This is a genomic window from Mucilaginibacter sp., from assembly GCF_036568825.1.
Lineage (GTDB): Bacteria > Bacteroidota > Bacteroidia > Sphingobacteriales > Sphingobacteriaceae > Mucilaginibacter.
Map to the genome: position 1 here is coordinate 1 of NZ_DATCRU010000010.1, position 55723 is coordinate 55723.

64 protein-coding genes are annotated in these 55723 nt (G+C 42.1%); 31 read left to right on the forward strand and 33 right to left on the reverse strand.

From position 1 onward, the window contains the following. Nucleotides 1-95 precede the first annotated feature (95 nt). The 7 genes from VIM89_RS02325 to VIM89_RS02355 all read right to left on the reverse strand — a co-directional run bounded on the left by VIM89_RS02325 (nucleotide 96) and on the right by VIM89_RS02355 (nucleotide 7394). Nucleotides 96-770, reverse strand: a complete 675-nt coding sequence (locus VIM89_RS02325) for a cytochrome c biogenesis protein (protein ID WP_488154513.1) — start codon at nucleotides 768-770, stop codon at nucleotides 96-98. A gap of 309 nt (nucleotides 771-1079) precedes the next feature. Next, nucleotides 1080-2270, reverse strand: a complete 1191-nt coding sequence (locus VIM89_RS02330; protein ID WP_488154514.1) for a carboxypeptidase-like regulatory domain-containing protein — start codon at nucleotides 2268-2270, stop codon at nucleotides 1080-1082. Nucleotides 2271-2379: 109 nt separating this feature from the next. Beyond that, complete coding sequence (locus VIM89_RS02335) at nucleotides 2380-3753, reverse strand: di-heme oxidoreductase family protein (RefSeq protein WP_488154515.1); 1374 nt, start codon at nucleotides 3751-3753, stop codon at nucleotides 2380-2382. A 13-nt stretch (nucleotides 3754-3766) separates the two neighbouring features. Beyond that, entirely contained in the window at nucleotides 3767-4849 is a 1083-nt protein-coding gene (locus VIM89_RS02340) for an imelysin family protein (RefSeq protein WP_488154516.1), read from the reverse strand. 9 nt (nucleotides 4850-4858) lie between these two features. Further along, nucleotides 4859-5284, reverse strand: coding sequence for a QcrA and Rieske domain-containing protein (locus VIM89_RS02345; protein ID WP_488154517.1), 426 nt, complete (start codon nucleotides 5282-5284; stop codon nucleotides 4859-4861). 5 nt (nucleotides 5285-5289) lie between these two features. After that, complete coding sequence (locus VIM89_RS02350; protein ID WP_488154518.1) at nucleotides 5290-6513, reverse strand: hypothetical protein; 1224 nt, start codon at nucleotides 6511-6513, stop codon at nucleotides 5290-5292. Between the two features lie 197 nt (nucleotides 6514-6710). Further along, complete coding sequence (locus VIM89_RS02355; RefSeq protein ID WP_488154519.1) at nucleotides 6711-7394, reverse strand: heme exporter protein CcmB; 684 nt, start codon at nucleotides 7392-7394, stop codon at nucleotides 6711-6713. 161 nt (nucleotides 7395-7555) lie between these two features. Here VIM89_RS02355 and VIM89_RS02360 point away from each other — a divergent pair, with 161 nt between their 5' ends. Then, nucleotides 7556-8038 (forward strand): methylated-DNA--[protein]-cysteine S-methyltransferase, encoded by a 483-nt coding sequence (locus tag VIM89_RS02360; protein ID WP_488154520.1) that lies wholly within the window; start codon nucleotides 7556-7558, stop codon nucleotides 8036-8038. A gap of 217 nt (nucleotides 8039-8255) precedes the next feature. On the opposite strand, the gene VIM89_RS02365 is transcribed toward VIM89_RS02360, so the two are convergent. From VIM89_RS02365 to VIM89_RS02385, 5 genes are all read right to left on the reverse strand, one after another. Further along, on the reverse strand, nucleotides 8256-9083 hold the full coding sequence (locus tag VIM89_RS02365) for a CheR family methyltransferase (protein ID WP_488154521.1): 828 nt from the start codon (nucleotides 9081-9083) through the stop codon (nucleotides 8256-8258). Nucleotides 9084-9126: 43 nt separating this feature from the next. Continuing rightward, nucleotides 9127-9564, reverse strand: coding sequence for a hypothetical protein (locus VIM89_RS02370; protein WP_488154522.1), 438 nt, complete (start codon nucleotides 9562-9564; stop codon nucleotides 9127-9129). 3 nt (nucleotides 9565-9567) lie between these two features. Beyond that, on the reverse strand, nucleotides 9568-9900 hold the full coding sequence (gene gldC / locus VIM89_RS02375) for a gliding motility protein GldC (protein ID WP_488154523.1): 333 nt from the start codon (nucleotides 9898-9900) through the stop codon (nucleotides 9568-9570). Nucleotides 9901-9904: 4 nt separating this feature from the next. Then, nucleotides 9905-10120 (reverse strand): hypothetical protein, encoded by a 216-nt coding sequence (locus VIM89_RS02380; RefSeq protein ID WP_488154524.1) that lies wholly within the window; start codon nucleotides 10118-10120, stop codon nucleotides 9905-9907. 268 nt (nucleotides 10121-10388) lie between these two features. Beyond that, nucleotides 10389-11735 (reverse strand): DEAD/DEAH box helicase, encoded by a 1347-nt coding sequence (locus tag VIM89_RS02385; protein WP_488154525.1) that lies wholly within the window; start codon nucleotides 11733-11735, stop codon nucleotides 10389-10391. Nucleotides 11736-11874: 139 nt separating this feature from the next. Between VIM89_RS02385 and VIM89_RS02390 the strand changes: the two genes are divergently transcribed. Then, nucleotides 11875-13212 carry a dihydroorotase gene (locus VIM89_RS02390; RefSeq protein WP_488154526.1) on the forward strand — a complete coding sequence of 446 codons (1338 nt, stop codon included), beginning with the start codon at nucleotides 11875-11877 and terminating at the stop codon, nucleotides 13210-13212. Nucleotides 13213-13245: 33 nt separating this feature from the next. On the opposite strand, the gene VIM89_RS02395 is transcribed toward VIM89_RS02390, so the two are convergent. From VIM89_RS02395 to VIM89_RS02410, 4 genes are all read right to left on the reverse strand, one after another. Then, entirely contained in the window at nucleotides 13246-13716 is a 471-nt protein-coding gene (locus tag VIM89_RS02395) for a GyrI-like domain-containing protein (protein WP_488154527.1), read from the reverse strand. Between the two features lie 69 nt (nucleotides 13717-13785). Continuing rightward, nucleotides 13786-14220, reverse strand: coding sequence for an SRPBCC family protein (locus VIM89_RS02400; protein ID WP_488154528.1), 435 nt, complete (start codon nucleotides 14218-14220; stop codon nucleotides 13786-13788). Between the two features lie 4 nt (nucleotides 14221-14224). After that, entirely contained in the window at nucleotides 14225-14674 is a 450-nt protein-coding gene (locus VIM89_RS02405) for an EVE domain-containing protein (RefSeq protein WP_488154529.1), read from the reverse strand. A gap of 125 nt (nucleotides 14675-14799) precedes the next feature. Next, on the reverse strand, nucleotides 14800-15750 hold the full coding sequence (locus VIM89_RS02410; protein WP_488154530.1) for a helix-turn-helix transcriptional regulator: 951 nt from the start codon (nucleotides 15748-15750) through the stop codon (nucleotides 14800-14802). An 87-nt stretch (nucleotides 15751-15837) separates the two neighbouring features. Here VIM89_RS02410 and VIM89_RS02415 point away from each other — a divergent pair, with 87 nt between their 5' ends. The 7 genes from VIM89_RS02415 to VIM89_RS02445 all read left to right on the forward strand — a co-directional run bounded on the left by VIM89_RS02415 (nucleotide 15838) and on the right by VIM89_RS02445 (nucleotide 19411). Then, nucleotides 15838-16080, forward strand: coding sequence for a putative signal transducing protein (locus VIM89_RS02415; RefSeq protein WP_488154531.1), 243 nt, complete (start codon nucleotides 15838-15840; stop codon nucleotides 16078-16080). Between the two features lie 33 nt (nucleotides 16081-16113). After that, a complete protein-coding gene (locus tag VIM89_RS02420; RefSeq protein ID WP_488154532.1) occupies nucleotides 16114-16356 on the forward strand; it encodes a hypothetical protein in 243 nt (80 codons plus the stop codon). A gap of 6 nt (nucleotides 16357-16362) precedes the next feature. Further along, nucleotides 16363-16512, forward strand: a complete 150-nt coding sequence (locus tag VIM89_RS02425; protein WP_488154592.1) for a helix-turn-helix transcriptional regulator — start codon at nucleotides 16363-16365, stop codon at nucleotides 16510-16512. An 86-nt stretch (nucleotides 16513-16598) separates the two neighbouring features. Next, nucleotides 16599-17129, forward strand: a complete 531-nt coding sequence (locus VIM89_RS02430) for a DUF4199 domain-containing protein (protein ID WP_488154533.1) — start codon at nucleotides 16599-16601, stop codon at nucleotides 17127-17129. A gap of 13 nt (nucleotides 17130-17142) precedes the next feature. Continuing rightward, complete coding sequence (locus VIM89_RS02435) at nucleotides 17143-17559, forward strand: YciI family protein (RefSeq protein ID WP_488154534.1); 417 nt, start codon at nucleotides 17143-17145, stop codon at nucleotides 17557-17559. Between the two features lie 42 nt (nucleotides 17560-17601). After that, the gene (locus tag VIM89_RS02440) at nucleotides 17602-18609 is read left to right on the forward strand and encodes a glycosylasparaginase (RefSeq protein ID WP_488154535.1); all 1008 of its coding nucleotides are present in this window, start codon (nucleotides 17602-17604) and stop codon (nucleotides 18607-18609) included. Nucleotides 18610-18664: 55 nt separating this feature from the next. Continuing rightward, nucleotides 18665-19411, forward strand: coding sequence for a copper homeostasis protein CutC (locus tag VIM89_RS02445; protein ID WP_488154536.1), 747 nt, complete (start codon nucleotides 18665-18667; stop codon nucleotides 19409-19411). Nucleotides 19412-19509: 98 nt separating this feature from the next. On the opposite strand, the gene VIM89_RS02450 is transcribed toward VIM89_RS02445, so the two are convergent. Continuing rightward, nucleotides 19510-22362: a hypothetical protein gene (locus VIM89_RS02450; protein WP_488154537.1), complete on the reverse strand. Its 2853-nt coding sequence runs from the start codon at nucleotides 22360-22362 to the stop codon at nucleotides 19510-19512. A 168-nt stretch (nucleotides 22363-22530) separates the two neighbouring features. On the opposite strand from VIM89_RS02450, the gene hscA reads away from it, so the two are divergent. Together hscA and VIM89_RS02460 are read left to right on the forward strand one after the other, a co-directional pair. Beyond that, on the forward strand, nucleotides 22531-24387 hold the full coding sequence (gene hscA / locus VIM89_RS02455) for a Fe-S protein assembly chaperone HscA (RefSeq protein ID WP_488154538.1): 1857 nt from the start codon (nucleotides 22531-22533) through the stop codon (nucleotides 24385-24387). Nucleotides 24388-24436: 49 nt separating this feature from the next. Next, nucleotides 24437-25141 (forward strand): hypothetical protein, encoded by a 705-nt coding sequence (locus tag VIM89_RS02460; protein WP_488154539.1) that lies wholly within the window; start codon nucleotides 24437-24439, stop codon nucleotides 25139-25141. A gap of 29 nt (nucleotides 25142-25170) precedes the next feature. On the opposite strand, the gene VIM89_RS02465 is transcribed toward VIM89_RS02460, so the two are convergent. Then, the gene (locus tag VIM89_RS02465) at nucleotides 25171-25458 is read right to left on the reverse strand and encodes a hypothetical protein (RefSeq protein ID WP_488154540.1); all 288 of its coding nucleotides are present in this window, start codon (nucleotides 25456-25458) and stop codon (nucleotides 25171-25173) included. 94 nt (nucleotides 25459-25552) lie between these two features. Here VIM89_RS02465 and VIM89_RS02470 point away from each other — a divergent pair, with 94 nt between their 5' ends. Then, nucleotides 25553-26698: a tetratricopeptide repeat protein gene (locus VIM89_RS02470; RefSeq protein ID WP_488154541.1), complete on the forward strand. Its 1146-nt coding sequence runs from the start codon at nucleotides 25553-25555 to the stop codon at nucleotides 26696-26698. Here the strand turns inward: VIM89_RS02470 and VIM89_RS02475 are convergent. Together VIM89_RS02475 and VIM89_RS02480 are read right to left on the reverse strand one after the other, a co-directional pair. After that, on the reverse strand, nucleotides 26667-27284 hold the full coding sequence (locus VIM89_RS02475; protein ID WP_488154542.1) for a riboflavin synthase: 618 nt from the start codon (nucleotides 27282-27284) through the stop codon (nucleotides 26667-26669). The genes VIM89_RS02470 and VIM89_RS02475 overlap by 32 nt on opposite strands. Nucleotides 27285-27342: 58 nt before the next feature. Beyond that, nucleotides 27343-27840, reverse strand: coding sequence for an SRPBCC family protein (locus tag VIM89_RS02480; protein ID WP_488154543.1), 498 nt, complete (start codon nucleotides 27838-27840; stop codon nucleotides 27343-27345). An 80-nt stretch (nucleotides 27841-27920) separates the two neighbouring features. On the opposite strand from VIM89_RS02480, the gene VIM89_RS02485 reads away from it, so the two are divergent. From VIM89_RS02485 to VIM89_RS02500, 4 genes are all read left to right on the forward strand, one after another. After that, nucleotides 27921-28382, forward strand: a complete 462-nt coding sequence (locus VIM89_RS02485) for an NUDIX hydrolase (protein ID WP_488154544.1) — start codon at nucleotides 27921-27923, stop codon at nucleotides 28380-28382. Nucleotides 28383-28609: 227 nt separating this feature from the next. Next, entirely contained in the window at nucleotides 28610-28942 is a 333-nt protein-coding gene (locus tag VIM89_RS02490) for an ArsR/SmtB family transcription factor (protein WP_488154545.1), read from the forward strand. Continuing rightward, nucleotides 28932-29381, forward strand: coding sequence for an SRPBCC family protein (locus VIM89_RS02495; RefSeq protein WP_488154546.1), 450 nt, complete (start codon nucleotides 28932-28934; stop codon nucleotides 29379-29381). The genes VIM89_RS02490 and VIM89_RS02495 overlap by 11 nt, the downstream gene beginning before the upstream one ends. 98 nt (nucleotides 29382-29479) lie before the next feature. Beyond that, complete coding sequence (locus VIM89_RS02500) at nucleotides 29480-30262, forward strand: alpha/beta fold hydrolase (RefSeq protein WP_488154547.1); 783 nt, start codon at nucleotides 29480-29482, stop codon at nucleotides 30260-30262. Nucleotides 30263-30475: 213 nt separating this feature from the next. On the opposite strand, the gene accC is transcribed toward VIM89_RS02500, so the two are convergent. Beyond that, nucleotides 30476-31960, reverse strand: a complete 1485-nt coding sequence (gene accC / locus VIM89_RS02505) for an acetyl-CoA carboxylase biotin carboxylase subunit (protein WP_488154548.1) — start codon at nucleotides 31958-31960, stop codon at nucleotides 30476-30478. 40 nt (nucleotides 31961-32000) lie between these two features. Next, nucleotides 32001-32750: a YdcF family protein gene (locus tag VIM89_RS02510; protein WP_488154549.1), complete on the reverse strand. Its 750-nt coding sequence runs from the start codon at nucleotides 32748-32750 to the stop codon at nucleotides 32001-32003. A gap of 93 nt (nucleotides 32751-32843) precedes the next feature. Here VIM89_RS02510 and VIM89_RS02515 point away from each other — a divergent pair, with 93 nt between their 5' ends. Beyond that, nucleotides 32844-34025 (forward strand): DUF5009 domain-containing protein, encoded by a 1182-nt coding sequence (locus VIM89_RS02515; protein ID WP_488154550.1) that lies wholly within the window; start codon nucleotides 32844-32846, stop codon nucleotides 34023-34025. A 12-nt stretch (nucleotides 34026-34037) separates the two neighbouring features. Then, nucleotides 34038-34730 carry an ankyrin repeat domain-containing protein gene (locus VIM89_RS02520; protein ID WP_488154551.1) on the forward strand — a complete coding sequence of 231 codons (693 nt, stop codon included), beginning with the start codon at nucleotides 34038-34040 and terminating at the stop codon, nucleotides 34728-34730. Between the two features lie 231 nt (nucleotides 34731-34961). Here VIM89_RS02520 and VIM89_RS02525 read toward each other — a convergent pair whose 3' ends face one another. The 3 genes from VIM89_RS02525 to VIM89_RS02535 all read right to left on the reverse strand — a co-directional run bounded on the left by VIM89_RS02525 (nucleotide 34962) and on the right by VIM89_RS02535 (nucleotide 36985). Next, nucleotides 34962-35474 carry an N-acetyltransferase family protein gene (locus VIM89_RS02525; protein ID WP_488154552.1) on the reverse strand — a complete coding sequence of 171 codons (513 nt, stop codon included), beginning with the start codon at nucleotides 35472-35474 and terminating at the stop codon, nucleotides 34962-34964. A 103-nt stretch (nucleotides 35475-35577) separates the two neighbouring features. Next, the gene (locus tag VIM89_RS02530) at nucleotides 35578-36057 is read right to left on the reverse strand and encodes a c-type cytochrome (protein ID WP_488154553.1); all 480 of its coding nucleotides are present in this window, start codon (nucleotides 36055-36057) and stop codon (nucleotides 35578-35580) included. A 73-nt stretch (nucleotides 36058-36130) separates the two neighbouring features. After that, complete coding sequence (locus VIM89_RS02535; protein ID WP_488154554.1) at nucleotides 36131-36985, reverse strand: SDR family oxidoreductase; 855 nt, start codon at nucleotides 36983-36985, stop codon at nucleotides 36131-36133. 137 nt (nucleotides 36986-37122) lie between these two features. Between VIM89_RS02535 and VIM89_RS02540 the strand changes: the two genes are divergently transcribed. The 3 genes from VIM89_RS02540 to VIM89_RS02550 all read left to right on the forward strand — a co-directional run bounded on the left by VIM89_RS02540 (nucleotide 37123) and on the right by VIM89_RS02550 (nucleotide 39994). Next, nucleotides 37123-37485 carry a BlaI/MecI/CopY family transcriptional regulator gene (locus VIM89_RS02540; RefSeq protein WP_488154555.1) on the forward strand — a complete coding sequence of 121 codons (363 nt, stop codon included), beginning with the start codon at nucleotides 37123-37125 and terminating at the stop codon, nucleotides 37483-37485. A gap of 5 nt (nucleotides 37486-37490) precedes the next feature. Beyond that, entirely contained in the window at nucleotides 37491-39359 is a 1869-nt protein-coding gene (locus tag VIM89_RS02545; protein ID WP_488154556.1) for a M56 family metallopeptidase, read from the forward strand. Between the two features lie 230 nt (nucleotides 39360-39589). Next, entirely contained in the window at nucleotides 39590-39994 is a 405-nt protein-coding gene (locus tag VIM89_RS02550; protein WP_488154557.1) for a ribonuclease E inhibitor RraB, read from the forward strand. A gap of 52 nt (nucleotides 39995-40046) precedes the next feature. Here VIM89_RS02550 and VIM89_RS02555 read toward each other — a convergent pair whose 3' ends face one another. Continuing rightward, on the reverse strand, nucleotides 40047-41132 hold the full coding sequence (locus VIM89_RS02555; RefSeq protein WP_488154558.1) for a DNA topoisomerase IB: 1086 nt from the start codon (nucleotides 41130-41132) through the stop codon (nucleotides 40047-40049). A gap of 78 nt (nucleotides 41133-41210) precedes the next feature. Here VIM89_RS02555 and VIM89_RS02560 point away from each other — a divergent pair, with 78 nt between their 5' ends. Beyond that, nucleotides 41211-41648, forward strand: a complete 438-nt coding sequence (locus tag VIM89_RS02560) for a GNAT family N-acetyltransferase (protein WP_488154559.1) — start codon at nucleotides 41211-41213, stop codon at nucleotides 41646-41648. 155 nt (nucleotides 41649-41803) lie between these two features. Continuing rightward, a complete protein-coding gene (locus VIM89_RS02565; protein ID WP_488154560.1) occupies nucleotides 41804-42829 on the forward strand; it encodes an aldo/keto reductase in 1026 nt (341 codons plus the stop codon). Between the two features lie 187 nt (nucleotides 42830-43016). Here VIM89_RS02565 and VIM89_RS02570 read toward each other — a convergent pair whose 3' ends face one another. Beyond that, nucleotides 43017-44027, reverse strand: a complete 1011-nt coding sequence (locus VIM89_RS02570) for a threonine aldolase family protein (protein ID WP_488154561.1) — start codon at nucleotides 44025-44027, stop codon at nucleotides 43017-43019. Nucleotides 44028-44069: 42 nt separating this feature from the next. Between VIM89_RS02570 and VIM89_RS02575 the strand changes: the two genes are divergently transcribed. After that, nucleotides 44070-44762 carry a hypothetical protein gene (locus VIM89_RS02575; RefSeq protein ID WP_488154562.1) on the forward strand — a complete coding sequence of 231 codons (693 nt, stop codon included), beginning with the start codon at nucleotides 44070-44072 and terminating at the stop codon, nucleotides 44760-44762. Between the two features lie 26 nt (nucleotides 44763-44788). Here the strand turns inward: VIM89_RS02575 and VIM89_RS02580 are convergent, their stop codons facing one another. The 3 genes from VIM89_RS02580 to VIM89_RS02590 all read right to left on the reverse strand — a co-directional run bounded on the left by VIM89_RS02580 (nucleotide 44789) and on the right by VIM89_RS02590 (nucleotide 48028). Further along, nucleotides 44789-45397 (reverse strand): hypothetical protein, encoded by a 609-nt coding sequence (locus VIM89_RS02580; RefSeq protein WP_488154563.1) that lies wholly within the window; start codon nucleotides 45395-45397, stop codon nucleotides 44789-44791. A 63-nt stretch (nucleotides 45398-45460) separates the two neighbouring features. Beyond that, the gene (locus VIM89_RS02585; protein WP_488154564.1) at nucleotides 45461-46663 is read right to left on the reverse strand and encodes a glycosyltransferase family 87 protein; all 1203 of its coding nucleotides are present in this window, start codon (nucleotides 46661-46663) and stop codon (nucleotides 45461-45463) included. Between the two features lie 150 nt (nucleotides 46664-46813). Next, a complete protein-coding gene (locus tag VIM89_RS02590) occupies nucleotides 46814-48028 on the reverse strand; it encodes a BaiN/RdsA family NAD(P)/FAD-dependent oxidoreductase (RefSeq protein WP_488154565.1) in 1215 nt (404 codons plus the stop codon). On the opposite strand from VIM89_RS02590, the gene VIM89_RS02595 reads away from it, so the two are divergent. The 3 genes from VIM89_RS02595 (at nucleotide 48027) to VIM89_RS02605 (ending at nucleotide 50270) form a co-directional block, all read left to right on the forward strand. After that, on the forward strand, nucleotides 48027-48653 hold the full coding sequence (locus tag VIM89_RS02595; RefSeq protein ID WP_488154566.1) for an NADH-quinone oxidoreductase subunit A: 627 nt from the start codon (nucleotides 48027-48029) through the stop codon (nucleotides 48651-48653). The genes VIM89_RS02590 and VIM89_RS02595 overlap by 2 nt on opposite strands. After that, on the forward strand, nucleotides 48643-49149 hold the full coding sequence (locus VIM89_RS02600) for an NADH-quinone oxidoreductase subunit B (protein WP_488154567.1): 507 nt from the start codon (nucleotides 48643-48645) through the stop codon (nucleotides 49147-49149). The genes VIM89_RS02595 and VIM89_RS02600 overlap by 11 nt, the downstream gene beginning before the upstream one ends. Before the next feature lie 221 nt (nucleotides 49150-49370). Next, the gene (locus tag VIM89_RS02605) at nucleotides 49371-50270 is read left to right on the forward strand and encodes an alpha/beta hydrolase fold domain-containing protein (RefSeq protein WP_488154568.1); all 900 of its coding nucleotides are present in this window, start codon (nucleotides 49371-49373) and stop codon (nucleotides 50268-50270) included. Nucleotides 50271-50278: 8 nt separating this feature from the next. Here VIM89_RS02605 and VIM89_RS02610 read toward each other — a convergent pair whose 3' ends face one another. From VIM89_RS02610 to VIM89_RS02620, 3 genes are all read right to left on the reverse strand, one after another. Next, entirely contained in the window at nucleotides 50279-50905 is a 627-nt protein-coding gene (locus VIM89_RS02610) for a hypothetical protein (RefSeq protein ID WP_488154569.1), read from the reverse strand. Nucleotides 50906-51182: 277 nt separating this feature from the next. Further along, nucleotides 51183-51731: a fasciclin domain-containing protein gene (locus tag VIM89_RS02615; RefSeq protein ID WP_488154570.1), complete on the reverse strand. Its 549-nt coding sequence runs from the start codon at nucleotides 51729-51731 to the stop codon at nucleotides 51183-51185. A 257-nt stretch (nucleotides 51732-51988) separates the two neighbouring features. Continuing rightward, a complete protein-coding gene (locus tag VIM89_RS02620; RefSeq protein WP_488154571.1) occupies nucleotides 51989-52423 on the reverse strand; it encodes a hypothetical protein in 435 nt (144 codons plus the stop codon). A 235-nt stretch (nucleotides 52424-52658) separates the two neighbouring features. Here VIM89_RS02620 and VIM89_RS02625 point away from each other — a divergent pair, with 235 nt between their 5' ends. The 4 genes from VIM89_RS02625 to VIM89_RS02640 all read left to right on the forward strand — a co-directional run bounded on the left by VIM89_RS02625 (nucleotide 52659) and on the right by VIM89_RS02640 (nucleotide 55679). Next, on the forward strand, nucleotides 52659-53069 hold the full coding sequence (locus VIM89_RS02625; protein ID WP_488154572.1) for a hypothetical protein: 411 nt from the start codon (nucleotides 52659-52661) through the stop codon (nucleotides 53067-53069). A 35-nt stretch (nucleotides 53070-53104) separates the two neighbouring features. After that, a complete protein-coding gene (locus VIM89_RS02630; protein WP_488154573.1) occupies nucleotides 53105-54244 on the forward strand; it encodes a 5-(carboxyamino)imidazole ribonucleotide synthase in 1140 nt (379 codons plus the stop codon). Nucleotides 54245-54342: 98 nt separating this feature from the next. Next, the gene (gene purE / locus VIM89_RS02635; RefSeq protein WP_488154574.1) at nucleotides 54343-54834 is read left to right on the forward strand and encodes a 5-(carboxyamino)imidazole ribonucleotide mutase; all 492 of its coding nucleotides are present in this window, start codon (nucleotides 54343-54345) and stop codon (nucleotides 54832-54834) included. Nucleotides 54835-54971: 137 nt separating this feature from the next. Beyond that, a complete protein-coding gene (locus VIM89_RS02640) occupies nucleotides 54972-55679 on the forward strand; it encodes an ArsR/SmtB family transcription factor (RefSeq protein ID WP_488154575.1) in 708 nt (235 codons plus the stop codon). Nucleotides 55680-55723 lie beyond the last annotated feature (44 nt).

A 55723-nucleotide genomic window follows, 5' to 3' on the forward strand; every position in this document is an offset into this window, starting at 1 on the left:
GGATCAGGCAGAATAAAGCAAAAAATCTTTTCATTAAGGTAAATTAGTTTTGAACCTCACCCACCCCTCAGTTTTGAAAAGGGTTTAGTTGAAGCTTAATCTATACTATTTCTTTTATATTCAATTAAACGGATGCGGTAACGGATAGTTGCGATCCAAACCGCTAATAAACTCCAGCCTAACATAGCGGGGTAAAAGGCTATTTTCATCCTGCTATCCAAGTCGTATTTACCAAATGCAGGGTTACCGCCACTACCCGGATGCAATGAATCAGTCATCCTCGGTAATACGAATATCAGCACAATCATAATAGGAAATGCAAAAATATTGTAGATAGCCGCTATTTTGCCTCGTTTTTGTTCCTCATCGATCGCATTACGCAATACCAGGTAAGCGCAATATAATAAAAAGGCAATGGCCGCGCTGTTTTGTTTGGGATCACCACTCCAGAACTCGCCCCAGGCATATTTAGCCCATAGCATTCCGGTAATTAAACCAAGCGTAAAAAACACAAGCCCGACATTCACACACTCTACAGCAGCAAGATCATACTCTTCTTTGCCGGTATTAAGATATTTAATACTGAAATAAACGGATATAACAAACACCGAAAGCATGCCCATCCACATCGGAACGTGAAAATAAAGATTACGTATGGTTTCGTGCAGAATAGGTAAGCGGGGAACAGGTAAAAGAAGACCGGTTATAAGCGTTGAAAAGATCAACAAAACGGCCAGTACTTTCCACCACGTTTGATAAATAAATTTCATATTGGAATTATGCAGCAAATGTACGTTGTTAGGGTGAAAGGTGAAAGGATAAAGGTGAAAGGTTTTGACTATGGGAAAAAAATCGCTTTAAAATCATATCGGCGATAGGAGGCTCCGCTGGAGCCAAATTACTTTATTTGTAAATGCTATAAACAGGCGACTCCTATGGAGTCCATTATCTGTTCGCATCCAGCTCCGGAGGAGCTTCCTGTTTATAGAAAACATAACAATCGATCATGCCTCCGCAGGTGCCTTCCTATCAAAGCGATTTTTCTAACGAATAAATTTTCAATATTAGAAATTGGCAAATTACTTATCCGTCTCCGGAGAGTAGTCGTAGGGCAATAGCTCCGCCAGTTTAGCTTTCGACCATGTACCTTCATTGAGCGGTGCCCCATTAAAGACAACACCATTCATATCAAAAACAGCATATGGTTCGCTAAGGGTAAGGACACTGATCTCGTAGTTCGGCATATCCAGGGGGCGGTACAGGTCTTTGAAATCCTGTTCTTCACGGCGTTTGGTATAGATTACATAAAGACAATCTGTAAAACTGATCACAAACAGGCCGGGCTTATCTGTCCGGGCAAATATCTGGTTGGGTTCCAGCGAACCGGGACTTAAGCTCTCGTGAAAATATTTTGATAGATTCTCTTTTACCACCCAATAATTAAATGAATCACGGCTTGGGTGGATGTCGCGGAAATATTTCAATTTTTGAAGAATTACACCCTCTTGCGGGCGATCAGGGTTTAGCTCGCGGTGAAGCCTTCTGATGATAAAGCCCTCCTTTTCCAGCGTTCCCTGGTATAACGATTTATAAAAATCGCGCGACGAGCCATAATAAGTTTCCTGTCGCTTCAATTTCCATGCCTTCTTTTGCTCGGCGCTTCCAGGCAGTTCTTCAAAAACGGCTTTTCCCTGCCATGATATGATACCTGTAATACCATTATTGGCGAAGGTGTCGATCAGGAATTTCACCCGATAACCAAGTGCCCTATTGTCCATGATGAAGAAATCGTCGGACCAGCCCTCCAGCGTATGCCTGCGTGCGCTGTTGACAAGGTTAACTACATGCGGATTCTCTACAAAACAGCTTTTCGCATTTTCCGTTGTGCCGATAAATGCCTTTTTAAATTCCTCGTAATTTTTCTTCCAATTAGCATTTGTAGTGATCACTACGCCCCGCAACTGGTTTACTTTAGTAGCTAAAGGAATATCAATATTGATAGGGTCACTGCCTACCAATATTGTTTTGCTAAAATCCTGGTAGCCGACTGAGGAAGCGATCAGATCATATTGCCCGGGCTTAACATTCACCAGTTTGAAGGAACCATCTTCAGCAGTTACTGTGCCGTAGGATGAGTTGCTCAGAAAAACGCTTACCTTACCGATGCCTGTATGCGATTCGGTAGTGGTGACTTTACCCGAAATTGTAATTTGTGAAAAAGCGACAAAGGGACAAAAAAGCAGAAGTAGAATAAGGTTCCTGAAGTGCATTTCGCAATAATTACCCTAATTAGTTTTAATATGCTAATTAAGGCAATTATTATGAATTATTTATGAAAAGAGCATTTTAGGCTCCCGATTTTAATGCTGTTCTAATCTCTTAAAGCGAGTTCAGGAACTTTAAAACCGCATCCCTGTCGGTTTTTGACAGATGCGAAAAATAAGCCTTTGATGCAGCGGCTTCACCGTCATGCCACATAATAGCTTCCACTATAGTACGCGCCCGGCCATCGTGCAGGTAATATCCCGGATTGTTTACCACCTGGTATAATCCTAAACCCCAAAGCGGAGCTGTACGCCACGACTGACCATCTGCTTTAAAGTCAGGACGGTTATCGGCCAAGCCTGCACCCATATTGTGCACCAGCATATCGGTATAAGGATGTATCACCTGGTTCGATAAGGCAGGGAACGCCACATTTACACCCGTGGTAAGTGTCTGTTTATGGCAGTTGGCGCATTTACCTAAAATAAATAACTGCTCTCCTCTTTTTATGGTAGCATCAGTCACATTCCGGCGCGCGGGTACAGCTAAAGTTTGTGCATAAAACTTCACAGCATTCAATGTAGTATCCGGCAGTTCAGGGTCATCATGCAGATTATCATATTGGCTTTGCCCATAACTGCTTTCAACAGGTAATATACTGCTGGTTAATCCCATGTCCTGGTTAAAGGCTGTAGCCACCTGAGTGAGGATAGACGCTGTATTCGCCTTCCAGCCAAAACGTCCCAGTTGTACTTTCTTTGTGGTAACGTCATACACATAGTTTGCTTTTCCGGCAATGCCATCGCCATTAGCATCATTTGGATCGGCATTGGCAACAATTTCACTTTCAGGAACTGCTTCCAGTAAACCCAAACCGATCATCGGCGGAGCCAATCGTGGTGAAAGAAGGTACGTGCCGGATATTGGTGTATACAGGTTAGTCAATGTATAAGTCGGTGTTCTCAGCTCGTAAGTTTCGCCATCATCAAATGAATAGGTCTGATAAGTATAGTTGATATTTATTTTGGCTTCGGGCTGTATTCCGAAAGCTGCTTTGTCCTGTACCTGCAGTCCATACCCAGGTACAGCAACCGGACCGCCATTGGCATCTGTGCCGGGCAAGCTGATACGCATCAGTAATGACGACTGTGCATCACCAACCGTAGGTACACCAATACCGTCGTTATGATGACAGGACGAACAGGAAGTATTATTAAAAACAGGCCCTAAACCGCTGTGTATAGGAGCAGGTGCGGTAACAAAAGATTGGCTGAAGATCAGATCGCCCACCTCGTGCACATGTTCGTCATAAGCGCTCATATTTTCAAGTGCATTTCCAAATGCCTTTGATGTAGCATCAAATGCTGTTGCGCTTCCCCCTGAAAGCTGATTGTCGTATTGTTCTGCAGGAAACTGGGCTGACTTCTGGCATTTGGCCAATGCAAATATCACCAGCGTTAATAAACCTATTATTTGTATTTTTTTCACCGATACTGCTTAGTTAATCTTTAATGTTCGTTTGCACGAAAGTTTCCAGATCGCCTTCAATGGTGGCTTTTAATGTATTAATAGCAGTCTGAACTGTCTTGATCTGGTTTTTCTGAGTATATATAGCTTTTTCGTAGGTGGTAGTAATTGCAATGAACGATGCAATAGCTGTATTGATCTGGGATTGTATTTTAAGATCAAGCGATGCATTCTTAGAAGCTACCAACTCACTCAGGCTATGACCTGATGCTGCTCCGGGATATTGGCATTTATAAGCATTTAATACACCTGTAATGTTATTTTTGAAATCGGTTACTGAGTTATGTGAGAACTGCGACTCATCCAGTGTTGAGTCCTGTGCGGTAAGCGGATTTTGCATTTTCTCGTTGGCTACCTCGTTGCAGATATCAGCCATAGAACCTACCAATGCAAGGAAAACCGACTGGCGAGTTGTAAATGTGGTACTTCCCTTACCTGCAGTAACAACCTGTGTAGTATAATTACCAGATGCCGGGTCCCAGCTATTACGCAGTTGAGTTGTCGTATTAAGGAGACTTTCGCCTAACGATGCCAGGTAAACTTTATCGCGGGCAGAAACGTTAGCGGCTTTTTGCGTACCACCAACACCGAAAATAACATACTCGATGGCATGGAAACCTTTTAAAGTTGTACCTAACTGATCTATATCTGATACCGTCAAATTACTGCTGCTGGCAAGTACTGCATCAAGATCGGTTTTGTTTACCGGCCAGTCGTCCATTGTTGGATCGTAGTTATAGTCTTCAACCGGGCCAAACAGAAAGCCTTCGCATGACTCCCATGCAGCACGGGTGTTTTTCCATGCTGTACGTACAGCTTCCAGGTTAGCGTCTGTTGGAGTAGCATTAAAAGTGGTGATAGCACTGTTCATTACCTGTGCTTTTGCCTGTATATCCTGGTAGTTTGGATTAGCGAGGTTAGCTGCAAAGTCGGCCAGAATACCTTGCTCCAATGTTGTTTGCGTAGAAGTGTCGGTCTTAGTGCTATCGTTGCTTTTGCTGCAGCCTGCTATCGTTAGTCCAATTACACTAAGAGTAAGTATAAATTTAGTTTTCATAGGTAGATGTTAACTTAGATGGATGATGATTTGATCGGATATAATTTCTGTCTGATACTTCTTTAATGACCGTTCTGCCGGGCCCTGAGTTACCTGTCCTTCCTTGTCGAAAGCGCTGCCATGCAGGTTGCACTTGAATCCGTTTCCTGTCGCGATTAACTGATTATCGGCATGGGTGCATCTGAGCAATAAAGCTGTATATGTACCGTCTTTTTCTTTTCTTAAGCCGATGTTGTAGAACAAATCTTTAGGTTGGATAACCTGGAAATCAGTTTGCGCGAACAAGGATACCGGTACCGTCACCCTATTATTGGCCATTGTGGTTTTATAAACCGGCAATGCGGCGCATGACGATAATGCGCTTGCAGCTACCAAACCTGCCCCTACAGCCAGGCACATGGTACATGATTGTTTTACAAAGCTTCTTCTATCCATGGCTTTTAAAATGAAAATGCTACGCCCAGGTTAACCAGGTTATAATTTGGCTGATATGGCTGAGCAACAGGATTTGGGTTGATGATCAGGTCGGGGTTCTGATTGCCTGTATGCGCAATACGAACATCGCCTTTTATAGCTACGTTACGGATTGGCAGATAGGTTAACCCTGCAACTACATAATTTTGATTAAGCGTACCATCTGTAACGCCGTTTGATGGAATACTTGCGTTCATATTCAATTTCTCATCGCGCACAAACACGATCAGTTGTTTATCTTTTTGCGCCCCGGTCAGGTGCATCAGGTCATACCCAACTTCGGCATAAGCGCCGTATTCTGTTTTGGGAGTGTTGTTGGCATAAGCCCTGTTGATCTTGTCTGCATCAGGAATAGATACGATTGTACCTAAAACTCTTACTGAAAATCCATTTCTAGCATATTGAACATCAGCTTCGCCTAAAGCGATTGGCGTACCAAAAGTACCTGACTGCAATCCGAGGCTATCAGCCTTACGTTTGCTGACGCCCACTGTTCCTCCATAATAACCTGATATTTGTGCTTTAAAATCACCCTGGTAAAATTGTAGTGCCGCAGTAACGGCCAGGTTATTTCCGGTTGCGTTGCGACCCTCAAAACGGCCGTCGCGGATACCGGTACCATGATCGAACATTTCGGAACTAAGACCATTCACCAGGCCAACAGAATAATTTATCGGCAGATTACTAAGGCTTCCATATAGCCCCACACCCAGTTCTCTCCAGGTAGACGGGATAATGAAAGTCTCTACATAGTTACGTTCGTTACCATTAAAAGTGTTTGGCAGGTGGTTTTCATTCAGAATGCCTATGCGCGGTAAGAATAAACCAGCAACGATGTATTGATTAGCATTCAGGTTGAACTTTAAGTATGCTTGCTCGATAGCTACTTCACCGCCTGATTCACCGCCGGTTACTTTCGCATCTTCAACTTCCAGTTCTGAAAAAACTGATATTTTATCATTGAACTTATGCCCGGTAAAAAGCACAAAACGCTCCAGATCGAGGTTGGATGTCTGAGTTCTGGAATTGCGCTGATAAAAAGCATTGCCGTAACCGCCTATTGAAGTAGAACTCTTGGATAAGTTATTATTCAAAGAATCTTCTGAAGTAGTTAGAGGCTTCTGCTGGGCAAATAATTGTGTCGAAAAAAAGCTAAGAAGTATAAGTAAAGTAAACGTATATTTTTTCATCAGTTCAAGTTGTTGTGTGCCGCAAAAGTAATATCTTATTTAGACTTAATCCAAATAAAGATTAAAAAAGTTTGGTTGATTGAGTTAAATGGTTGATTAAGTAAGTGGTTGGGGTTGGTTGGAGAGGTTGTAAAGGTTGAAGTTGTTGTATTGGTTGGACTTAATCTAACTTAATCAACCTAATCCAACTCAATCAACTAATCACGCCACAAATAAGGAAACAGCAGCAATGAAGTGGCGATTACGATCACATTGATGGCGCCCAATACACCCATGTTGCCATAGCTCAGACTACGATCCAACCCGTCCATGGCATTTTTGCTGAGATGGATTAATTGAAGGATAACCGGAATGATAACCGGGAAACTTAAAATAGCCATCAGGGTGCCATTATTGCCGGCTTTGGAAGCAATGGCCGATATCATTGTAAAAACTGTGGAAAAGCTAATACTGCCCAACAGCACTGATAAGAAATAAAAAAGCAGATCGCCGATGGTATTGGTGAAGAATATCATGTAAACTATCAATGCCAATATACTCAGCAATGACATCAGCAGAATATTATAAATGGTTTTTGAAAGGATAATAGCCTGCGGACTGGCAATAGTGTAGTAGTAGAGCAACCGGTTTTTACTTTCTTGTATAAAACTTTTGGCAATGGCATTTACCGAAGCAAAAAGCATGATGATCCAGAACAGCACGTTCCAGACAATGGGATACCCCTGGCTGCCCTCAAAACCACCACTCAGGTGAAATGAGATGTAACAAACAAATACCGTCGACGCTACGTAAAGCAAAACCCCGTTAAAGGCATACCTGGAGCGCCACTCCAGCAGTATTTCCTTTTTGATGAGATTGAGGGTTTGATCGAACAGTTCCATTTTGGTGCAAAGATAGGTTTGTTAAGCTTAAAGCAGAAAGGTGAAAGCAGAAAGCTTCATACAATAAGCTAAAAGCACAAAAGACTCCTGTTTTACATTTTGCTGATCAGCTTTTAGCTTTAGACTTTTAGCTTTCAGCTTCCTTTTAATACTTTTACCACATGCCAATTACCTATTATAACTCTCCTGTCGGGATACTCCGCATTACAGAAGATGAGGAATTTGTGACGTCCGTACATTTTATGGATGAGGCTGCTGAACCGGATGAGCCATCTACTTCAGTATTAAAAATGGCAGTTGAGCAGTTGGATGAATATTTTGCGGGAAAACGTAAGGAGTTTGATTTTCCATTCCGGCAGGCAGGCTCAGGTTTTCAGCAGGATGTTTGGCAGTGTCTGCTTGGCATCGGCTATGGCAAAACCATCAGCTATTTGCAGCAGTCAAAGTTAATGAAGAATCCATTGGCTATCCGCGCGATTGCATCTGCCAATGGGAAGAATCACCTGGCTATAATAGTGCCTTGTCATAGAGTGATTGGTTCAGACGGAAGTCTTACCGGTTACGCAGGAGGTATGTGGCGAAAGAAATGGTTATTGGAACATGAAGCAAGGGTGATGGGTTCGGGGCAGACGTCGTTGTTTTAGAGTTACGTGGTTGTTGTATAAACCCGCTCCGTTAGCAAATACCGTGTTGACTCACCCGGTCATTGCTTCGCTCGACCACCCTCTCTACCGCGAGCGGTAAAGAGGGGATCTTTTGTTTTTTATTTTTCACCCTCTTTATGGCTTGCCATAGAGAGGGTCGACCAGCGTAGCGTTGTCGGGGTGAGTAGACTCTGCGATTTGTTAAACCACCTGTTATTTACCCAACCTTCTGATAAATATTCTCCCTCTGACTAACCACCTTAAACTTATTCTTATACTCAGGAAATCGGATCGTCTCCTTACTCCCCAGACACAAAAAGCCATTTGGACATAAACTTTTATAAAATAGCCCCAATATCTTCTCCTGCAATTCCGTCTCAAAATAAATAAATACATTGCGGCAGCTTATCATCTGGAACTCATTAAAAACGTCATTTGTTACCAGGTTGTGTGTAGAAAAAAGAGTATTCTGTTTGAATTCGTTTTTGATGCTAGCCACATCATTCATCACGTTAAAATGATCAGTCAATTCACCCGGCAACTCGCACGACTTATAATTTTCAGCATAGCTTTTTATTTTGCGCATGCTGTAAATACCTTTTTGTGCTTCCTCTATCATGGCTGTATTGATATCAGTCCCATAAATAAAAGGATCGGCTTTTAGTTTGGCTTCATTCAGCAATATGGCCAGCGAGTAAACCTCCTCTCCGGATGAGCAGCCCGCACTCCACACCCTGACATTTTTGAATTTGGACAGATAAGGAACGACCAGAGAATTTAATGCATTATAAAAAGACGGATCGCGGAACATCTCGGTCACGTTCACAGTCACCTCGTTTAAAAACCACCGGAAAAAATCAGGATTGCTGGTGAGCGCATCCTTTAGCCCGTTAAAGCCGGTTTTTTTTAAAGTGATGATCCTGGAGAGCCTGCGTTTGAGCGATGCTTTAGAGTAATTAGAAAAATCAAACCCGTGTGTTTGTTTTATAAGTTCAACCAATTCCTGAAGTTCCTGGTCTGACAGCATTCCTGGTAAAGTAGTCATAACTCGAAATGGGTTTCCACAAATAACTTTACCATAGATCTCTTTAGTTTTGGGTCACCGCCTCAGGTTGTTCTGGCACTTTATAGCGGGGCTTATCGCGCAAAGCTCCTGTTAATGATAATACTGGTCCTGCCACCAACAGCCACCATCCCCATTTGAACCTGATCTGTTTAGCCAGGAACCGGGATATAGCATGGAATGGTATAAAAGTGAACGAGGTATGAATCTTTAATAACGCCAATATATAAAATAGCACTACTAATATTGCCGACAACCATGCAGCCATACGCGCAATGCTGCTTTGCATAAACACCACCCCTATTATGCCGACCACTGCTATTAGTAATACTACAATGCCATAAGGTTTGTTTGCGTCGTACATATCCCAGGTTGTAACACCAAACGGCCGGAACAATGGGCAGTAGGTAGCTGCAATAAGCATAACAAAGCCGGCAAAAGCCAGGAATGATCTGAGCTTCATAGTTTACTTTTGAGTGATTTCCATTTTATCGGCAAAGTGGGCGCAGTAGTCGCGCAGATCTTCTACGATATTCTTTTCGCCGGTAGCACGCAAAAAGCTGTCGCCCATAGTTTGAAGCGTCTCGTAGAAAAAGCGTTTCATTTCGTCAACAGGCATATCTTTAGTCCAAAGATCGATGCGGAGGGTATTTTTATAATTGTGATCCCAAAGCGACAACATGATCGATTTTACTGGTAGCGCCTCTTTGTTTTGTGCGTCAGTCGATTCCCAGGTAATGTTTTCAGGAACGTTGTTATCATCAAGGTCTATGGTCAGTTTTATTTCAGCTTTCTTCATTTTGTTATTTAACCAATAAAAATATAATAGTTGCCAAAGTTATAAAGCTTATCTCTACTATCCATAAACTTTTGGTTTTGGGAAAGAAATTACGGAGCATCAGATCGAGAAATGACACTACAAAAGCAAACAGCAAAAATATCAGGGTGATGGTACCACTCCAGTGCTCATATTTGCTGCCCGTTATTTTGGCGCCATAAATGAATACGTATACTGCCATGAATAGAAAAAATGCGGTTGCAAAATTTAAAGGTGTTATTCTGAATTTCATTTTATAATCTAACCTGATAAAATCACCTATGTCATTTCGATGAGCTACAAGGGATGTGAATTAGGGCGAAGAGAAATCTTCTGCAACTGACACACCGCACATGCATATCGTATAAGTTTTCTCCTCACCCCACGCTTATCCCCTTCTGTTCGTCGAAATGACATAGTTTTATATTTTTCGATGCTTTGATCTTTATCCTTTTACCTTTCAGCTCCAATCAGCGTTTCTTTCTAAATGGTTTCTTAGCCCGTTCCTTGGCTGTTTTTGAATTTGGATTAGCCTTCGCTTTAGCAGCATCAAATTTCTTACGCTGATTGAGCGTTTTCTTTTCGTGGAAAGCCCCTTTAAATTCCGGATTTTCTTTTCGTTTTTGCAGATCGATCTCACGTGCCTGTTCCTGCCGCTCTTCAAATGAAGTTTGCTCAATAAACACATCAGCCGGAACATCAAACACAGGGATATTTTGCCTGATCAGCTTTTCTATCTTACGCAAATAATATTCCTCAGCAGGGGTACAAAAAGTGATAGCCTCTCCTAATTGCAAAGCCCTTCCGGTGCGACCGATACGGTGCACATAATCCTCGGTCACAAAAGGCACGTCGAAGTTGATTACGTGACTTACATCATTCACATCGATCCCACGGGCTGCCACATCCGTTGATACCAGTATCTTCACCTCATCATTCTTGAAGGCGTTCATCGAGTTGATACGGGTATTCTGTCCCTTGTTGGCATGAAGCACCCTTATCTCTTGCTCATTGTATTTTCTTGCCAGGAATTTATAAACATCTTCGGCAACCGTACGTGTTTTGCAGAAAAGCATCAGCTTTTTAATATCATCAGTATTATCCAGCAAATATTTTAAAAGATTGATCTTGGTCTTAACGTTCGGCACAAAATACAATCGTTGCTCAACCGTCTGTGCCGGGGTAGCCTGCGGAGTAACTTCAATTACCGTCGGATATTCCAGGAAATTGGATGACAGTTGATGCACTTTGTCTGACATTGTTGCCGAAAAAAGCAGGTTTTGCCGTTTGCGGGGCACTATCTCCAATATTCGGTTGATCTGCGGCATAAAGCCCATATCCATCATCTTATCCGCCTCGTCCAGTACCAATACCTGCAACTGTTTCATCACTAAATGACCAGCAAGGTAAATATCCATAAACCTGCCAGGGGTTGCTACGATTATATCTACACCCTTGCTTACCTGTTCTATCTGCGTTTTAGGGCCAAGTCCGCCATAAAGTGTCACCACCCGAAGATCGGTATATTTGGCAAAAGCTTTTACGTTTTCTTTGATCTGCATCGCTAGCTCACGGGTTGGAGCAACAATCAATGCACGCGGACTCTCGCCCTGCGCATATTTTAACCGCATGATTATTGGTAGCACATAGGCCGCAGTTTTACCGGTACCTGTTTGAGCAATGCCCATTACATCCTGTCCGTTCAGTATCGGTGGAATTGCTTTTTGCTGCACGGGCGTAGGTTCGGCATAACCGGCATCATCAATGGCATTCAGTATTTGCCGGTTAAATTTAAAATCCTCGAAGGTTGCGCCCATGCGGCAAAGATAAGTTTTTCTTTGAGGTGAAAGCAGAAAGGCAAAAGCTGAAAGCTTTTAACCGCTTTGTCACCTGATTATTAATTCCGAAATTTGCCTTTCAAAATCTAAAATCGTAACTCCGAAATCTAAAATCAAAATGTCTTCTATCCTCATCAAATCAGCCACAATAGTAAACGAAAACAAGCAGTATGTTAGCGATCTTTTAGTAAAGGATGGACTGATAGAACGGATAGACAGCAACATCAATGTACATGTCGACCAAACTATCAATGCGGAAGGCTTACACCTTTTCCCGGGTTGTATCGATGACCAGGTGCATTTTCGTGAACCGGGGCTAACTCACAAGGCGGATATTCGCACCGAATCGAGGGCAGCAGTAGCGGGCGGGATTACCAGTTTTATGGAAATGCCTAATACGGTACCAAATACTTTAACGCAGGAATTACTTCAACAAAAATATGAGATAGCCTCTCATAACTCATTGGCTAACTATTCGTTCTTCATGGGCGCCTCCAACGATAACATTGAAGAAGTACTCAAAACCGATACCAAAAATGTGTGCGGGGTAAAGGTGTTCATGGGATCATCAACAGGCAATATGCTGGTGGACAATCCAACCACACTGGACAACATTTTCTCAAAATCTCCGATGTTGGTAGCGGTGCATTGTGAAGATGAAGCTACCATTAAAGCCAACCTGGCCCATTACAGAGAACTGCTGGGCGATGATATTCCGGTAAGGTTACACCCTAAAATCCGTAGCGAAGAAGCTTGCTATTTATCTTCATCGATGGCTGTTGAACTGGCGAAGAAACATAATACCCGTCTGCACATTTTGCATATCTCGACAGAAAAGGAAACGCATCTATTTACGAATAATATCCCACTAAAGGATAAACGCATTACTGCTGAAGCCTGCGTACATCACCTATGGTTCACCGATAAGGATTACGAAACCAAAGGCAACTTCATCAAATGGAACCCAGCAGTAAAAACCGAAGCCGATCGTGATGGTATTTTGAAAGCTGTGCTTGATGGTAGAATAGATGTGATCGCTACCGACCATGCGCCCCATACATTAGAGGAAAAATCCCAGCCTTATTTGCAGGCTCCTTCCGGCGGACCGTTAGTGCAACATGCCCTGCCAGCCATACTGGAATTATACCATCATGGTAAGATCACCCTTGAACAAGTTGCTGAAAAAATGGCACACAATGTGGCTGTCTGTTTTCAGATCGATAGAAGGGGATACGTTCGCGAAGGCTATTGGGCTGACCTGGTATTGGTTGATTTGAACAGCCCATGGAACGTGAACAAATCCAATATCTTATACAAATGCGGATGGAGCCCGTTTGAAGGCGACACTTTCCGTTCGAAAATAATGCACACACTGGTATCCGGTAATTTAGCCTACAGCAACGGAAGTATTATTGAAGGTAAATCAGGTATTCGATTGAATTTTAATAGGATATAATTAACGAATCTTTTAAATAAAGAATTCTCCGTATCAAATATACCCAACATATATCTCTGTTTCGGTAGTCTCAAAACTACTGGCTCCGGCCTTGTAAAGATCGTAATCGGCAATGTAACTACGAGAAGGACAGTCCTTCCAAATTTCCCTCCATGCATTTGTCACGCACTCAGGAAACTTGCCAGAAGGCTTGTATAAGCGATAGCTTCCTTTCGGGATTAGTGCTGTAAACATACCATCCGAATCATCCGGACTTTCTATGCGGCAACCCAACACCGCTGTATACCAGCCCGTATGGTCGTTCTCATAATCCGTATATACGCAATAAATATCATCGGATAACCGGGCAGTGATTTGTCCGGCCATATTTGCACTCATAAATTTTGTCCACAAATTTCCGATGTCGGTTTGCGATCGGCCGTCCTGATTAGTGGTTCGGACGGCAATGCCTGTAACAAAGATTCCGGCATTTATTACTTGCTCAAATGAGTCGTTTCGACTCATAACTATTCGTTATATAACAATATAAAAAACTTTTAGTCAGATTTTTATAAAACTCAAATAAATTAAAACTTAAACTTCACCTTTCTCTACCATTTCCTTCATCTTTCCAAAAACACCTTGCCAGTTTTGCTCCGAATGATTTTTTGATTCCTCATTTCTGATATTATCCTGGGTGATGCTTAGAGTGGTTTTGCCATCTTGCTCTTTCAAATTATAAGTAATATCCTGATAGTTTTCCGGCTTGTCTTCTGTACCTGACATACTGCTCCAGTAATTATACTTTACCGATTTACCCGGATCAATATCCAGTATCACGCCTTTATCCTGATAGGTTTTGCCTTCCCACTCCCCTTCCCAAAGGATCGGGCTGTCTTTTTTCCAGTCAGTTTTTACATTAGTGCCGAAGAAGTACTTTTTCACAATCTCTGGATTGGTGAGTGCCTCCCAAACTTTCTCGGCCGGCGCATTTACATCAATAGATGTAGTTAAGCTTAAATTTCCCATAGTTTTATGAATTGATTGTTAATAATTTACTATCTAACATTTTGGAACGGATGAGCTCGAAATCAGTTTTTCCTATCTCAAAAAAACCGAAACGAAAGTGATACCCCCACGCTCTTTTATCCTTAATAAATTCCATTTGTGGTATCAGGGGAATAAACGGCGTCTCCTTGCAGGAATAATAGTGAACATCCCTGCGGTACGGGATGAAGTTTTCAGACATTTTATGCTGATAAACTTCATTCCCACTCACCTGCCCTATTGCGGTAAAAGCCTGTAATTTTTCATCGCCCTCATAAGTTACTTTCGACGAGTAGAATATCACCCAGTCGTTTACATGAAGTTTTTTTAATGCTCCTGGTTTGCCATGATTAGCTTGCATAAACCCGCCTGCAACACCGCGTTTAATATGATCTTTGGATACAACCGTTATCCAGTATCTCTCTTTGCTTTCCATGATACAAAGAAAGAACCGCAAAATGACAGCCCTATGTCAGCAGAGAAATGGAATGTCGTGTGTTTGGTAAATTATAGATTTATAACGGTTGATAGGTTGTCCCGTAGGGCAAATAATGATCTCTCCTATCGGTTCCTTTCAAGTATAACAGTTGAAAGATCGCGTATTTTCTCTTTCAACTCGCATGGGCTTACGATCTCAGCCATATCACCATACATCATTATCCATCGTACAAAGCCTTCTATAAAGCTTGTAAGGAAGGTCATTTCCATCATACCGTCTACCTCTTTTTCGGATACGAAGCCGTTGTAATATTTCTGCTCGTTCAGGTATTGCAATATCTTTTTTTCGACCCTTATCGTTATCGCCTGCATGTTCTTTTCCTTTGCCGACTCCTGGATATATTCACTGAGGTTAGGATGCTGAGTTCTGAAACGCTCGCCGGTAAGGGAAATATTGGAGATACGGTCGAGCCTGAAATCGCGGTAATCCTCACGTAGCCGGCACCAGGCTATCAGGTGCCAGTAGTTATCGAGATAAAATACGCCAACCGGCTCGATACATCTTTCGCTTCTCTGCTGGTTATGCATAGCGAAATAATGGATGGATAGTACCTGCCGCTCACCTATTCCCTTCAGGATGATCTGCAATGGGTTCAGGTCAAGCCTGGCCCCGGGTGCTACCCTCCTGCTTTTCAAAACCTCGATATGGCCATCAATATTTTCGAGGAAATCCTTCTCAGCCATACGCAGCACCGAACGTATTTTAAACATAGCCGACTTATAATTCTCATCAGAAGAAGGATCTGTCAGCTTCTCCATCAGTTTTTCTGCTGTCAGAAATGCTGTAGCTTCTTCACGGGTAAACATTACCGGCGGCAAACGATAGCCATCCATGATAGAATAACCAATTCCCGCCTCTCCGATCAGGGGTATTCCTGCTTCTTCCAGTGTTTTTATATCGCGGTAAACAGTACGTAGGCTGATATTAAAACGGTCGGCAATGTCACCGGCTTTAACAACACGGCGCGATTGCAGGTGGATCAGAATGGCAGATATACGGTCGATGCGGTTCATAATTATTCAAATTAACCAAAACAAATTCTCATTTTTGAATCGGCTTTAGATTTACGTCGGGCCTATTTTTAAACAATCCTGCCTGCTATGCAAAAAGACGATGAAATAGTAACCTTCCAGACCTATTACAATATTATGGAAGCTGAGATCATCCGCGCTAAACTCGAAGCGAATGATATTCCTTCCTTTATAGTCGATGAAAGTTTGGGTGTTTTATACCCTGTTTACAACCAGGGCGGAGGTGGCATTAAATTAAAAGTATTTGCTAAAGACGTGGAGCGGAGTAATGAGGTCATCAATGATACTGCTGAACCCGAAGACGAAGAATAAACAGTGATATCATTATCTTGCTGAAACAAATTTATGATCGCATCCAACAAAATAGCTATCAGAATAGGGCTGATCACTTCAGCCGCGATCATTCTATCGTGGATTGCGAGTCAGCTTACCATTTACAAGTATTTTAAAACCGAATATTATGTGGCCTTGGTAGCAGTTGTCTTTCTTGGAGTTGGCATATTTCTTTCAAATAAAAAAACTGCCACCAATCAAACTTATACTGATGACCTGCTGGCTGATCTTACCCAAAAAGAATTGCTGATATAAAAACAGATTGTCAATGGTAAAAGCAATAAAGAAATTGCATCTGATAATTTTGTAGAGCTGAGCACTATTAAAACCCACATCAACAACATTTATGGCAAACTGGGTGTGAATAACCGCAAAGAAGCCGTAAAAGTCTACATCGGGCTGAACAAGTAGCAAAATCCACCCTTTCTCCACCCGCCATTTCGTTGCCGTATCGCTATCTTTATTCCAGATTTGCCACCTAAATACTAGCGCACAAAATGAAACCACCCGTAAAGTATGGCCTCATCACCGGATGTATCGTCGGACTGTTTACCATGACTTTCTTCTCCATTTTTGACTGGATAAATACCAAGCTGGGCTGGGGCATGCGACCATCCAGCATACGCGGTATTACCGGCTTGCTCACCATCCTTATACAGGCAATTGGTATTTATATGGGCATTAAAGCAGCAAAAACTAATCAGGGCAATTCACTTAACTATTGGCAAGGTGTGAAAACAGGCGTCACTATTGCGGTGATCACAGCAATAATAACCTCAGCATGCAGTTTTTTGTATTGCACGGTCCTCAACCCAAGTTATACCGATTATATGGTTCAGGCAGCTGAAAGGGAGATGATAGAGGCTGGTGAAACAAAAGGTCAAATGGCCGCACATTTAGCCGAGGTTAGAAAAAGCTTTAGAGCTCCTGCCCAGGTTATGATGGCCTTTGTGGGGCAATTGGTAATGGGTTCAGCTATCAGCTTTATCCTGTCACCGTTTATTCAGAACAAAAAGAAAAATGTATAACCCTAAATAAATTATGAAAAAACTCATTCTATTGATCGCATTCCTGTTTGCAGGCACCGTTTTATTTGCACAGGAAAAGACAAAATCACAATACTTAATGATCGTAAGATTTAAAACCAACTTTAAGCCATCATCCAACGAAGAGATTCAGAACAACATTAAAAAATGGCAGGAATACATGGGCAACCTGGCACAATCCGGCGACCTGGTAGCGGGCTATCGCCCAACTAATGAAGGTGCCACCATCTCAGGAAAAGAGAAATCAACAAAACCTATCCCCTATGTATCTGATGACGACCTTGTGAGCTCCATATTGATCATCAAAGCTGAAAACCTGGAAGCAGCCAAAGCTATAGCCAACAAATGTCCGGTATTTGAGTTGGGCGGAAGCGTTGAAGTAAGGGCGATGATGAATGTAGCCGGGCAATAAGCGTTTCGGTTAAAACTCATCCAAACTTTATATATTAGCGACATGTACAACCGTCGCAAATTTATTCAAGTATCTGCTGCAGGCGCCTCGCTTGTGGCCTTATCCAAGTCTGCAGTAGCCAAAACATTAATTTCGGCCCCTGCTTCCGCTTTGCCAATTGTTATATCGACATGGGATTTTGGCATTGCAGCCAACAAAGAAGCCTGGAAAGTGCTCGAAAAAGGTGGAAGGTCATTGGATGCTGTTGAAGCAGGCGTACGCGTTCCTGAAGCGGATATGAACAACCATACCGTAGGCCGCGCCGGTTACCCTGACCGTGACGGACATGTAACGCTTGATGCCTGCATTATGGATGAATTTGGCAATTGCGGATCGGTTGCTGCAATTGAAGATATTGCTCACCCAATTTCCGTAGCCCGCCTGGTGATGGAAAAAACCCCTCATGTGATGCTGGTTGGCGACGGTGCGAGACAGTTTGCCGTAGAGCAGGGCTTTAAACGTGAAAAACTATTAACCCCTGAATCTGAAAAAGCCTGGAAAGAATGGCTGAAAACAGCCAAATACAGCCCGGTAATGAATATTGAAAATAAACAGCATGCTCCGGGAAATCAATACAATCATGATACCATCGGGATGCTGGCCATTGATGCTAAGGGAAACATATCCGGTGCCTGTACCACCAGCGGCATGGCGTTCAAAATGCATGGGCGTGTGGGCGATAGCCCGATCATCGGTGCAGGACTATATGTTGATAACGAAGTTGGCGGCGCCACCTCAACTGGTGTTGGTGAAGAAGTGATCCGAAACGTAGGTAGTTTTCTCGTTGTGGAATTAATGCGCCAGGGATTATCACCGGAAGACGCCTGCAAAGAAGCCGTTAACCGTATCATCAAAAAGAAACCTGAGACTGCTAAAAATATACAGGTAGGCTTTCTTGCTATCAATAAAAAGGGCGAATACGGTGCATATGCTATTCAGGAGGGCTTTTCATTTGCTGTTTGCAATACGGATAAGCAGGATTTGCTGATAAAAGGAAAGAGTGTTTATTGATTTATAAAAATTGTCATTGCTTCGTACCCAGCAATGACAGATGGTGGACTAACCTATGATAAATTTAGAAGTTTGCGCTAATACTTTAACATCCGCCCTTGCAGCACAGGAAGGTGGCGCTATACGTGTTGAACTATGTGATAACCTGGGCGAAGGTGGCACTACGCCCTCTTATGGGCAGATCAAATTGGCTCGCAAAGCACTTCATATCAAATTATATGTACTGATCCGTCCGCGCGAGGGTGATTTTTTATATACCGATACGGAATTTGAGATCATGAAAGCTGATGTACAAAATTGTATTGACATTGGCTGCGATGGTGTCGTCATCGGCATTTTGAACCCGGATGGAAGCATAGACACCAAACGTTGTTCTGAACTGGTAAAACTGGCGACGGATAAAGGTCTGGGTGTTACCTTCCATCGCGCGTTTGATATGTGCAATGATATGGACAAAGCCCTTGAAGAGATTATTGCCATGGGTTGCGAGCGTATACTCACCTCTGGCGGTAGAAGCACAGCCATAGAAGGTGCTAATGTAATCGCTCACCTGATACAAAAAGCCGCAGGACGAATTATCATTATGCCGGGAAGCGGTGTAAGTGAAAGCACCGTCGCCGATCTAATTCATTATACCAAAGCCCAAGAGGTGCATTCTTCAGCAAGAGGTCCGGTAAAAAGCCAAATGCAATATCATAATGATCATATCATTCTAAGTCGTGATCATTTGGATGAGTATAGTATTTTGATGACGGATGCGAATAAGGTGCGGGAAATCATTCGATTGGCGAATGGGGAATAATGAGTGAATGAGTGAGTTAGCGAATGAGTGATTTTTTTACGTTATGACATTCACTAATTCAGTCATTCACTAATTCACTAATTAAATTCGTTCACTCATTAAAAAAACGTTACTGGCAGAATGACCTCGAATCTATTCCGCCCTGTATAACCAAAGACATCTTCATCCAACAAATAACTATATCTAAAACCAAACGAAATAGATACCTGGTTGAACCATTGGGTATCGAAAAATACGGCTGCTCCTGTCGACCGGAAGTTTCTGCTACCATTGAAATAGGCATCTGAAGCGCGGGTGTAATCATAAAACAGATCGCCCCGTAAGCGCAACAAGTATATCGTATTACCTATTCCTGCGTCGGGGTAAGCTATCGGCAGGTGGTAATCAGCACCTAACTTATCCATCTTGTGAAGGTTCTCAGCAAAATATCCTCTTGAGAACGGGAAATCATTGGAAAAACTGATGCCATTGTTACCATCCTTCTGCTGGTAGGCAGCATTTATGACCAGGTTGTGATTAACAGATAGACCGGGAAAAAATAAGTTAGCATCGGCTAAAAACTGATCATTGGTAAAGTTGCTGATAGCTGATTTGTAAGATAGACTTAAACTCTGTCCAAAACGCGGGTAAATATTCTGCCTTGCCTGTTGGATATGATTGCTGAATGTAACATAGTTACTCACATACAAATAACTGCGCGAAGGCAAAATACTGCTATAAGGCGCCTGGAAATTGTTTTGTGTATAATAAAGATCGCTGCCCACATCCAGCCCGGTAATATTTTTACCCTGACTAAAGTTTAGCGGAACTTCGAGGCCACCATGCAGATCAGTCTCATTCCAGTAAACATTGCTGCCTTGATACAGCCCTCGACGATCGATTGTATAATCAACTCCTGCCTTTAAGTATGGAAACAAAGCCCCATAAACCGCGTCAAACCCAAACTCTTTGTACTGTTCATCACGATTATAAGTGAATGCTAACTGCGACTGGAAAGTATTTAACACATTCTCCCCTACTATGGCAAGCTGATAATTTGGGTCGTCCAAATTGGGAATCAGGCTATGAAAATTGAATAAATGATAAGCCTTTGGATATTTGGTCACCTCTAATGGCTCCGGTTTTACGGTTGCTAACAGATCAGACGCCGGATTTTTCTTCAAAGCAGTAATGCCCATATTGTATAAGCTTCCGGGGATAGCAGGGCCGATCTCTTCCCATTGCAAATCCTTTTTATCCAACTCGTTGATCTGGTAGCCAACAGCCGTAAACCCAACCCAGGCAAATTTTTTGTCAGAAACAGCAGGCTGATAATTGCCGATATAACCTTGCTTTTGCTCATTTTTCAACTCATACAACTTATTCGAGTTAATGTATAAAGCATATAAACGGTCATTTATACCCGATGTCGCACTGAAATAAACAATATCATTTTTAACATTAATAAACCCAATTGGCTGATAAGAAAATGGCAGCAGATAACGTATTTTTTCTGTTGTGATATCAATCAAAGCCAGCGACATTTTGCCTTCAGGGTTACGTACTGCTGCGATCAGTTTATCCCTGCCATAATACTTTGGATAGGTATAAAATAGCTTTTCTGGATTGCCAAAGGCCTTGATTAACTTTCCATTAGTCGAATTGACAAGATGGATCGTACTTTTCCCCGAAGGGTTTACCTGTACCGCAACAATAGTTTTCCCATCCGGACTGAATGATGGCGAAAAATACTTTGTGCTATGGCTGATGCGTTTTTCTTTTCCGGTATTTATATCTAATACCACCAACTCGCTAAAATCACGATAGGTCCAGCGCAGATCGGGTCGGTAGGTAGCATATACCACCTTGCCGTTGTGATATTCAAAATAATTATCAAGCGAAACGCTTCTAACGCTAATATTTTTTTGTCTATTACCACTTTTGATCACAAACACGGGCAAATGATTGTAGGTGCTTTTCATGTAAATGAGCGTGGTATCATTTATATAAGCCGGGTACTCCTCGTCGGCAACAAAATGTTGAGATTTTACTACAGAGTTTTCCGGCAAAGGCTTTATATCGCTGTTGAACTGTTTTTTAAAGAAATCAAATCCATCCTGTCTGAACCGGCTAAAATCCTCGCCTGAATATTTTTTAATGGCCCTTTGCAATGGTGAAAAACCACCGCGATAAGCCGCGGCATCATGTGTTACATTTTTCCAGAAAGTATCTCCATATTTTTCACGACCATAAGAAACTAACATATAGCCTGTTGGATACCAGTCGGGCGTATAATCAAGATAGGAACCATTGCGCAACTTCATGTAGCTGTAATCCTTGCCATCGGCCCAGATGGCACGATATCCATTAAAGAAGTATGGTAGCCGCCCCCTGCCCTGGTTGCTTACTAAGGTTTCGTTAAAAACGGCATCGCCCTCAAAAAACCAATTAGGAACAGCCAGATCATTAGCCAAAGCCTGTCCACCCTCCCCAAAAAGAATGCGCATTACTTTTGAAGCGCCTACATTAAAATTATTATACTGCTGCACATGCCTAAACTCGTGTATAGCCAACTGCTTTGGCCAGGGCAAGCTTCCAATGTCAAAACTGTTTTGCTCCGGCGTCAGGAAAAACTCACTGCGGAAAGGCGCCAGTCCAACATAGGCATTTGCAATCGTAGTTTGATTTTGCAATACTATGCTGATCTGCTTTTGCTTAAAACCAATAGTTGGCTGAATAGTGCTGTTCATTTGCTGAACGATATTAGCCACTTCCATCGCGGCAGAATCTAATCCACGGGGATAAATTACTTTGGCTGCTTTGGTGTTAACCTGGTTCCATTGTATTGAAGGCGGGTTACCACCGAATTGCTGAGCCTTTGTTGCAGTGGCAGTAGCAGTGGCGAGTAGCAGTAAAACGAAAAGCTTATAGTTTGATTTCAATGGAGCGCGGTGCAGGGGTAGAATGAACATCAAAGTGAAAGTAAGAATTTTGGCTGAATAGGAATTACCTCATATAGGCAATTCGCGAAAATAACGCAAAAGTGCGGTGCTTAGTTTACGGCAAATTGAAAAATAGATATTCAAAAGACACTCCGTTATCCAAAACTACCTACATTTGCCGATTGTTATTGAACTACCATGGCTAAAATTTCCATCAACCTGGCAACAGGCTCTCTGCAAAAGGAAGATATTATCGTAGGCATCGACCTCGGAACTACCAACTCACTTGTGGCTTTCATCGATCCGGATAAGAATCCGAAGGTGATCAATGATACCGGCAAGGGCGTTTTGGTGCCATCGGTGGTGCATTTTGGTCATGCGGATGAAATAACAGTAGGTAATGAAGCCAAAAATTACCTGATCACCGATCCGCAGAATACTGTTTTCTCTGTTAAGCGGTTATTGGGCCGTTCTTATCATGACATTGAAAACTATAAGGATTTCTTCTCCTACAAAGTAATAGACGACGATACTGAAAGCCTGGTGAAAATCAAGGTTGGAGATCGCTTCTATACCCCTATCGAACTTTCCGGTTTGATACTAAAAGAATTAAAAGAACGTGCTGAACATGCCCTGAAAACTCCGGTTAATCGTGCTGTGATTACTGTACCAGCTTATTTTAACGATTCACAACGCCAGGCTACACGCGATGCAGGTAAATTGGCCGGGCTGGATGTATTGCGTATCGTAAACGAACCTACAGCTGCAAGTTTAGCTTATGGTATCGGTTTAAATCCTGAGGAAACTAAAACAATTGCGGTTTATGATCTTGGCGGTGGTACATTTGATGTTTCGATCCTACAAATTCAAAACGGCATTTTTGAAGTATTGTCTACCAATGGTGATACCTTTTTAGGCGGTGATGATTTTGACCGTGCTATTGTAGATTACTGGGTTGAAAAGAATCAACTGAATAAAGCCGAATTAGCCAACAACCGCGAGCTTGCACAGAAACTGCGTTTGAAAGCTGAGGAAGCCAAAAAAGCGTTCGCTCATCAAAGTCTTTTCAATGAAAAGATTGGCGATATCTGGTGCACTATTGACCGTAACACCTTTGAACAACTGATATTACCAAAAGTTCAACAAACCATTCAGTGCTGCCACAACGCATTAAAAGATGCAGGTTTGGATATTGGCGACATCAACGAGGTGGTGATGGTAGGCGGATCAACACGCACTGCTTTGGTGAAAAAGATGGTATCCGATTTCTTCGCAAGGCCGGTCCATGATGATCTGAATCCGGATGAAGTAGTTGCTTTAGGAGCTGCTATTCAGGCGGATATTTTAGCCGGTAACCGTAAGGATATTTTGTTATTGGACGTTACGCCACTGTCCTTGGGTATTGAAACCATGGGCGGATTGATGGATGTGATCATCCCGCGTAACTCAAAAATACCTACCAAAGCAGGGCGTCAATATACCACATCCATCGATGGTCAGGTAAATATGAAGATCGCCGTTTACCAGGGCGAGCGTGACCTGATCAAAGAAAATCGTAAATTGGCTGAGTTCGATCTGAAAGGTATTCCAGCTATGCCTGCTGGCCTGCCTAAAGTAGATATCAACTTTTTACTGAATGCCGACGGCATTTTAAAAATACAGGCTATCGAACTACGCTCGGGCGTTAAACAGGAGGTTGAAGTAAAACCAACCTACGGTATCACCGACGACCAGGTTGAACAAATGCTGCTGGACAGCATTACGCACGCTAAAGACGATGTAGCCCAGCGAATGCTGATAGAAGCCCGAACCGAAGGTGAACAAATGGTATACACTGTTGAGCGTTTCCTGCAAAAAAACGCCGACTATGTATCCATTGCCGAGATCAGCGAAACACAAAAACTGGTAAACGAACTTAAAGAAGCCCTAACCAGCGGTGACAAAGACCTTATTCTGAAAAAAGTAGACTCAGTAAATGAATTCACACGTCCATTTGCTGAACGATTGATGGACCAGGCGATCAGTTCAGCTATGAAGGGCAAAAGTATCGAGTAATTGAAATAGAGATTTAGTTTTATTATATTTGATAAACTAAATCTTTATCATGAAAAGTATACCTAAAGCACTCCCGATTTTCTTAGTAAGCATTGTGCTCATTTTTATGAGCCTGCAATCATTTGCACAGCCTCGCGGTATGACCATGAACCAGGTTTATCGTGAAGTAAACAGGCAGACAATGAACCAGCAACTGAACATGCGAATGGCGATGAATACCAATTGGCGTAACAATCCTGGAACAGGCAGTGATAAATACACGGTCGTGTTTAAAGACAGCACCGTAAAAAAAGTGGTGTCTTTGATGTATACCGATACTGTATTGCATAAGAACTTCCTGGTTTTTGTAGATAAAAATTTCCCAAAATCAGACACGGCTCACAGATATCAAAAAATATATTCCGATAATACTAAATCTATATCCACAGACGATAAAGACACTTGGGGAGCTATACAATATGGAACGCCAAACGACAGCTGCTGGACATTTAAAGTGATTAGCGGCTCTTTAACAGTGTACGCCAGAACCGCAGGATACCTAATGCCTACCGGGCCTTATTCAAATGATTTTGACCTGTCAGCTATTACCGGCTTGCAATTAGATAACGGACCTATAGAAAAATTCAGCCCGGAAAATCTTGAAAAAATGGTAGGACAAAATCAAGACGCGCTTAATGACGTAAAAAAGAAAAAGTATTATAAAGCCGTTAAGAAATATAATCGCGACGCTGAAAAAGCTGCTGCAAAAAAATAAGTCCCCGTTTCCGGGGACTACATATTCTTTTACTTGTTAAGGGCTTCCTGCTCCTTCAAACCTGCAATATTGTTCTGGTTGTTATATTGGTCTGTCTTCTGGGCAAAATCTTCCAGAATTCCGGTTACTGCATCCAGGTTATCCGATACACGCTGGTGCATGTCAGGCAGGTCTTTCTCCAGGCGCTTATCGCCCAGGTCGATGTTGTCCACTTCTATTTTGGCTAACTTTTGTATAATGGCCTGCTGACTGTTTTTAAGATCCTCCAACTCATGGACAATCTTTTCCATCAACTCAAACTTTCTAATCTTATCCATAATTAAATCAATTGTTGTTTGATTAACAACCACAAATGGTGCATTTTGTTTATATCTCTTGTATTTTCAATTTAAAACTAATAATTTAGTTTAAATGAAAATATACATCTTATTGATCCTTTTAGTTAGCATTTTTATATCATCCTTCGCCCAGCAAAATGACAAATCCAGTGATGCTTTATTACTGGAATATTATCAGAATCAACGGTTTGCTGATGCTTTGGATTATTTGAAGAGAGCCTATCCAGAGCCAATTAATGATACCAAGACACTTTCCAGTCTCGCCTACACTTCACAAATGGCTGGCAAATTGGCCGATGCTGAAGGTTATTATTTGCGCATCTATCAAAAGGATTCAACCAGTGTGTTATTTAATTTAGGCAACCTCAATTTAAGGAGAGGCAACAATGCAAAAGCATTGGTTTATTTTAAAAAAATCCTTCAAAAAGACAGCACCAATTTCAATGTATACAAACAATTGGCTACTATATCATTCAATATAGGTGATTTGAAAGCAGACAGTAGTTACTTGCAGAAAGCGAACACAATTAACCCCGTCGACCCGGATGTGGCTGCTGATTTGGCGACTATCTTCATCAATCAAAAATCATATCCGAAAGCTGATACGGTAATATCAAAAGCACTTGAAGCAGATACGTCTAACTTTCTATTGCTGCATCAAAAAGCAATTGTCAATTACCGTTTGGAGAAATTTCCGCAGACGATTGCGATATGCCAGCAATTGATCCTTGGAGGTGCCACATCAAGCGATGTGATCAACATGCTCGGTATATCCTATTTCATGACAAAACGATATAAGGAATGTATTTCTGCATTTGAAATACTGGAGACCAATAAGACAGCAAGCGAGACATCTTATTATTACACCGCAATGAGCTACAAGGCGCTGCACGATCAGGATAAGGCAATCGCTTATTTAAACAAAGCGATCAAAGAAGCAATTTCATCAAACGTTAATTCCTATTATAGCGAAATGGGTGATTCATACGAGAAAACTCATGAATTGAAAAAAGCAGTAAATGCGTATCAAAAAAGTCTGTTGTACGATGATAAACCGATGATCACCTATTATGTACTGGCCAACCTGTATGATTCTGAGTTAAAGAATAAGGCCAACGCAGTGAAGTATTACCGGAAATACATCAAGGCCAATCCGCCACCAAAGCAGAGTACTTACTTGACTTATGCTAAATCGCGCTTAAAGGAGTTATCACGTTAGCATTGGCGCCCATTAAACGGGCCACATATTTGCCGATGATATCAAATTCCAGGTTAACGACCGACCCCACATTTACCTGCTGCAGGTTGGTATGCTCAAAGGTATATGGGATGATGGCTACTGAAAAACTGTTCTTTTTGGAGTTCACTACAGTCAAACTGATACCATTTACACAAATAGAACCTTTTTCTACAGTTACATTTCCAACTGCCGGGTCATATTCAAAAGTATATTCCCAGCTACCGTGCATCTCCCTGAACTCGGTACAAATGGCGGTCTGATCCACATGGCCCTGTACGATATGCCCATCCAGGCGGCCATTCATTTGCATACAGCGCTCCAGGTTTATCAGGTCGCCAACCTTAAGGTGACCAATATTTGATTTTTGCAGGGTTTCGTCAATAGCAGTTACCGTATGCTTACCATCAGACAAAGCAACCACAGTAAGGCAAACACCATTATGCGCAACCGATTGATCGATCTTCAATTCTGACGCGATGGGTGATGACACAGTAATATGCAGGTTACCCTGTTCGTGGCGAAGTTCGGTTACCTCTCCTAAAGTTTCTATAATTCCGGTAAACATATGATGCTATATTTTTGAACGACGAAGTTACAATGCAATCAAAATTGAATTGTCTGATTTATTTAAAATTACTGCCGATATCAAGGCGTTTATTCCGCAGATCAATACCGCCCTCTACTATCGATTTCAGATTAGCTAAATAAAACGTCCACCCTACCTGGCATTGAACTAACAAATTTTGAAGCGGATCGTTTTCCAGCGGAATATTTTCCTGTGTCAGCTCTAAAATAGTGAGTCCGTTTCTGCTCTCCAGGGAAACACTCACAACAGAACCACCGCTGAAGGTAAACTTCAAAAAATCAATGCTGTTCACTTCCATCACTTCGCCTTTTTCCATTGTGCTATCATCATATCCATGCCAGTACCATTCGTAAACGTCTTCTTTTGAAATGGACTCATGCGGTTCGCGCAACCTGCCGGCTATGGCGTAAAAATTGGCCTTACGCAAAAACCAGCTTTCCAGTCCCTCTGGTGTAGTCCACGCCTGGTAAATGGTGCGTACGTCAGTGTTAAAATCAGCTTTGATTGTGAATCGGGTCCAGTTATTATCGGCCATTTTGTTTTTCGGTTTGATAGTGAAACAAAAATAACAATTAAACTTTTGGCTTTTGTTAACTTGCTTTAAATCTATTTACCATGGCCAAACAAAGTGCTGGAATACTTCTTTATCGGATTGTCGACGGTCAATTACAGGTATTTTTGGTTCATCCCGGCGGACCGTTTTTTAAAAATAAAGACGAAGGGAGCTGGTCGGTACCCAAAGGTGAATTTGATGACAATGAAAATCCATTGGATGCTGCTAAACGCGAGTTTTTGGAAGAAACCGGACAAAGCATTAGCGGCAATTTTATTGAACTGACGCCTATTCAGCAAAAGGGAGGCAAAACCGTTTATGCCTGGGCTGTTCAGGGAGATATAGATCATGAAACAATAGTGAGTAACACTTTTGAGATAGAATGGCCTCCCCGATCGGGCAAGAAGCAGATGTTTCCGGAGATTGATAGGGCGGCTTGGTTTGATTTGGAGACGGTGAAGGTGAAGATTAATCCAGCGCAGGTTGGGTTGATAAACGAACTACAATCAAAAGGCATTTACTAAAACCATGTCATTTCGATGAGCAGGCGGGGGAAATGTGGACAGGGCGAAGAGAAAACTTATACGACTGACAAAGTCTACGAGCCGCTTGCATAAGATTTCTCCTCATCCCACTGCTTTGCCCATTGCCATTCGTCGAAATGACATAGCTTTTTTGATAATAATTTTTTTTAAAATAAAATTGCGCAAGTAAATACTTGCATATATATTTGCAAGCAAATACTTGCATAATGATAGCGCGAAGAGATGTATACCAGGCCATAGCCGACCCAACCCGAAGAGCAATTATCAATATGATTGCTGATCAACCGCATAATGTGAACTCGATTGCTGAGAATTTTGATATGAGCAGGCAGGCTATATCACTTCATGTTAAAATTTTAATGGATTGCGGGTTAATCATAGTTCAGCAACGCGGGCGGGACAGATTTTGTGAGGCAAAACTGGATCAGTTAAGTGAAGTGTCGGCATGGATTGATCAATACCGCAAGCATTGGGAAAGCAAACTGGATAGTTTAGAAAAATACCTGGAAGTACTTAAAAAAGAACGATATGGAAAGTAACACAAAAGACCGCGAACTTCGCATTACAAGAACATTAGATGCACCTGTAGAGTTAGTATGGGAAGTTTTCACAAAACCCGAGCACATCGCCAACTGGTGGGGACCAAATGGTTTTACCAATACCATTTATACCATGGATGTAAAGCCAGGCGGTGTATGGGATTTTGTGATGCACGGACCGGATGGAACCAACTATAAAAATAAAAGCATCTACAAAGAGATAGTGATGAACAAAAAAATAGTTTTCAATCACTTCAATCCCGATTTTACGACAACCATTGAATTTGAAAAACAGGGTGAGCAAACACATATAAGCTGGCATATGCTTTTCGACTCCGCAGAAGAGTTTATCCAGGTGGTGAAAACCTTCAAAGCAGACGAAGGACTAAAACAAAACATCGTAAAACTGAACGCATACTTAACAGGTTTGAAAAAATGACCTTTAACGGCTTATCAATCAACTTTAAATTATTTACGTTCATCGCTTTATTTCTTGTTGCAGCAGAAATACCGGCGAAGGCGCAAAAAACCAATCCTATGGAAACAATAAAAACATCCGGCTATGCACCGGTAAACGGCATCAATATGTATTATGAAGTTTATGGCGAGGGAACTATACCGTTGGTATTACTCCATGGCGGCGGTTCAACAATTGAGGTTACCTTCTCTCACATATTGCCCATATTTTCAAAGCGCAACAAGGTAATAGCAGTCGAACTACAGGCACACGGCCGCACAAGCGACCGCAATTCGCCTGAATCTTTTGAGCAAGATGCAGACGATGTCACCGCCTTGCTTAAATACCTGAAAGTTGATAAAGCCAACATCCTGGGTTTTAGTAATGGAGGTACGACCACTTTGCAGATCGCTATCAGACATCCTGAAATAGTGAATAAAATTATTGCAATTGCCGGTGCTTATCAGAGAGACGGATTTTTTCCCGGATTTTTCGACGGATTTGAAGGGGCCACTATTGATAACATGCCTGCGCCACTTCAGGAAGCTTTTTTAAAGGTAAACCCCAATAAAGATAAATTGCTGAATATGTTTCATAAGGATGTAGAGCGAATGAAAAACTTCAAAGACATTCCGGATGATCTTATTCGCGGCATAAAAGCACCGGCGCTTATCATTGTAAACGATAAAGATGTAATGCCGGTAGAACATGGCGCAAAGTTGTCACGCATGATCGTGGGAGCACAACTGGCGGTATTACCCGGTATACATGGGGTCTGCCTGGGTGAAGTCACTACCTGGAAACCCGGCAGCAAACAACCGGAGGCGACAGCGATATTGGTTCAGGAATTTTTGGATGAGTAAATAAAAAGAAAGATACACGGGAAGGTGTCATGCTGAGTTGTAAAATCCCGACGCCTCTAAAGGAGAGATGACATAGGAGCGCTGTCACACTGAGCTTGTCGAAGGGTATGCGGACAAAGGCCTTTGCACCGCACTTCGACAGGCTCAGTGTGACACCCCCTTTTAATTATTGAGCACATAGTAGGCGCGATGCATTGCGTCTCTACTAATTATTTATAGTTCCCTGCGGTTTTTTACCCAATCCGATACATCACTATCGATTGTCTGAACGGATGTACCATTCGTTTTTTTTCCCAGCAATTTCTCCATCACAATAGCGGCAATAAGGGCTTCATCATCTGATGCTAAATGTAACACCTCCGGAGTAAAATATTTCTTCACAAAATGTGTATCAAAATTACCTGAGATAAAAGCCTCATGCTGCATTACAAACTTTCCGAAACCGAGCGTGGTCGTAATACCAGTGATATCATACTCACCAATAGCCCGTATCATTCGCTCAATGGCTTCTGCCCTGTCTTTTCCATAAGTGATCAGCTTGGCGATCATCGGGTCATAGTAGATCGGTATTTCCATGCCCTGCTCAAAGCCATCATCCACACGTACGCCGGGGCCTTTTGGCGTTACATAAGTTTGCAGCGTGCCAATATCCGGCAGGAAATTATTTTCAGGGTCTTCTGCATATACTCGCAACTCGATAGCATGTCCTTTTATTTCCAGGTCTTCCTGTTTAAAACTGATCGGTAAGCCTTTGGCAATATTGATCTGCTCCTTTACCAGGTCGACGCCTGTAATTAATTCTGAAACCGGGTGTTCTACCTGCAAACGAGTATTCATCTCCAGGAAATAGAAGTTCAGCTGATCATCCATAATAAACTCCACCGTACCTGCACCAGTGTAGTTTACCGATCTGGCCACATCCACCGCACAACGCCCCATTTGTTCACGTATCTCGGGAGTAAGAACTGCCGAAGGCGCTTCCTCTATCACTTTCTGGTGGCGACGCTGTACCGAGCAATCACGCTCAAATAAATGTACGATATTGCCATGTGTATCGCCCAAAACCTGTATTTCAATATGCCTTGGTGACGATACATATCGTTCTATAAAAACTGATCCATCACCAAATGCGGAAGTTGCTTCTGAAACGGCCAGGTGCATTTGTTCTTCAAAATCTTCTACCCTATCCACTATGCGCATTCCCTTACCACCGCCACCTGCTGCTGCTTTTATCAGGATCGGGAAACCTACTTCAACTGCACGGTTCTTAGCATCCGCAATGTCAGAAATTGCTTCTTCAGTTCCCGGCACCATTGGGATATTATATTTTAAGGCCGCCGCTTTGGCTGATAGCTTATTGCCCATCACTTCCATCGCTTCAGGTGAAGGACCGATCAGGATCAAACCCGCCTCTCTTACCATTCGTGCAAAGCCTGCATTTTCAGAAAGGAATCCGTAACCGGGATGTATCGCCTCGGCATCTGTTTTGCGGCAAGCGTCAATGATCTTTTCACCAACAAGATAGGATTGATTGGAGGGCGCTTCGCCAATAAAAACGGCTTCATCGGCATAGCGAACGTGTAAAGCATTTCGATCAGCAGCTGAATAAACGGCCACCGTTTTTATTCCCATCTCGCGCGCCGAACGCATTACTCTTAACGCGATCTCGCCGCGATTGGCTACCAGGATTTTCTTCATCCTAGCAAATGTATAAGATTTGCGCTGATTTAAAACAAGACTATTTTAGATGAGCAACTACCACGCCTACCAATTCTTTCAGGTAAAATGTCCAGCCCGACATTACTCCTATATCCGGTACCAAAGAACCCCAAAAGCTGAATTTTTCATTTCCAGTTATCGCTCCGCTTGGTTGCGCTATAACATCCAGGCCTTCTTTTTTGAAAATGTATTCAGCGCGCCTCATATGCCAGGCCGAAGTAACCAGCAAATAAGGTGGCGACAAATGCTTTTGCTGTAATAGCTTTTTTGAAAACGCAGCATTTTCAAACGTATTCCGCGACTCATGTTCGATCAGTATGGCACTATCGGGTACCCCAAGTTGTTTCAATACTCCCTCTGCCCAAATCGCCTCTCTGAAGCTGCTGGCCTGCAGATTGCCATTACCACTACTGATCAGGATGTGCGATGCTTTATTTTGTCCCCTTAGTTGCATGCCTTCAATAAACCTATCGGAATAGCTGTTAAAAACACCGTTCCCATTTTTATCTTCACCGGAGAATCCGCCCAAAACAATCGCTGCGCTATATATTTTGCTTTTCTCCAAAGGCTCTGGATATACATCCCAATTTTTGGCAAACAGGTATAGCAGCAACGGACTGCTGAAAATGATAAATAAAGCAATGGCAATTGTAAAACACTTTTTCTTCCGCTTCGGTCGCCTGGTGAATATGGCGATCAACAAAAAGACCAGTATCCAATTGAGCGGAAACAATGCAAACATCAGGACTTTGGATAATATGAAGTACATTATACCGGCAAATGTATCATTATCACTAAAATATTACAGGCAATGTGATGCATTTTTACCATCTTTAGTTGATCCGAAAACTATATTACAATCATGACCGAATCTCTTGTATTTAAAGAAGCTCCGAAACGACTGCTTTCCATCGATGCCATCAGGGCATTAACCATGTTATTGATGATATTTGTTAACGACCTGAGTGGCGTTAAAGGCATTCCCGAGTGGATCGATCATGCCAAACGCACCGAAGATGCGATGGGCTTTGCCGATACCATTTTCCCTACGTTTTTGTTCATTGTGGGTTTATCTATTCCGCTGGCATTAGACCGTAAATTTCAAAAGGGCCATTCAACCCAGGCCATCCTCTTCGCCATTATATCACGGTCGTTTGCTTTGATCGTAATGGGCTTTTTTCATGTTAATTTGGAAGAATATGGCAAAACGTCTATTCTGCCCGAAGCTGTGTGGGAAATACTGATTACACTCGCGTTCTTCCTGATCTGGCTCGATTATCCGGCTACCATGAATAATGTAAAAAAATACTTCCTGGTAGGCTTCGGATGGCTCATTTTATTGTTAATGGCATTTTTGTACGTTGGCCGGGAAGGCAATAGCATGGAGCCGCATTGGTGGGGTATTTTAGGTTTGATTGGTTGGGGTTACCTGGTTTGTTCGCTGATCTACTTCTTCGCCAAAGGTAATATGACAGCTATGATCATCGCATTCCTGGTGTTTGCGGTTATTAATATACTGGGTCATGGTAAATGGCTCAGGCTGCATTTATGGGTGATTCATGATGGCTCGACTGAGTTTTCTGTTATGGCGGGTGTCGTTATTTCCTTATGGTACGCCCGGATGGTGAAGAAAGGATTTAATACTGCTTTGTGGTTAAAGCTTTTTATAGCCGGATGCCTCGCTATCGCTGTAGGCTTTCTACTACGCCCCTATACGGATGGTATTTCCAAGATCAGATCTACACCGGCGTGGATACTTATTTGTATAGGCATTTCTACTCTGGTTTTTGAGCTGATGATATACCTGGTGGATTTTAAAGGCAAAAAGGACTGGTTTAAATTGATCTGGCCTGCAGGTACTGCCACGCTGACCTGTTACCTTATCCCTTATTTTCAGATTGGTTTTTATAACCTGGTTCATTTCCATTATCCGCATTTCCTAAACTATGGCTGGGGCGGGTTCTTGCGGTCATGGGCAGTGGCATTTATAGTAGTGATCATTGGCGGGTTTTTAGAGAAGAAAAAATTGAAATTGAAGGTATAATGTAATAGTCCCATGAACAAATTCATTCAGGCAATCAAAAGTTTGGACCTGCCTCTACTGGAGCAGATCATCCAAACTGAGCCTAAATGGATTGCTTGGGCCGAAGAATATGGGAAAAATGGACTGCATTACTTAGGCGCTGTACCTATTGCTTCGCATCCTGAAAAGGCAGATACCAGCCTGGATATACTCAAACTATTCCTGAAAAGCGGGATGGATATCAATTCCATTCACCTAATCAAAGGTGGGTGCGACGATTTTCCAGCGACGCCATTATGGTATGCCTATACCCGTGGCCGAAATGAAAAGGTCTGGAAATACCTTTTGGACCAAGGGGCCGATCCTGAAAACTGCATGTATGCCATAGCCTGGTACGACGATGCCGAGGCTGCAGCAATATTCAAAAAACACGGTGCAAATATTGAAGGCTCAAACAAAATGGATAGCCCGTTTTTTGCTGCATATAATTGGAAACGCTATAACGTGGCCGAATGGTTCCTGCAAAATGGAGCGGATGTAAATTTTGCCGATGCAAAAGGCAATACGGCATTATATTATGCGGTGAAAAGAAAACTAAAAAGCGAGCAGTTAGAGTTGTTGTTGCGGTTTGGGGGCGATTTCAACAAGAAGAATAACGAGGGCATTTCGCCCAAAATGCTTGCTGAAACAAACCGGCAAAGAAACATTTTGAAATTATTTTCCTGAAAAAATCCCTGCCCGCACACAGGCGGGCATGGGATTTTTGTGATTGGGTAAAGAACATATCTATTATTAATCTTACCTATAACAGATCACGTACTTCTACGTCATTTTTGCCTCTAAAGTTTTCGTATTAAGTTCAAAAAACACTGTTTTTGAACTCATTTAGGCCATTTTTGCTTTAGTTGATTAATGTAAAAGGCTAAGATACAACGGGTAAGTCTGGTTAAACTTTTTTTAATCTAAACTTAAAATTAGTTCCATAAATTTCAGATCGAGCCAGCGCCCGAATTTAAAACCCACTTCTTTGAAGTGCGCCACCTCAACAAAACCAAACGACTGGTGCAGTCGATAGCTTACTTCGTTCTCGCCATCTATCCCGGCGATCATTGCATGCAATTTCATTTCTCGCGCACGGTCAATTAAAGGCTGTAGCAGCAATTTGCTTAACCCTTTACCGCGATGATCTACATGCACATAAACCGAGTGCTCCACCGTATACCGGTAGCACGGCCAGACACGAAAATGGCCAAAGGTGCTAAAGCCAATGACTTGTCCGCCAAATTCAGCAACAAAAACCGGGAAACCATTAGTGATCCTGTCATTATACCAGGCCAGGCGCATTTGCAAAGTATGAGGCTGTTCACTATAGACAGAAGTAGTATTGATGATTGCATGATTATAAATATCCAGAATACCGGGAAGGTCATTAGCCACCGCGTTGCGGATTATCGGGGAGAGATCAGTCATGAAATAAAATTACACAAACCCTGATAAAAAGAAAACGCCCCTAAAAGGAGCGTTTTCATCTATCTTAACAAATCCGAAATCGTAATTCCGAAATCCGAAATTATTATTGTCCTGGAGGCGGAGGCGAACCCGCACCACCCGAAGGAGGGCCGCCCGGACCGCGTTGTCTTTCAGGAATTTTGATATCAGGATGTGATGTACCGTGGTGGCAGGTATAGCAGTTGACGCTGCTTTCCATCACCATGCCCAGCGAATCTTTTTCAGCTTTGAAGAATTTCTTGTTGATCTTCGAGGTCATGGCAAACATGTGACGTGCCATATTCTTTTCAGGCTTTGCATCGCTTGCGAAATCCATTTTTTTGGTATCCTCGTTGCGCACATGGCAAAAATTACAATGCACACCTAATGAGGTTGCCCACATATCCATAATGTGGTCAAGATCTTTATGGGAAATATTTTTTGGTAATACCTTGAGGTTTTCCGCCTTAGGCGGAGGACCCTGTTGCGGCATAGAAGCAGCTATGCCCAATGCCATTGCGCCGAAAAGACCGGCGGTGATGGCTAATTTTTTGCTGATCATCATAAGGGGTTGAATTATGGAACTAATATATAAATACCTGACAAATAAATGACAATTTGTAATACAAAAAATACGGTTAAACATCCGTTTTGTTTTTCTCAGCCGTTAATTTTTCGCTGATCTCCCACAACCGTTGCCTTGCAGCTGTATCATCAGCTATTGGCGCCGGTTTATCTACCTTACATTTCTTAAAATAAAGACCACTTTTTGATTCCAGTCTTAACTCGGTGGCCAGATAGATAGTTGTCTCCGCTCCTTTCTCCGGTGTTATCATAAATAATTTCATAAAGCCTACTACGAATTTCCCGAAGCCTTTTACACCATCCCAGATATTGGTATTAACTACACCCGGATGCAAGGCATAGGATACAATGCCATCCTGCTTATATTTTTCGGCCAATGATTTGGTGAAATAGATATTATATAGTTTACTTACGCCATAAGCTTTCATTACTTTATAAGGTGTTACCTCCCATTTCAGGTCATCAAAATTTGGTTTGGCCGAGCGGTGCGCTTCAGAACTTACATTGATAATGCGCGCCTGTCCTTTTTTGAGTAAAGGCATCAGACTTTCGGTTAATAGAAAATGTCCGAGGTGATTCACTTGAAAAGTCATCTCAAAACCGTCTTTGGTAAACGTTCGTTCCAGAAAAGCATGACCAGCATTATTAATCAGGATATTGATGGCGAATAATTTCCCATTTAGCTCAGCAGCTGCATTACGCACGCTTTGCAGATCGGCCATATCGCATTCCAACACGTAAATGTTCTTATTACCACTCGCTGTGATGATCTCCTGCTTCACCTGCTCCCCTTTTACGGTATTGCGAACCAGCATATAAATAGCATGGCCTTTCTTTGCTAATTCCAGGGCGGTTACTTTTCCGATACCAGATGTTGCGCCAGTGATTACTGTGGTTATTGCGGCCATATTTCATAGATTTTATGCAAGTTAACACACTGCAACATCTATTTGATTTGATTAGAGAAATTTAATTTGTTAAAAAATATAAAATAATTTGCATTATTACGAAATGTTCGTAGATTTACGAAACAATCGTAATTGAGATGGAAAAATTAACCAAACAGGAAGAAGAAGCAATGCAGGCTGTATGGCAATGCGGCTCAGGATCGGTAAAGGATTTCCTTGATGCCATGCCTGAACCGCAGCCTCCCTACACCACATTGGCATCAACCATAAAGAACCTTGAGCGCAAAGGTTTTGTAAGCAGCGAAAAGGTGGGCAATAGCTACCGCTATGTTCCGGCTATTAAGGAAGAAGAATACAAAAAGCGCTTTATGAACGGTTTTGTGAGTGATTACTTCCAAAATTCTTATAAGGACCTGGTCACGTTTTTCGCAAACGAGAAGAAGATCAGCGCCAGCGACCTGAAAGAGATTATCAACCTGATTGAAAACCCTAAAAAGTAACAGTCATGCCAGCATTATTTTTGTTTCTGTTCAAAGTGAATATGGCCCTAGTGCTGTTTTGCCTCGGCTATTATTTGGTGCTGCGCCACCTTACTTTTTATACCCTCAACAGGATATACCTAGTAACGGCCATTATTTTTTCGACCCTTTATCCTAAGATCAACCTGTCAGATTTTGTTCAGCAGCATCAACAATTAACGGAACCAGTACAAACCGTGATGCTCAGATGGGAAACACCAGCTAAAAACCTGGTAAAACCGCTGTATCAGCCTAACTACTGGCAATGGGTGGAGGTGATCTTCTGGGCGGGTGTGATCCTATTCGCCGCACGAATGGTCATTCAATTAATTTCACTATTACGATTATACCGTCGCTCGCAACCGGGACAGATCGACGAGCATAAAGTGCGTCTGCTGAAAGACGATATCGGCCCGTTCTCGTTCTGGCGAAGCGTCTACGTCAATCCAACCAAATTATCGCCTGCTGAATTGAAGAATGTGCTTCAGCACGAACAAATACATGTAAGCCAGTGGCACACGCTCGATTTATTGCTGGCCGAATTAAGCACCATCTTCTACTGGTTCAACCCCGGCGTTTGGCTGATGAAAAGGGCCGTACGCGAAAATCTTGAATTTATTACTGATCGAAAAATATTACAGAAGGGCGCCGACAGCAAGGAATATCAATACAGTTTGGTAAGCGTAAGCCTTGCTGCCATGCCCAACAGTATTGTCAATCATTTTAATATCTCAACCATTAAAAAACGTATCATCATGATGAATGCAAAAAGATCACCGGGCTATAACCTTACCCGCTATGTATTCCTTGTACCCGCAGTTGTTGTTCTTCTGCTCACTTTCAGCCTGTCAAAAGCCGAAGTTGCCAAACATACTTTTAAAACTATCGCTTCCGCAATAAGCCATGTTGCAATTGTTAACAGCAATGAGAATTCGGTTAAAAGATCAGCTGCCACTACGATAACCCGTACAAAACCAGTTGTAACCAAAACGTCAGCTAAAAAGGCAACTACTTATGCTGACACTATTTACTCAGCCAGGGCAAAAAATGGCAGAAAATCGTTTATGGTAACTGCCGATACCAGCCCGGATTCAATAAATTACGTATTGAATGGCCAAAAATCAAGCAAAGACGAAGTAAAAGCAATAGACCCTGAACGCATAAAAAGCATCGAATTAATGAATGCCGAAAGTGCGAAAGAATTTTACCCTGAACTGGATAACGACAGAAAGGTAATGTTCGTAACTACCGAAGATTCTGAAGCAGGAAAAAAGCTGAAAGAAAAAATGGATAAAACCATGCGCCATGGCGCTATTGCTAATAATATATCGATAAATGACGATTCGGATATAGCGCCAACATCAGCTAGGGGTACCACAATGGCTTATTCCATTAACAGTTCATCTTCTGATGATGTTTCAGTAAACGGGGAAGGCAGCAAAAATGTAAACGCTGTAACAATAGTCGGTGTTAATCCTAAGGTAACTACTAAAGTTTCTGCAAACGGTAAAAGCTATGTTTACGTTAAAGCTATGCCCAAAACAAATGTGGTAGTAAGTGATGATGTTGCGCCTGAAGTGGTTACCGTACAAGGCTATAAAAGATTAGTAACTCCGGATGGCAAGCCGGAAAAAATATACGTGAGCAAATTCACCCCTGATAACGATCAATTGACCATTAATAGTGGAGGTAAGCCCTTATTTATCATTGACGGCAAAGAGGTAAAAAGTATAAATAATCTTAATCCGAATGACATAAAATCAATCACCGTTTTAAAGAATGGAACCGCTGAGAAAAAATACGGAGACAAGGGCAAGAATGGTGTTATTGAGATTCATACTAAGAAGGGAAAATAGTTGATTATGTTAAGTGGTTGATTAAGTTGAATGTGTTTTAACTTAATCAACTAATAATAGATCAGTTAATAGTTTACTCCAACTAACTCGCTTCGGCGAGTTTTTTTGTTTCTATAAAATTATACAAGGTCGACACTATCAACTGTAAATCACATCCTCACTTTTATTTTATTATTTCAGAAAGCAGAAATTTTTAGCAATATTTAAAACCACATTAAACTTTATCTCCAATGGGAATATTTGATTTTTTAAAACCTAATTCAGGCAAAGAATTTGTTAATGAAAGAGCGTTTGACAAAAACCGCACTTTGCAAATGCAAATGGCACCGAAGACACTTGAGCAACTCTATAAGTATGACGTTACAGAAGAAAAAGAACTTAAACTAGAGTTCTTCTTTTATACAAACACTGCCGAAAAGGCCGAATATTTTGCAACAGAATTGGAAAAATTAAATTATTCAGTTCATCATGGTATTTCAGCGAGCAATAAAAAGCTTTTCATAATAACCGGTTGGACAAATAAAATAAAAATGGCGGATGATATCGTTGCCAATTGGACTGAAAGAATGTGCGAAATCGGTTACGAATTTGATTGTGAATTTGACGGTTGGGGAACAAATCCAAACCAAGACTAGGGTAAAGTTTGCCTTTTCGAAAAATATTAAATTTATATCGCCTAAACAGACACTAACTCGCTTCAGCCAACTTTTCATTTTCCAGAATTTCCATCAGTGCTTTTTCCGCCAGGTTCAATTCGGCTGTGTTTACGTCTTTGCTTTTATCCAGTTCTGAAATATATTTAAATATCGTCCCCTCTTCATAGCTTTTGATCACTGTTGGATGCACGTAATACTTTTTACAAACCGCACGAGTATTACCCAGGTTGATAGCAACTTCGTCCAGCACGCTTACAATCTTCTTTTTACATTCAGTGATGGTTTCAAATTCACCTGCTTCTTTAATTGCGTACAATGCGCTAACGCTACCCGCCCAGGTACGGAAATCTTTGGCGGTAAAGTCTTCTCCGGTGATATCTTTTAAATAGCGGTTCACATCTTCCGAGCCGATTGAGCGCTTGTTGCCTTCCTCATCAAAATATTGAAAAAGCTCTTTGCCGGGTATATCACGGCATTGCTTTATCAAACGTGCTAGTTTACGGCTATGAAGAGCGACCTTTTGATAAACACCCTTTTTGCCCTTAAACTCAAAGTTGATATACGAACCGTCGATTTTAACATGCTTATTCATCAGCGTAGTGAGCCCGTATGAGCCATATAATTTTTTGTACGACTCGTTCCCTACCCTGATGCTGGTCAGTTCCATTATGCGGATCACAAGCGCTACTACTTTATCGTGATCGAGGTTATGACGGGCCAGGTCTTTATCTACCTGCTTACGAATGGCGGGCAGGTATTCGGCAAACAAACGCAAATGATAATATTTGGATTGATTACGCAGTTTGTTCCATTCAGGATGATAACGGTATTGCTTTCGCCCCGCGGCGTCTGTTCCGGTAAATTGCAAATGTCCGTTCTCATAAGGTGATATCCAAACGTTGGTATAAGCCGGCGGTATAACCAATCTATTGAAGCGATGGATCAATTCTTTATCGTTAACCAGCTTACCATCGGCATCATAAAAAGCAAACCCTTTGCCCGATTTCTTCCGGGTATATCCTGGCATTGAGTCCGCCACATATCGCAACCCGGCTGCTTTGGCGGTGATCTTCGGGTCTCGCCCTATTTTTTCCAGCTTCTTTAAAATACGGTTCATTGATGCTACAACAGGACTATTAAACTTTAAGTTTTGATAATATGACGATCACGGCATATTGTGGTATATTTGAGAAGCATGCAATTAATACCCATCAAAGAACACCTGGAGGAAAACCCGGAATTTACCGCTCACGCGGATTGCCAGGAAAGTATTTACATGTGCGTTGATTTTTACAAACGGGTTGGCTATAACCCGCCCTGGATATGCTACTATGTACAACAAGAAGGCAACCTGGTTGCCGCGGCTGCCTTTAAAGGTCAACCATTGAATAACAAGGTAGAAATAGCCTACGGTACTTTCCCACAATATCAGAAGCAAGGCATCGGTACACAAATAGCCCAAATGCTGGTTCAGCTTTCACTTCAAACCGATCCATCTATCCGCATCACCGCACAAACATTAAAAGAGGAAAACTATTCGGTTCGTATCCTCCGCAAAAACAATTTTCAACTGATTGGCACTGCTATAGATGAAGATGAAGGAGAGGTATGGGAATGGGAGTACTTTAGTTAATTAGAGATTAGTTGATTAGAGATTAGTTTTATCACGCCACGTATTCACTAATCTCTAATCTTTAATTAACTAATCTCTAATCCACAACTTTACTCTCCCCTGACTGTTCTATCCCAACAAAAAACTCAATTTTACGGTAAATCAATCCAACACTTATGAAATACAACTTTTTAGGGAACACCGGGCTGGTGGTGTCCGAACTTTGCTTTGGTACAATGACTTTTGGCGGCAACGGAGGCATTTGGGAGAACATCGGCAAGCTTCAGCAGGATGGCGTAAATGAACTGATGAGAACGGTAGTCGATTCAGGCATTAACTTTATCGATACGGCCAACGTTTATTCCTTTGGTCAATCGGAAAAGCTACTGGGTCAATCCATTATCGATCTCGGTCTTAACCGCAACGAACTGGTAATAGCTACCAAAGTTCGCGGCCGTATGGGCGAAGGCAAAAATTATGTGGGCCTATCGCGTTACCATATTTTCCAGTCAGTAGATGAGAGCTTACAGCGCTTGCAGATGGATCATATTGACATTCTGTATGTGCATGGCGTCGACCCAAAAACGCCGGTTGAAGAAACCATGCGGGCATTGAATGATATTGTTCTTACCGGTAAAGTACGTTACATCGCTGTTTGTAACTGGCCGGCATGGATGGTAATGAAAGCCTTGGGTATAGCTGACAAACATGGTTGGAGCAAGTTTGTGGGTTTACAATATTATTATTCGCTGGCCGGTCGTGATATTGAGCGTGAGGTTGTACCGCTGGCATTGGATCAGAACATAGGTATCATGCCGTGGAGCCCATTAGCTGGCGGATTTTTATCTGGAAAATATACCCGTAATAACGAAAAAGCAGGCGACTCACGCAGAGATGTTTTCGACTTCCCTCCGGTGAACAAAGAAAGAGCCTATGATATTATCGATGTGATCACCGAAGTGGGCAAACAGTATGGCGTCTCGGCTGCTCAGGTAGCTTTGGCCTGGGTGCGTTTGCAAAAAGACGTTACCAGCACCATCATCGGTGCTAAAAATCCGGATCAATTGCTGGATAATGTAAAGTCGACCGAATTGGTTCTTTCAGAAGATGACCTGAAACGCATCAACGAAGTAAGCGCCCTGCCACGTGAATACCCGGGCTGGATGGTGGAAAGGCAATCGGCGGATAGGGAATTGAAGTAGGAAGGCCGAGGTCGGAAGTCAGCCTAAATATATCATGTCATTTCGACGAACAGAAGGGGATTGTGGCTCAGGGTGAGGAGAAATCTTATACGATATACAAAGTTCGCTATGCAAGTTGTATAAGATTTCTCACCCGCACCCATCGCATGACCCATTCCGCGGGTTCGAAATGACATAATTATTTACTCTAAAGCTCACTCAAAACTTTCACTACATACTCTACCTGATCCGGGTGAACATCCAAATGCGTTACAAAACGGATGCGGTGCGTATCGGTAGAGCTTGCCTTGATGCCTTTATCGAATAGTTTCTGCAATACATTGGCGGCAGGCTCAACAGTATCAAACAAAACGATATTGGTATCGGCAGGTAATACGTTTTTCACCCGGTTGCATTGTTGTAGCTGCTCTGCCAAGATGCGGGCATGAGCATGGTCTATCTTTAATCTTTCTACGTGGTGATCTAACGCATAAATACCGGCGGCTGCCAAAAAACCTGCCTGACGCATTCCGCCGCCAAATACCTTACGTATACGTCGCGCATATTTGATAGTAGCCTTATCAGCAAGTAATACTGAACCTACAGGAGCGCCTAGTCCTTTGGAAAGACATACCGAAATGCCATCAAAATATTTTCCGTAATCAACAGCCTTATCGCCAGTGTGAGTTAGTGCATTGAAAATACGGGCGCCATCCAGGTGCAATTTAAGTCCCCTATCGCGGCAAAGCTCAGCTATCGGTTTGATATCGTCCAGCGTATAGCAGCTGCCCCCGCCTTTGTTCACCGTATTTTCCAATACCACCAAACTCGTATGCGGATAGTGGATATTTTCGGAATTGATCTCCGGTTCGATCATTTCAGCAGTAATGCGGCCACGGTCGCCATTTAATAAACGTGTTGATACAGCCGAGTTAAAAGCGATGCCTCCGCCCTCGTACCGGTATACATGCGCAGTTTGATCGGCAATCAGTTCGTCCAGTGGCTGCGTAAAGCATTTGATAGCGATCTGGTTAGTCATCGTTCCTGAAGGGCAAAATAATCCGGCTTCCATGCCGAACATTTTGGCGGCTTTTTCTTCCAGCGCATTGACGGTTTCATCCTCGCCAAAAACATCATCACCCACCTTTGCGCTCCACATGGCTTCCAGCATGCCCGGCGTGGGTTTTGTAACAGTATCGCTTCTTAAGTCAACCAGCATATGATATAGGTAAAATTTACGTTATTTTGTATTAAATCGATTATGCGCTCAATTTTAATCATTTTATTCTGCATGCTGATCGCTGTATCAGCAAAATCACAAAAATGGCAGCCCGGGTCATTTACCGATATCAAAGGTAATAAGGTAAGCGGACTGATCCGCGAGAATCCAACTAATAAGGGCCCTATCAAAGACGAAGGATACATTGAGTTTAAGGATAACAGCAAGGCCAATCCATATAAACTCAGCGCAAGCGATTTGAAATCGTTTATGATTGGTCGTGACAGTTTTGTGGTGGCCCATGCACCGGGCAATTCTAACTGGAGCAAAAAAGAGCTTGACTTTGTTCAGGTGGCGCTGGACGAAGAAACAAAACTTTACGTAGCCGATGTGGCTACAGGCGGTGGTGGCGGAGGCGGGCTTGGCTCACGGGTTCAGCCTGAATTTGGCGGAGGTATCGGTACGGGCGGGTATAGCGGCGTTGGCGGTGGCGTGGGTATCAATCTCGGTGGTGGCGGAGGAAAAGGCAAAGTGATAACCACTTTTTACTATGGCACTAACACTGCAACCATGCAGCAGTTAACCCCCATCAACTTTAAAGATGTGATGAGCGACATTATGGGCGACGAACCGGATGTGGTAGATAAGATACAATCAGGGCAGTATAATATTTATAACATGGCTAAATTGATCGCCTATTTTGAGCAGGTGAAGGCGGCGCATAAGCAGCAGTGATTGAGTTGTTTCAGGGGACTACAACCTTAAGAACTTATACTATCAATATGCTTAAGGATATGTCTCAGTTTAGTTAATCTATTAATTTGTTCATTTTTCAATTCGGTTATGAACTGAATATCCCTTATTAAAGTCATGAACTTTTCTTCGCCTAAATAACCTGTTAATGCAATATCAACAGCCAATCGATGTGTGTTTAGATCACCATCTACACCGTCAATTAAAATATCCATTGCAAATGTGTTATCTTCAAATTGGTATAAGACATATTCCCAATCAGTGGTGTCGACAAAAATATCTTCGTTTTTTTCATTTTTCATTTCCCATTTCCCCTCCCACTCTTTTGGAGGTTTTGATGAAAAGAATTTCCAGCCTCTGCAAATTGGTGCTGAACTAACTATTTCCATGGTAAATTCAAGTTTTTTATCGTCCAAATTGGGTGAAATAGCGAAATAATAATTGGACTTGTCAACCGGGCCAATCTCCCAATCCAATTTGCCCAAAAGGCTTACATGTGTATCAATTTGATCTAGGAGATCGCGTCTCGTTACATTTTCAAAAAGGTCATCTGATATGGATTCAAACCATTTCCAAAATTTTCTGATTCGAGCATTTAAATCTTTTTCCTTCATCATTCTTTTTTGCTCCCACGAGTGTGCAACTCGTGGTTTTCGTTAATTAAGCTTTCAGCTTAACCATCAAGGCTTTGCATACGCATCCGACAAGACCAACTGCTCCTCCTGCAAAGATTCTTTAGTAGTAAAATCCTTAAACAGCAACTCCCACGAGATCATCAGCCATACCACAATACATGGCCATGCTTTGATTGAGTATTTGGCGATGATATCCTGGCGGATGGGTTTCGGCATGGCGTCAGTAAGGCCAAGACCAGTTACAACCAACAGTAAAACGATTAATATAATATTGGTTGTGGTAAAAGGTTTCTGCTGTATCAGCATCCACAACATAGCCCCTACTACTGCGATAATAAAAGTAGGGTGCTCGGCGCCGGTACTGAAGATCACCACCATAATGAGGGATGTAGCCAATATCTGCAGCCTGAATTTATAAGATTGAAACTGCTTAAACCGCAACAACGGTAAAACAAAAATAATAGCCCCTGCTATCAGGAATGGCAGGTTAGGAACATGCACATTACCCGTTAAACGTCTTACAACACCCATCACACACATATCCTGCGAGGTATTAAGACCAGTATTCAGTGTACTCTTGGCACTCAGCGCTTCCATCCATTGATGATAGGACTGTATCACAAATGAAGGGCTTGACACAATCATCGGTGCAAAGAACAGCACTACGGCCCAAACGAAAGTCCAAATAACAAACCGCTCCTTATGCTTTGAAAACAGGAAAAACGCTAGTCCGACAACCGGGTATAATTTCACCAACGTTCCCGCGACGATCAGCAAAGTCGCCCATCGTTCTTTTTCCTTCTCGATCAGCATAAAGCTGATTACGATCACTGCCGTTATCATCGGGTTAAACTGCATGTAAAAGATGGAGTTGGCAAACTCGATGGCGCAGAGCAGCAGCATGGTTGTTTTGCGTTTATTATCCAATGGCAGCATGCTTACGGCGAGGATCACCGCTAATGCATTGCACACCTCCCATAGGAAAAACCCCACAGCCTCCGGCGGAACAGCAAATGGGGCCACAAATAGTGTGAATAAAGGCCCATAATAATAGATATCGCCGTATTCTTTGGGGTAAGCGGCATACAAATTTAGATGTGCACGGGCATGATACCACGAATCCCGGAAGATGAGGTAATTATTATCAATATGCCTGAAATATTTAAGCTGCCAGGTAAAAATGGCCACTGCCACATATAAAATGCACGTCCATTGATAGCCTGTTAACCAGAGGATTTTTTTTGTCATAGATCAAGGATGGTTCAAATGTAGTACTTTAGAAATGAACCCGGAAAAGGTGAAAGGATAAAGGTAAAGGGTGAAAGGTCAATAGTAAATATTTAAATGTTTTCTCAACAATAGTTGCCTTTTATCTTTATCCTTTCGCCTTTGACCTCCTTAAATATTTTGCGCTATCACAAAGCCGCTTGCCCAGGCCCATTGAAAATTGTAGCCTCCCAGCCATCCTGTTACATCCACGCATTCGCCGCCGAAAAATAGGCCGGGGACTTTTTTTGCCTCCAAAGTTTTGGATGACAGCTCGTCTGTAGATACGCCTCCGCGCATTACTTCGGCTTTATCGTAACCTTTATCCCCTGCCGGTTTTACTTTGAATTCGTGGATTAATACTGAAATCTTTTCCAGTTCAGCATTAGTTAATGAAGCCAGGTTTTTATCAGCCGGTAAGCGGTCACTTATTGCTTCGGCGAATTTGCGGGTGAATAAAGTTGATAGAAAAGCGAGAAGCATCTTTTTGCCGTTCACTTCGCGTTCTTGTTGTATTAGTTCAGTGATGTTTTGATGGGGCAACAGATCGATATAAATCCATTCTCCCGGTCGCCAATACGATGATATCTGCAATATAGCCGGGCCACTCAATCCCCAATGCGTAAAAAGAATATTCTCCTCAAAGCTTGCCTTATCATTCCAGACACGGCAAAACAAGCTATTGCCAGATAACCGTGCGTACCAATCCTGATCTTTCCCGGTTATGGTAAGCGGCACTAATGCGGGAGCTGCTTCGGTCACTTTCAACCCAAATTTCCGGGCTATGCGCAAACCTAAATCTGTTGCACCCATTTTGGGAATTGGGAGCCCTCCGGCAGCCATTACTACTTTGGGGGTAATCAGTTTTTGTTCCTTTCCATTTCTAATGGCATTAACTGAAAAATCATCTCCAGCCTTTTCAATACCTGTAACCTCTGCATCGCACCAAATCTCTTGCCCAAAATCATTACAAAGATTGGTAAATACATTCACCACATCTTTGGCCTTATCGCTTACCGGGAAAAGCTGTCCCAAAGTTTTCTCCTTCCCTATGATGCCGTAAGTCTCAAAAAAACTAATAGTGTCCTCAACCGACCATTGCGCAAAAGCCGACTTACAGAAATGCTCATTCTGGGAGATAAACTGCTGTGGCGAGGCATACAGATTAGTATAATTACACCGTCCGCCCCCGCTGATCAGGATTTTTGCACCGGGGCGATCATTCTTTTCTAATACCAAAACACGTTTGCCAAGGTACCCCGCCTGAACGGCGCACATTAGTCCGCAGGCACCGGCACCGATTATTATTGCGTCAAAGTCTGTTAGTTTTGCTAAATTTGTAGTCATGCAAGGGGTTTCGCAAATATCAGAATTTGGCAAGATACTCATCTTTCTTATCGTAGGAATTTTGATGGTCGCCGTAGCATTTTTTGCATCGCGTCTAATCGCCCCTAAAAATCCGACACCAGAAAAGCTGACCTCTTATGAGTGCGGCGAAGAAACTGTCGGCAGCGCATGGGTTCCATTCAATTCAAGATTTTATGTTATCGCACTCATTTTCTTGTTGTTCGATGTGGAAATGGTCTTCATTTTGCCATGGGCAACTGTATTTGGCAATCATGAGGCAGCAAAGATGGACAACCGCTGGGGATGGCTATCGCTGACTGAAATGTTTATCTTTTTGGGCATACTGATATTAGGACTGGCATATGTTTGGGTAAAAGGCGACCTCGACTGGATAAAACCGAAACCCGTTAAACCTGTTGTAAGTACACAGGTGCCCGTTTCATTATACGAAAAGCTAAATATGCAGCAAAGTGCGTATGCAGTAAAAGAATTCAGCCTTGAAACTGCTACAACTCAAGCTGCTACAACCAGTACAACTAATACAACCACTACAACCGACATCCCACCCCCAATAAGAAAACCGATGTTCAAACCAACTTTTAAAAAGCCCGGCAATGAATCCTGAAAATATGAATGAAAGCGGCGGTGTGGTAGTGACCAAAATGAATGATCTGCTCAATTGGGCTCGGTTGTCGTCCATTTGGCCATTGAGCTTTGGTATTGCCTGCTGTGCCATTGAAATGATGGGTTCGTTTGCGTCAACTTATGATATGGACCGCTTTGGCGTGTTCCCGCGTCCATCCGCCCGCCAGGCTGATGTGATCATCATAGCCGGTACAGTCACCTTTAAAATGGCTGAACGTATCAAACGCTTGTATGAGCAAATGCCTGAGCCTAAATATGTAATATCGATGGGTTCCTGCTCTAACTGCGGAGGCCCTTACTGGCAACATGGGTATCATGTGGTAAAAGGCGTAGATCGGGTTATACCTGTTGATGTTTATGTGCAGGGCTGCCCCCCACGTCCTGAGGCATTGATCGGCGCGATCATCGAATTGCAAAAGAAAATAGAAGGCGAAAATCTTTTTGGTAAAAGCAAAGCAAGTACTGAGGTTGCTTAAATAAGCTTATATGCCTATCTTCATCGGGTAAATAAATTACCTATGAAATGGACCTTCTTTTTCTCATCCCATTATCACCCCATTCACCCCTCACCCCATTGTTTGTGTCCCCACAAACAATCCGGAAGTTTGTCTGTGAGGACACAGACAAAGGGGATGAGGACACAGACAAAGGGGATAGATGGGAATAAGAGTAATATTTATTTAAACCAATTTGCCTTATGAAACGAATCTTATTTTTTATCTGGCTGGCTCTTCTATCTATAAAAATCTCCGCCCAAACTTTTAACGCTGCCAAAGATATTTTCCCTGCTGGAACTTTGCATTACGACAACATTCCTTACGCCAATGATACTTTAAAAAAGCATTTACTGGATGTTTATGTACCATCAACAGGCAAAAGCAATTACCCGGTTGTAGTCTGGATTCATGGCGGCGCCTGGATGTCGAACGACAAATATGCCGACATGGGTTATATGAAAAGTACCCTTAAAGAGTTTATTGAAAAGGGTTATGCTGTTGCTTCAATTGATTACCGTTGGAGTACTATGGCGATCTTCCCTGCCCAGATACAGGATTGCAACCAGGCACTTGAGTTCCTTTATCAAAATGCGGATAAATACAAACTTGATAAAAACCGAATCGCTTTGATAGGCTTTTCTGCCGGAGGTCATTTGGCTAATTTGGTTGGCCTTTCAAACAATAATACTGTTAAAGACTTTTATGCCGATGGCAAAAAGCCGCACTTTAAAATAAAAGTTGTACTGGACTTTTACGGCCCGGCAGATTTCCTGACGCTTAAGGGTAATGATTCAAAAGACCCGCGCAGTCCGATCAACTTATTACTTGGCGGTACAGTTGCTGACAATGAAGCCAAAGCAAAACAAGCAAGCCCGATTACTTATATCGATAAGAATGATCCACCCTTCCTGATCGTTCAGGGCGAGAAGGATGAATCCGTTAATCCCGACCAGGCAATTTCACTAAGTGAGAAATTAAAAGCTGCGGGGGTAAAAAATGACCTGATCATTGTGCCGAACGCACCACATTACGGTGTTATGTTCGATGCAGAAAATATAAGACAGAAAATATTTGAATACCTGGGCGAGTACCTGAAATAATGTAGAATTTACAACCAGGAAGATTTGCGGGCCCTGATTGGCTGTTTGATGATCTCTTTAAGCAAGGTCTGCAGTACAACTGCGTTCCAGTGGATAGAAAACACACAACATTTTGAACGCGTCAGGTCCTCAACATGATGGATCACGAAATGGGTTTGATAGCTGCTGACAGCAATCTCATTCCAATTTAACCGGTTATCATCATCCCAGCTTATGCCGTCATCATGAAAAGTTACACCTGATAATTCGAATGTTTGCCGGATGTTAAATAACTCCATATAGAAGTTCAGCTGACTTTCCATGTAAAAGTCCCAGAAATGATCCAGCGCCTCCGCCCAAACTTTATAATACAGTTCGCGCTTAAAACCATAGTAGCTATTGAGTTTCAGGCGGTATATTTTATTCTGATAATCCCTTATTTCGATAAAATACCTCCGGCAAAAGGTCATGTCGAAAATGTGCATGTCCTTAATACCGAACCTGAAACCGGCTATATTTTCACAGGGAATAAACAGGCCGCCATCAATATTTAATGGCTTTTCGATACTCAGCCCCGACTCCGCAAACACGATCTTCCTGACGATCTTTTTTGAGATCAGTGCAGGGATTTCGATGATGTTCAGCGGGTGCGCCATGGGGATTTAAAAATAAAAAAAACATTGCCTAATAATCAAGTATTTAGACAACTCTTTTTAAATAAAAATAAAAAGTAAAAAAGTTGTCAGCCTTACCGATGATGGGGTATCAAATAATAGCACAAGAAACTTACTCTCAGGAAAATAACTTATTTATATAACGCTTATGAATTGGCAATAGTTTTGGTTGTATGAAAGTATTTTTTGACAGCTTGAAACAAAAAAGTCCGGACATTTTTTATCCGGACTTTTACCAAAAAATTTCGGTTACACTAAATTATTTTCCAATCAATACGCCATTCAAACCGTGAATAACACCGTTTGATGCAGCAAGGTCAAATCCGGTAACTAATGCGGTATTGCCCGCAGCATCAGCTAACTGCAGTTTACCATTAGCAACAGATAATGTCAGGTCTTGTCCGTCAAGGGTTTTCAAAGTGGCTTTACCTTTACCGGTGGTTAACGCTTTTATTACGTCGGCCTTCATCAGCTTGCCACTTACAATGTGTCCTTTTATTACATTAGCTAATTTAGCAGGATCTTTCATCAAGGCATCTAATTGGGCTGAGGGGATTTTTCCGAATGCTTCATTTGTTGGTGCAAAAATGGTATAAGGACCAGCCCCTTCCAATGTCTCAGTCAAACCGGCAGCACGCAAGGCTATTGAAAATGCAGTGTAATTATCAGATGAAGTGGCCGAAGCAACTACATCACCACCGCCTGCAGGTGCAGTAGTAGCAGGAGCAGGTGCGGTTTGTGCAAATGATTGAGTCGCAAATACGCTAAATGTTAAGAATGCAGCAACAATTAAAATAGGTTTTTTCATGTTTAGTTATGTTCGTTAATGTTAAGTAATTCTAGCAATTATTTTTCTGAAACGAATAATCGTTCAAAAAATTCTATACCACCTTAACTTTTGAAAGTTTGAAATGGTTTGAGAAAATTAAAAAACATTTAGTTTAAAACTATATTCAACCTAATGTAAATTATATGTTACAGTGTTGTAACTACACCTAACAAAAAGGCATTTGCAAGTTAATGCAAATGCCTCGGTATATGATGGAGAATTGGGAGCAGCTATCTTTATTTCACTTCTTCAAACTTATCTATGGGAAGCTGTATTTTGTCGTCAGGCTCATCCGGGCTCTCAGCCCAAAGCGTTAACTTACCCTCTTTGCCCTCAACTGTTATAGCAAAATCCCTCGATTGACCGTCATCCTTAGAAAGTGTCACATTAAGAAGGGTTTTGCCCACTTTAAAAGGTGTTTGCCAACTGCAAATGTTGGATTTTATTTTTCCTGTAAGCTTCTCATCACCGCCGTCATGGGTAATAGTAACGGTGATGTCCGATTGATTAAACTCGACAACCGTTTTCTCATCATCAGCATGTTTCAAATTCCCGTTTGCATCCAGGTGCTCTGTTTTTGAGGAAACCAGGCTCACTTTTTTATCGCATTGCGCGAAACTCATTGCACTGCCGGCTACCAGCAGGAAGAGTGTAACAAGGATCGTTTTCATATTTTTTGATTTAATTATTTTGAGTTATATCAAATATATGTGTTTTATATAGTATTATGCAATACATAGTTCTATAAAGATACGATTTCATAGATAACTATTTGATTAACAAGACAATAATTTTAAAGAGCAGATTAATTACCATTTATAAACATCGATATAATATACTTGTGACATTGATTTAAGAACGATAAAAAATAATTGCCTTAATTTTGCGCCATACTATTTAATATCTATGAAAGGTCTGCCCTTAGTTTTCATCAAAACTATTCTTATAGCAATCATTATTTCGATTGCTGTTAACTGCATTTACTATGCTATTCTGACCCGCTCTGGTGATCATGATTATGGTCATGCTGTTACCTTAATTATGGAGCGCACATTTTTTGTGGGGATTATAATAGCGGTTATGTCGCTGCCAATGCTGTTTTTGTATTATCCTAATTATTGGAATAGTACGACGAGCAGGTTGTTGCTCTATTTTGAAGGATCGGTATTGTTTATCGTTGCGGTTTTCTTTGTGGCAACTGATCCATTAACCAAAACATCCGATCTGCTAACCGGAGCCGTTTTCTTTTTCACCAACTTCATTTTTTACTACAGGCTAACCAGGAAGAAACAAGCTGCCATCAGCGCACGGAAATAAGGTTTAAAAAAATTTAGGTAAACTTGCACCTATAAATGAAAGCATTTTACGGAGATCTCAAACTCGGAATTTTAGGCGGCGGACAACTTGGACGTATGCTGATACAACAAGCCATCAACTATAACATAACAGTAAAAGTGCTCGACCCTGACCGGGATGCACCCTGCAAAAAATTATGCGATGAGTTTGTGGTGGGCTCACTTGGAGATTACGAAACAGTTTACAAATTCGGCAAGAAGGTAGACTTGCTTACCATCGAGATTGAGAAAGTAAATGTTGATGCATTAGAGCAACTTGAAAAAGAGGGTGTATTGGTTTATCCGCAGCCGCGCATTATCCGCCTCATTCAGGATAAAGGCTTGCAAAAGCAATTCTTTAAGGAAAATGATATCCCTACGGCTGAATTCCAGATTATTTCATCGCCTGAACAGTTAAAGAGCAGCCACATTCCGTTCCCTTACATACAAAAGCTTCGTCGCGATGGCTATGACGGCAAAGGAGTTTATAAGGTGATTGATGAATCATACCTATCAAAAGCATTCAAAGAGCCAAGCCTGGTAGAACGCTGGGTTGATTTTCAAAAGGAAATTGCTGTAATAGTTGCCCGCAATGAGGATGGCGAAATAAAAGCCTTTCCGATGGTGGAGATGGAGTTTAATCCTCAAGCCAACCTGGTTGAGTTTCTGATCGCCCCTTCTACTCTGCCATTCGAAGTCCACCAGGAAGCTGAACGAATCGCAAAACGTGTAGCAGAATGCCTGAATATTGTTGGTTTGCTGGCAGTGGAGATGTTCCTGGATAAAAACGGAAAGATACTGGTAAATGAACTGGCTCCTCGTCCGCATAATAGCGGCCACCAGACTATAGAAGGTAATGTGGTTTCGCAGTTCGAGCAGCATTTACGGGCAATATTTAATCAGCCTTTGGGTGATACAGCATGCCTTAATCATGCCATTATGATCAATGTTTTAGGCGAAGCGGGTTATGAAGGTCCTGCGGTATATAAAGGCATCGAGGATGTATTGAAATGTGCCGGCGTTTACATACATTTATATGGAAAAGCCTTAACCAAACCTTTTCGTAAAATGGGGCACGTCACTATAGTGGATACCGACAGGGAAAAAGCCATTGAAAAGGCAAGGTTTGTGCAGAAGACTTTGAAAGTTATAAGCTAAAAAAGTCGATGGCCCATGGTCAATAGTCCATGGATTACTTATACAACCTTTGATTACTATCGACCATTGACTATGGTCTATGGACAAAAATAAGAAGAATGAACCAACCCAAAATAGGCATCATCATGGGCAGCAAGTCTGACCTGAATGTGATGCAGGATGCAGCCGATGTTTTAAAAGAATTAGGTGTACCTTACGAGATCACAGTAGTATCAGCGCATCGCACACCCGAACGTATGTTTAGCTATGCCAAATCAGCCGCTGACCGTGGCTTAAAGGCAATCATAGCCGGTGCAGGCGGTGCAGCACATTTACCAGGCATGGTAGCCTCATTAACCCATCTTCCGGTGATTGGCGTCCCTGTAAAGTCAAGCAATTCAATTGATGGCTGGGATTCTATCTTGTCTATCCTGCAAATGCCTAATGGTATACCTGTAGCCACTGTGGCTCTTAATGCTGCAAAAAATGCCGGCATCCTGGCCGCGCAGATCGTATCTACAGCTGACGAGCATATCGTAAAAAACCTGATCGCCTATAAAGAGAATCTTAAAAAGAAAGTAGAGGAATCGGCGCGGGAGATGGAGGAGTAGTTAAGGGCTAGTTAATCAGTGACTGGTTAAACGGTGATCAGGAAAAAGCCTGATTAACTAATCACTGGTTAACTGATAACTCCACCCATCATTATTCACTGATATGAGCAATAAACCAATATGGTAACTTTGCTTGTATGAATGATTTGAATATTTATAGCATCACTTCTGCGATTGCTGATCCTGTGCGATTATCAGTGATGATCTATTTGATTCGCGGGCAGGCAACTTATGCTGAGTTGCAGCAGCACCTCGATATTTCACAAAGTAACCTGTCTAATCACTTAGCTGTATTATGCAAAGCTAACCTGATACGTAAGATCAGTAAAGGGAGACGTAATAGCTATGAAATTGCCAGTCCGGATGCTGCTCAATTGATCGAGTTGCTTCAGAACCTTCAAAAACCTGCTCCTAATCCTAAAAGCCCTGTAAAGAAGATTGCATTAGCGCGAACCTGCTATGATCACCTGGCAGGTAAACTTGGTGTGTCCATTTTCAATTCGCTTGTCAATCAGGAGGCTATCATTTATAACCAGCCAATAATCGATCCAGCTTATTTTTCAAAAGAGATATCGTTAGGTATCAACGCTGAAAAAACGTTTAAAGCCTTTGGGGTGGACTTATCAAGCATTGATGCTGGCCATCGCAAATATGCTTATGCCTGTTTAGATTGGACCGAAAAGAAACCCCATCTTGGTGGAGCACTCGGTGCAGCAGTTTATCACGCCATGACAGAACAAAAATGGATTACCAGGCATGAAGAAAAAAGAGTGATAAGCATAACAGACTCAGGTAAAAGAGCTTTGAAAGAAATTATCAATTTGGATTTTATAGTTAACCAGTGACCGGTTAATCAGTGACCAGGAAGAAAAAGCCCTTGACTAATTCT

Bases quoted from the DNA above. Each gene is read 5' to 3' on its own strand.
- VIM89_RS02325 (WP_488154513.1), bottom strand. From the start codon at position 770: ATGAAATTTATTTATCAAACGTGGTGGAAAGTACTGGCCGTTTTGTTG.
- VIM89_RS02330 (WP_488154514.1), bottom strand. From the start codon at position 2,270: ATGCACTTCAGGAACCTTATTCTACTTCTGCTTTTTTGTCCCTTTGTC.
- VIM89_RS02340 (WP_488154516.1), bottom strand. From the start codon at position 4,849: ATGAAAACTAAATTTATACTTACTCTTAGTGTAATTGGACTAACGATA.
- VIM89_RS02345 (WP_488154517.1), bottom strand. From the start codon at position 5,284: ATGGATAGAAGAAGCTTTGTAAAACAATCATGTACCATGTGCCTGGCT.
- VIM89_RS02350 (WP_488154518.1), bottom strand. From the start codon at position 6,513: ATGAAAAAATATACGTTTACTTTACTTATACTTCTTAGCTTTTTTTCG.
- VIM89_RS02355 (WP_488154519.1), bottom strand. From the start codon at position 7,394: ATGGAACTGTTCGATCAAACCCTCAATCTCATCAAAAAGGAAATACTG.
- VIM89_RS02360 (WP_488154520.1), top strand. From the start codon at position 7,556: ATGCCAATTACCTATTATAACTCTCCTGTCGGGATACTCCGCATTACA.
- VIM89_RS02365 (WP_488154521.1), bottom strand. From the start codon at position 9,083: ATGACTACTTTACCAGGAATGCTGTCAGACCAGGAACTTCAGGAATTG.
- VIM89_RS02370 (WP_488154522.1), bottom strand. From the start codon at position 9,564: ATGAAGCTCAGATCATTCCTGGCTTTTGCCGGCTTTGTTATGCTTATT.
- gldC (WP_488154523.1), bottom strand. From the start codon at position 9,900: ATGAAGAAAGCTGAAATAAAACTGACCATAGACCTTGATGATAACAAC.
- VIM89_RS02380 (WP_488154524.1), bottom strand. From the start codon at position 10,120: ATGGCAGTATACGTATTCATTTATGGCGCCAAAATAACGGGCAGCAAA.
- VIM89_RS02385 (WP_488154525.1), bottom strand. From the start codon at position 11,735: ATGGGCGCAACCTTCGAGGATTTTAAATTTAACCGGCAAATACTGAAT.
- VIM89_RS02390 (WP_488154526.1), top strand. From the start codon at position 11,875: ATGTCTTCTATCCTCATCAAATCAGCCACAATAGTAAACGAAAACAAG.
- VIM89_RS02395 (WP_488154527.1), bottom strand. From the start codon at position 13,716: ATGAGTCGAAACGACTCATTTGAGCAAGTAATAAATGCCGGAATCTTT.
- VIM89_RS02400 (WP_488154528.1), bottom strand. From the start codon at position 14,220: ATGGGAAATTTAAGCTTAACTACATCTATTGATGTAAATGCGCCGGCC.
- VIM89_RS02405 (WP_488154529.1), bottom strand. From the start codon at position 14,674: ATGGAAAGCAAAGAGAGATACTGGATAACGGTTGTATCCAAAGATCAT.
- VIM89_RS02410 (WP_488154530.1), bottom strand. From the start codon at position 15,750: ATGAACCGCATCGACCGTATATCTGCCATTCTGATCCACCTGCAATCG.
- VIM89_RS02415 (WP_488154531.1), top strand. From the start codon at position 15,838: ATGCAAAAAGACGATGAAATAGTAACCTTCCAGACCTATTACAATATT.
- VIM89_RS02420 (WP_488154532.1), top strand. From the start codon at position 16,114: ATGATCGCATCCAACAAAATAGCTATCAGAATAGGGCTGATCACTTCA.
- VIM89_RS02430 (WP_488154533.1), top strand. From the start codon at position 16,599: ATGAAACCACCCGTAAAGTATGGCCTCATCACCGGATGTATCGTCGGA.
- VIM89_RS02435 (WP_488154534.1), top strand. From the start codon at position 17,143: ATGAAAAAACTCATTCTATTGATCGCATTCCTGTTTGCAGGCACCGTT.
- VIM89_RS02440 (WP_488154535.1), top strand. From the start codon at position 17,602: ATGTACAACCGTCGCAAATTTATTCAAGTATCTGCTGCAGGCGCCTCG.
- VIM89_RS02445 (WP_488154536.1), top strand. From the start codon at position 18,665: ATGATAAATTTAGAAGTTTGCGCTAATACTTTAACATCCGCCCTTGCA.
- VIM89_RS02450 (WP_488154537.1), bottom strand. From the start codon at position 22,362: ATGTTCATTCTACCCCTGCACCGCGCTCCATTGAAATCAAACTATAAG.
- hscA (WP_488154538.1), top strand. From the start codon at position 22,531: ATGGCTAAAATTTCCATCAACCTGGCAACAGGCTCTCTGCAAAAGGAA.
- VIM89_RS02460 (WP_488154539.1), top strand. From the start codon at position 24,437: ATGAAAAGTATACCTAAAGCACTCCCGATTTTCTTAGTAAGCATTGTG.
- VIM89_RS02465 (WP_488154540.1), bottom strand. From the start codon at position 25,458: ATGGATAAGATTAGAAAGTTTGAGTTGATGGAAAAGATTGTCCATGAG.
- VIM89_RS02470 (WP_488154541.1), top strand. From the start codon at position 25,553: ATGAAAATATACATCTTATTGATCCTTTTAGTTAGCATTTTTATATCA.
- VIM89_RS02475 (WP_488154542.1), bottom strand. From the start codon at position 27,284: ATGTTTACCGGAATTATAGAAACTTTAGGAGAGGTAACCGAACTTCGC.
- VIM89_RS02480 (WP_488154543.1), bottom strand. From the start codon at position 27,840: ATGGCCGATAATAACTGGACCCGATTCACAATCAAAGCTGATTTTAAC.
- VIM89_RS02485 (WP_488154544.1), top strand. From the start codon at position 27,921: ATGGCCAAACAAAGTGCTGGAATACTTCTTTATCGGATTGTCGACGGT.
- VIM89_RS02490 (WP_488154545.1), top strand. From the start codon at position 28,610: ATGATAGCGCGAAGAGATGTATACCAGGCCATAGCCGACCCAACCCGA.
- VIM89_RS02495 (WP_488154546.1), top strand. From the start codon at position 28,932: ATGGAAAGTAACACAAAAGACCGCGAACTTCGCATTACAAGAACATTA.
- VIM89_RS02500 (WP_488154547.1), top strand. From the start codon at position 29,480: ATGGAAACAATAAAAACATCCGGCTATGCACCGGTAAACGGCATCAAT.
- accC (WP_488154548.1), bottom strand. From the start codon at position 31,960: ATGAAGAAAATCCTGGTAGCCAATCGCGGCGAGATCGCGTTAAGAGTA.
- VIM89_RS02510 (WP_488154549.1), bottom strand. From the start codon at position 32,750: ATGTACTTCATATTATCCAAAGTCCTGATGTTTGCATTGTTTCCGCTC.
- VIM89_RS02515 (WP_488154550.1), top strand. From the start codon at position 32,844: ATGACCGAATCTCTTGTATTTAAAGAAGCTCCGAAACGACTGCTTTCC.
- VIM89_RS02520 (WP_488154551.1), top strand. From the start codon at position 34,038: ATGAACAAATTCATTCAGGCAATCAAAAGTTTGGACCTGCCTCTACTG.
- VIM89_RS02525 (WP_488154552.1), bottom strand. From the start codon at position 35,474: ATGACTGATCTCTCCCCGATAATCCGCAACGCGGTGGCTAATGACCTT.
- VIM89_RS02530 (WP_488154553.1), bottom strand. From the start codon at position 36,057: ATGATGATCAGCAAAAAATTAGCCATCACCGCCGGTCTTTTCGGCGCA.
- VIM89_RS02535 (WP_488154554.1), bottom strand. From the start codon at position 36,985: ATGGCCGCAATAACCACAGTAATCACTGGCGCAACATCTGGTATCGGA.
- VIM89_RS02540 (WP_488154555.1), top strand. From the start codon at position 37,123: ATGGAAAAATTAACCAAACAGGAAGAAGAAGCAATGCAGGCTGTATGG.
- VIM89_RS02545 (WP_488154556.1), top strand. From the start codon at position 37,491: ATGCCAGCATTATTTTTGTTTCTGTTCAAAGTGAATATGGCCCTAGTG.
- VIM89_RS02550 (WP_488154557.1), top strand. From the start codon at position 39,590: ATGGGAATATTTGATTTTTTAAAACCTAATTCAGGCAAAGAATTTGTT.
- VIM89_RS02555 (WP_488154558.1), bottom strand. From the start codon at position 41,132: ATGAACCGTATTTTAAAGAAGCTGGAAAAAATAGGGCGAGACCCGAAG.
- VIM89_RS02560 (WP_488154559.1), top strand. From the start codon at position 41,211: ATGCAATTAATACCCATCAAAGAACACCTGGAGGAAAACCCGGAATTT.
- VIM89_RS02565 (WP_488154560.1), top strand. From the start codon at position 41,804: ATGAAATACAACTTTTTAGGGAACACCGGGCTGGTGGTGTCCGAACTT.
- VIM89_RS02570 (WP_488154561.1), bottom strand. From the start codon at position 44,027: ATGCTGGTTGACTTAAGAAGCGATACTGTTACAAAACCCACGCCGGGC.
- VIM89_RS02575 (WP_488154562.1), top strand. From the start codon at position 44,070: ATGCGCTCAATTTTAATCATTTTATTCTGCATGCTGATCGCTGTATCA.
- VIM89_RS02580 (WP_488154563.1), bottom strand. From the start codon at position 45,397: ATGATGAAGGAAAAAGATTTAAATGCTCGAATCAGAAAATTTTGGAAA.
- VIM89_RS02585 (WP_488154564.1), bottom strand. From the start codon at position 46,663: ATGACAAAAAAAATCCTCTGGTTAACAGGCTATCAATGGACGTGCATT.
- VIM89_RS02595 (WP_488154566.1), top strand. From the start codon at position 48,027: ATGCAAGGGGTTTCGCAAATATCAGAATTTGGCAAGATACTCATCTTT.
- VIM89_RS02590 (WP_488154565.1), bottom strand. From the start codon at position 48,028: ATGACTACAAATTTAGCAAAACTAACAGACTTTGACGCAATAATAATC.
- VIM89_RS02600 (WP_488154567.1), top strand. From the start codon at position 48,643: ATGAATCCTGAAAATATGAATGAAAGCGGCGGTGTGGTAGTGACCAAA.
- VIM89_RS02605 (WP_488154568.1), top strand. From the start codon at position 49,371: ATGAAACGAATCTTATTTTTTATCTGGCTGGCTCTTCTATCTATAAAA.
- VIM89_RS02610 (WP_488154569.1), bottom strand. From the start codon at position 50,905: ATGGCGCACCCGCTGAACATCATCGAAATCCCTGCACTGATCTCAAAA.
- VIM89_RS02615 (WP_488154570.1), bottom strand. From the start codon at position 51,731: ATGAAAAAACCTATTTTAATTGTTGCTGCATTCTTAACATTTAGCGTA.
- VIM89_RS02620 (WP_488154571.1), bottom strand. From the start codon at position 52,423: ATGAAAACGATCCTTGTTACACTCTTCCTGCTGGTAGCCGGCAGTGCA.
- VIM89_RS02625 (WP_488154572.1), top strand. From the start codon at position 52,659: ATGAAAGGTCTGCCCTTAGTTTTCATCAAAACTATTCTTATAGCAATC.
- VIM89_RS02630 (WP_488154573.1), top strand. From the start codon at position 53,105: ATGAAAGCATTTTACGGAGATCTCAAACTCGGAATTTTAGGCGGCGGA.
- purE (WP_488154574.1), top strand. From the start codon at position 54,343: ATGAACCAACCCAAAATAGGCATCATCATGGGCAGCAAGTCTGACCTG.
- VIM89_RS02640 (WP_488154575.1), top strand. From the start codon at position 54,972: ATGAATGATTTGAATATTTATAGCATCACTTCTGCGATTGCTGATCCT.